The organism is Cryobacterium algoricola (genome assembly GCF_004402485.1).
GTDB lineage: Bacteria > Actinomycetota > Actinomycetes > Actinomycetales > Microbacteriaceae > Cryobacterium > Cryobacterium algoricola.
Genome location: NZ_SOFG01000016.1, coordinates 57,040 through 112,573 on the forward strand (window position 1 = coordinate 57,040; position 55,534 = coordinate 112,573).

At 68.0% G+C, this 55,534-nt stretch carries 55 protein-coding genes (2 of these 55 running past the window's edge); 29 read left to right on the top strand and 26 right to left on the bottom strand.

Annotated elements, in window-relative coordinates; all coding sequences use genetic code 11:
• From E3O44_RS12715 to E3O44_RS12730, 4 genes are all read left to right on the top strand, one after another.
• Positions 1-576 carry the 3' portion of a hypothetical protein gene (locus E3O44_RS12715; RefSeq protein WP_134535152.1) on the top strand. The gene continues 315 nt to the left of window position 1, outside the view, so 576 of the gene's 891 nt are visible here — the last part of the coding sequence; its start codon lies beyond the left edge, outside the window; the stop codon is at positions 574-576.
• A 12-nt stretch (positions 577-588) separates the two neighbouring features.
• Positions 589-1,005, top strand: a complete 417-nt coding sequence (locus E3O44_RS12720) for a hypothetical protein (protein ID WP_134535153.1) — start codon at positions 589-591, stop codon at positions 1,003-1,005.
• Positions 1,006-1,015: 10 nt separating this feature from the next.
• Complete coding sequence (locus E3O44_RS12725) at positions 1,016-2,335, top strand: peptidoglycan amidohydrolase family protein (protein ID WP_134535154.1); 1,320 nt, start codon at positions 1,016-1,018, stop codon at positions 2,333-2,335.
• 147 nt (positions 2,336-2,482) lie between these two features.
• Complete coding sequence (locus E3O44_RS12730) at positions 2,483-2,824, top strand: histone-like nucleoid-structuring protein Lsr2 (protein WP_134535155.1); 342 nt, start codon at positions 2,483-2,485, stop codon at positions 2,822-2,824.
• 224 nt (positions 2,825-3,048) lie between these two features.
• Here E3O44_RS12730 and E3O44_RS12735 read toward each other — a convergent pair whose 3' ends face one another.
• The 3 genes from E3O44_RS12735 to E3O44_RS19790 all read right to left on the bottom strand — a co-directional run bounded on the left by E3O44_RS12735 (position 3,049) and on the right by E3O44_RS19790 (position 5,775).
• On the bottom strand, positions 3,049-5,235 hold the full coding sequence (locus E3O44_RS12735) for a type IV secretory system conjugative DNA transfer family protein (RefSeq protein WP_166792653.1): 2,187 nt from the start codon (positions 5,233-5,235) through the stop codon (positions 3,049-3,051).
• 57 nt (positions 5,236-5,292) lie between these two features.
• Complete coding sequence (locus tag E3O44_RS12740) at positions 5,293-5,493, bottom strand: hypothetical protein (RefSeq protein WP_134535157.1); 201 nt, start codon at positions 5,491-5,493, stop codon at positions 5,293-5,295.
• 153 nt (positions 5,494-5,646) lie between these two features.
• On the bottom strand, positions 5,647-5,775 hold the full coding sequence (locus E3O44_RS19790) for a hypothetical protein (protein ID WP_255454385.1): 129 nt from the start codon (positions 5,773-5,775) through the stop codon (positions 5,647-5,649).
• Positions 5,776-5,781: 6 nt separating this feature from the next.
• On the opposite strand from E3O44_RS19790, the gene E3O44_RS12745 reads away from it, so the two are divergent.
• Positions 5,782-6,294 (top strand): hypothetical protein, encoded by a 513-nt coding sequence (locus tag E3O44_RS12745; protein ID WP_134535158.1) that lies wholly within the window; start codon positions 5,782-5,784, stop codon positions 6,292-6,294.
• Between the two features lie 60 nt (positions 6,295-6,354).
• On the opposite strand, the gene E3O44_RS12750 is transcribed toward E3O44_RS12745, so the two are convergent.
• Positions 6,355-6,657, bottom strand: a complete 303-nt coding sequence (locus tag E3O44_RS12750) for a helix-turn-helix domain-containing protein (RefSeq protein ID WP_134535159.1) — start codon at positions 6,655-6,657, stop codon at positions 6,355-6,357.
• A 147-nt stretch (positions 6,658-6,804) separates the two neighbouring features.
• Here E3O44_RS12750 and E3O44_RS12755 point away from each other — a divergent pair, with 147 nt between their 5' ends.
• Both E3O44_RS12755 and E3O44_RS12760 read left to right on the top strand, forming a co-directional pair.
• Positions 6,805-7,440, top strand: a complete 636-nt coding sequence (locus E3O44_RS12755; protein ID WP_134535160.1) for a hypothetical protein — start codon at positions 6,805-6,807, stop codon at positions 7,438-7,440.
• Positions 7,441-7,442: 2 nt separating this feature from the next.
• Positions 7,443-8,699, top strand: a complete 1,257-nt coding sequence (locus tag E3O44_RS12760; RefSeq protein WP_338144733.1) for a CpaE/TadZ family protein — start codon at positions 7,443-7,445, stop codon at positions 8,697-8,699.
• 45 nt (positions 8,700-8,744) lie between these two features.
• Here the strand turns inward: E3O44_RS12760 and E3O44_RS12765 are convergent, their stop codons facing one another.
• Both E3O44_RS12765 and E3O44_RS12770 read right to left on the bottom strand, forming a co-directional pair.
• Entirely contained in the window at positions 8,745-10,424 is a 1,680-nt protein-coding gene (locus E3O44_RS12765; protein WP_134535162.1) for a DUF5671 domain-containing protein, read from the bottom strand.
• 53 nt (positions 10,425-10,477) lie between these two features.
• Positions 10,478-10,888: a hypothetical protein gene (locus E3O44_RS12770; protein WP_134535163.1), complete on the bottom strand. Its 411-nt coding sequence runs from the start codon at positions 10,886-10,888 to the stop codon at positions 10,478-10,480.
• 81 nt (positions 10,889-10,969) lie between these two features.
• Between E3O44_RS12770 and E3O44_RS12775 the strand changes: the two genes are divergently transcribed.
• Positions 10,970-12,463: a sensor histidine kinase gene (locus tag E3O44_RS12775; protein WP_134535164.1), complete on the top strand. Its 1,494-nt coding sequence runs from the start codon at positions 10,970-10,972 to the stop codon at positions 12,461-12,463.
• 89 nt (positions 12,464-12,552) lie between these two features.
• Here E3O44_RS12775 and E3O44_RS12780 read toward each other — a convergent pair whose 3' ends face one another.
• Positions 12,553-12,801 (bottom strand): WhiB family transcriptional regulator, encoded by a 249-nt coding sequence (locus E3O44_RS12780; protein ID WP_035837005.1) that lies wholly within the window; start codon positions 12,799-12,801, stop codon positions 12,553-12,555.
• A gap of 180 nt (positions 12,802-12,981) precedes the next feature.
• Here E3O44_RS12780 and E3O44_RS12785 point away from each other — a divergent pair, with 180 nt between their 5' ends.
• A complete protein-coding gene (locus E3O44_RS12785) occupies positions 12,982-13,437 on the top strand; it encodes a hypothetical protein (RefSeq protein ID WP_134535165.1) in 456 nt (151 codons plus the stop codon).
• Between the two features lie 130 nt (positions 13,438-13,567).
• Here the strand turns inward: E3O44_RS12785 and bcp are convergent, their stop codons facing one another.
• Genes bcp through aroA form a run of 3 tightly spaced genes read right to left on the bottom strand, consistent with a single transcriptional unit; the run spans position 13,568 to position 16,467 of the window.
• Positions 13,568-14,047: a thioredoxin-dependent thiol peroxidase gene (gene bcp, locus E3O44_RS12790; protein ID WP_134535166.1), complete on the bottom strand. Its 480-nt coding sequence runs from the start codon at positions 14,045-14,047 to the stop codon at positions 13,568-13,570.
• A 9-nt stretch (positions 14,048-14,056) separates the two neighbouring features.
• Positions 14,057-15,106, bottom strand: a complete 1,050-nt coding sequence (rsgA, locus tag E3O44_RS12795; protein ID WP_134535167.1) for a ribosome small subunit-dependent GTPase A — start codon at positions 15,104-15,106, stop codon at positions 14,057-14,059.
• A complete protein-coding gene (gene aroA, locus E3O44_RS12800) occupies positions 15,103-16,467 on the bottom strand; it encodes a 3-phosphoshikimate 1-carboxyvinyltransferase (RefSeq protein WP_134535168.1) in 1,365 nt (454 codons plus the stop codon). The genes rsgA and aroA overlap by 4 nt, the downstream gene beginning before the upstream one ends.
• A 110-nt stretch (positions 16,468-16,577) precedes the next feature.
• Here aroA and E3O44_RS12805 point away from each other — a divergent pair, with 110 nt between their 5' ends.
• Together E3O44_RS12805 and E3O44_RS12810 are read left to right on the top strand one after the other, a co-directional pair.
• A complete protein-coding gene (locus tag E3O44_RS12805) occupies positions 16,578-17,222 on the top strand; it encodes a sigma-70 family RNA polymerase sigma factor (RefSeq protein WP_174775079.1) in 645 nt (214 codons plus the stop codon).
• Positions 17,219-17,461 carry a zf-HC2 domain-containing protein gene (locus tag E3O44_RS12810; RefSeq protein WP_134449770.1) on the top strand — a complete coding sequence of 81 codons (243 nt, stop codon included), beginning with the start codon at positions 17,219-17,221 and terminating at the stop codon, positions 17,459-17,461. Before E3O44_RS12805 ends, E3O44_RS12810 begins: the two co-directional genes overlap by 4 nt.
• A 51-nt stretch (positions 17,462-17,512) precedes the next feature.
• Here E3O44_RS12810 and E3O44_RS12815 read toward each other — a convergent pair whose 3' ends face one another.
• Together E3O44_RS12815 and E3O44_RS12820 are read right to left on the bottom strand one after the other, a co-directional pair.
• Positions 17,513-18,382 (bottom strand): VOC family protein, encoded by an 870-nt coding sequence (locus E3O44_RS12815; RefSeq protein WP_241976306.1) that lies wholly within the window; start codon positions 18,380-18,382, stop codon positions 17,513-17,515.
• Positions 18,383-18,533: 151 nt separating this feature from the next.
• The gene (locus E3O44_RS12820; RefSeq protein ID WP_134535170.1) at positions 18,534-22,349 is read right to left on the bottom strand and encodes a multifunctional oxoglutarate decarboxylase/oxoglutarate dehydrogenase thiamine pyrophosphate-binding subunit/dihydrolipoyllysine-residue succinyltransferase subunit; all 3,816 of its coding nucleotides are present in this window, start codon (positions 22,347-22,349) and stop codon (positions 18,534-18,536) included.
• Between the two features lie 130 nt (positions 22,350-22,479).
• On the opposite strand from E3O44_RS12820, the gene guaB1 reads away from it, so the two are divergent.
• The 3 genes from guaB1 (at position 22,480) to E3O44_RS12835 (ending at position 26,612) form a co-directional block, all read left to right on the top strand.
• Positions 22,480-23,919: a GMP reductase gene (gene guaB1, locus E3O44_RS12825; RefSeq protein ID WP_134535171.1), complete on the top strand. Its 1,440-nt coding sequence runs from the start codon at positions 22,480-22,482 to the stop codon at positions 23,917-23,919.
• 181 nt (positions 23,920-24,100) lie between these two features.
• A complete protein-coding gene (locus E3O44_RS12830; protein WP_134535172.1) occupies positions 24,101-25,537 on the top strand; it encodes a hemolysin family protein in 1,437 nt (478 codons plus the stop codon).
• Positions 25,530-26,612: a hemolysin family protein gene (locus E3O44_RS12835; protein ID WP_134535173.1), complete on the top strand. Its 1,083-nt coding sequence runs from the start codon at positions 25,530-25,532 to the stop codon at positions 26,610-26,612. The genes E3O44_RS12830 and E3O44_RS12835 overlap by 8 nt, the downstream gene beginning before the upstream one ends.
• Positions 26,613-26,683: 71 nt before the next feature.
• On the opposite strand, the gene E3O44_RS12840 is transcribed toward E3O44_RS12835, so the two are convergent.
• Positions 26,684-27,811, bottom strand: a complete 1,128-nt coding sequence (locus E3O44_RS12840) for an NADH:flavin oxidoreductase/NADH oxidase (RefSeq protein ID WP_241976307.1) — start codon at positions 27,809-27,811, stop codon at positions 26,684-26,686.
• A 23-nt stretch (positions 27,812-27,834) separates the two neighbouring features.
• On the opposite strand from E3O44_RS12840, the gene E3O44_RS12845 reads away from it, so the two are divergent.
• Positions 27,835-28,716: an ADP-dependent NAD(P)H-hydrate dehydratase gene (locus E3O44_RS12845; RefSeq protein WP_134535174.1), complete on the top strand. Its 882-nt coding sequence runs from the start codon at positions 27,835-27,837 to the stop codon at positions 28,714-28,716.
• A 20-nt stretch (positions 28,717-28,736) separates the two neighbouring features.
• On the opposite strand, the gene E3O44_RS12850 is transcribed toward E3O44_RS12845, so the two are convergent.
• The 3 genes from E3O44_RS12850 to E3O44_RS12860 are packed head-to-tail and all read right to left on the bottom strand — an operon-like array spanning position 28,737 to position 31,326.
• Positions 28,737-29,495 (bottom strand): amino acid ABC transporter ATP-binding protein, encoded by a 759-nt coding sequence (locus tag E3O44_RS12850; RefSeq protein WP_134535175.1) that lies wholly within the window; start codon positions 29,493-29,495, stop codon positions 28,737-28,739.
• Positions 29,492-30,355 carry an amino acid ABC transporter permease gene (locus tag E3O44_RS12855; protein WP_241976313.1) on the bottom strand — a complete coding sequence of 288 codons (864 nt, stop codon included), beginning with the start codon at positions 30,353-30,355 and terminating at the stop codon, positions 29,492-29,494. Before E3O44_RS12855 ends, E3O44_RS12850 begins: the two co-directional genes overlap by 4 nt.
• 35 nt (positions 30,356-30,390) lie before the next feature.
• Positions 30,391-31,326: an ABC transporter substrate-binding protein gene (locus tag E3O44_RS12860; protein ID WP_134535177.1), complete on the bottom strand. Its 936-nt coding sequence runs from the start codon at positions 31,324-31,326 to the stop codon at positions 30,391-30,393.
• 166 nt (positions 31,327-31,492) lie between these two features.
• On the opposite strand from E3O44_RS12860, the gene E3O44_RS12865 reads away from it, so the two are divergent.
• The 3 genes from E3O44_RS12865 (at position 31,493) to E3O44_RS12875 (ending at position 34,461) form a co-directional block, all read left to right on the top strand.
• Positions 31,493-32,779, top strand: coding sequence for a glycosyltransferase 87 family protein (locus E3O44_RS12865; RefSeq protein ID WP_166792654.1), 1,287 nt, complete (start codon positions 31,493-31,495; stop codon positions 32,777-32,779).
• Between the two features lie 2 nt (positions 32,780-32,781).
• Positions 32,782-33,108, top strand: coding sequence for a thiamine-binding protein (locus tag E3O44_RS12870; protein WP_134535179.1), 327 nt, complete (start codon positions 32,782-32,784; stop codon positions 33,106-33,108).
• Positions 33,109-33,180: 72 nt separating this feature from the next.
• Positions 33,181-34,461 carry an MFS transporter gene (locus E3O44_RS12875; protein WP_134535180.1) on the top strand — a complete coding sequence of 427 codons (1,281 nt, stop codon included), beginning with the start codon at positions 33,181-33,183 and terminating at the stop codon, positions 34,459-34,461.
• A gap of 93 nt (positions 34,462-34,554) precedes the next feature.
• Here E3O44_RS12875 and E3O44_RS12880 read toward each other — a convergent pair whose 3' ends face one another.
• From E3O44_RS12880 to metX, 5 genes are all read right to left on the bottom strand, one after another.
• Positions 34,555-35,232, bottom strand: coding sequence for a response regulator transcription factor (locus tag E3O44_RS12880; protein WP_255454387.1), 678 nt, complete (start codon positions 35,230-35,232; stop codon positions 34,555-34,557).
• Positions 35,233-35,301: 69 nt separating this feature from the next.
• Positions 35,302-36,606 (bottom strand): hypothetical protein, encoded by a 1,305-nt coding sequence (locus E3O44_RS12885; protein ID WP_134535182.1) that lies wholly within the window; start codon positions 36,604-36,606, stop codon positions 35,302-35,304.
• Positions 36,603-37,772 (bottom strand): sensor histidine kinase, encoded by a 1,170-nt coding sequence (locus E3O44_RS12890; protein WP_134535183.1) that lies wholly within the window; start codon positions 37,770-37,772, stop codon positions 36,603-36,605. The genes E3O44_RS12885 and E3O44_RS12890 overlap by 4 nt, the downstream gene beginning before the upstream one ends.
• A 217-nt stretch (positions 37,773-37,989) precedes the next feature.
• Positions 37,990-38,772 (bottom strand): hypothetical protein, encoded by a 783-nt coding sequence (locus tag E3O44_RS12895; RefSeq protein WP_134535184.1) that lies wholly within the window; start codon positions 38,770-38,772, stop codon positions 37,990-37,992.
• A gap of 122 nt (positions 38,773-38,894) precedes the next feature.
• Positions 38,895-40,097 (bottom strand): homoserine O-acetyltransferase MetX, encoded by a 1,203-nt coding sequence (gene metX / locus E3O44_RS12900; protein ID WP_134535185.1) that lies wholly within the window; start codon positions 40,095-40,097, stop codon positions 38,895-38,897.
• Positions 40,098-40,221: 124 nt separating this feature from the next.
• Here metX and E3O44_RS12905 point away from each other — a divergent pair, with 124 nt between their 5' ends.
• Both E3O44_RS12905 and E3O44_RS12910 read left to right on the top strand, forming a co-directional pair.
• Positions 40,222-40,848 carry a TetR/AcrR family transcriptional regulator gene (locus tag E3O44_RS12905; protein ID WP_134535186.1) on the top strand — a complete coding sequence of 209 codons (627 nt, stop codon included), beginning with the start codon at positions 40,222-40,224 and terminating at the stop codon, positions 40,846-40,848.
• Between the two features lie 101 nt (positions 40,849-40,949).
• Positions 40,950-41,462, top strand: coding sequence for a CarD family transcriptional regulator (locus E3O44_RS12910; RefSeq protein ID WP_134535187.1), 513 nt, complete (start codon positions 40,950-40,952; stop codon positions 41,460-41,462).
• An 82-nt stretch (positions 41,463-41,544) separates the two neighbouring features.
• Here the strand turns inward: E3O44_RS12910 and E3O44_RS12915 are convergent, their stop codons facing one another.
• On the bottom strand, positions 41,545-41,976 hold the full coding sequence (locus E3O44_RS12915; protein ID WP_134535188.1) for a MarR family winged helix-turn-helix transcriptional regulator: 432 nt from the start codon (positions 41,974-41,976) through the stop codon (positions 41,545-41,547).
• 143 nt (positions 41,977-42,119) lie between these two features.
• Positions 42,120-43,451 carry a bifunctional o-acetylhomoserine/o-acetylserine sulfhydrylase gene (locus E3O44_RS12920; protein ID WP_134535189.1) on the bottom strand — a complete coding sequence of 444 codons (1,332 nt, stop codon included), beginning with the start codon at positions 43,449-43,451 and terminating at the stop codon, positions 42,120-42,122.
• Positions 43,452-43,625: 174 nt separating this feature from the next.
• On the opposite strand from E3O44_RS12920, the gene E3O44_RS12925 reads away from it, so the two are divergent.
• The 3 genes from E3O44_RS12925 to E3O44_RS12935 all read left to right on the top strand — a co-directional run bounded on the left by E3O44_RS12925 (position 43,626) and on the right by E3O44_RS12935 (position 46,151).
• Positions 43,626-44,657: an alpha/beta fold hydrolase gene (locus tag E3O44_RS12925; RefSeq protein WP_134535190.1), complete on the top strand. Its 1,032-nt coding sequence runs from the start codon at positions 43,626-43,628 to the stop codon at positions 44,655-44,657.
• Positions 44,658-44,705: 48 nt separating this feature from the next.
• Entirely contained in the window at positions 44,706-45,239 is a 534-nt protein-coding gene (locus tag E3O44_RS12930) for a hotdog fold thioesterase (protein ID WP_198415913.1), read from the top strand.
• Positions 45,240-45,347: 108 nt separating this feature from the next.
• Positions 45,348-46,151, top strand: a complete 804-nt coding sequence (locus E3O44_RS12935) for an SDR family NAD(P)-dependent oxidoreductase (RefSeq protein WP_134535191.1) — start codon at positions 45,348-45,350, stop codon at positions 46,149-46,151.
• Between the two features lie 152 nt (positions 46,152-46,303).
• On the opposite strand, the gene E3O44_RS12940 is transcribed toward E3O44_RS12935, so the two are convergent.
• From E3O44_RS12940 to E3O44_RS12950, 3 genes are all read right to left on the bottom strand, one after another.
• Entirely contained in the window at positions 46,304-47,929 is a 1,626-nt protein-coding gene (locus E3O44_RS12940; protein ID WP_241976308.1) for a solute symporter family protein, read from the bottom strand.
• Positions 47,926-48,282 carry a DUF485 domain-containing protein gene (locus E3O44_RS12945; RefSeq protein ID WP_134535192.1) on the bottom strand — a complete coding sequence of 119 codons (357 nt, stop codon included), beginning with the start codon at positions 48,280-48,282 and terminating at the stop codon, positions 47,926-47,928. Before E3O44_RS12945 ends, E3O44_RS12940 begins: the two co-directional genes overlap by 4 nt.
• A gap of 62 nt (positions 48,283-48,344) precedes the next feature.
• The gene (locus E3O44_RS12950; protein ID WP_134535193.1) at positions 48,345-50,303 is read right to left on the bottom strand and encodes an AMP-binding protein; all 1,959 of its coding nucleotides are present in this window, start codon (positions 50,301-50,303) and stop codon (positions 48,345-48,347) included.
• 91 nt (positions 50,304-50,394) lie between these two features.
• On the opposite strand from E3O44_RS12950, the gene E3O44_RS12955 reads away from it, so the two are divergent.
• The 6 genes from E3O44_RS12955 to E3O44_RS12980 all read left to right on the top strand — a co-directional run.
• A complete protein-coding gene (locus E3O44_RS12955) occupies positions 50,395-51,111 on the top strand; it encodes a GntR family transcriptional regulator (RefSeq protein ID WP_134535194.1) in 717 nt (238 codons plus the stop codon).
• Between the two features lie 83 nt (positions 51,112-51,194).
• Positions 51,195-52,730 carry an MmgE/PrpD family protein gene (locus E3O44_RS12960; RefSeq protein WP_134535195.1) on the top strand — a complete coding sequence of 512 codons (1,536 nt, stop codon included), beginning with the start codon at positions 51,195-51,197 and terminating at the stop codon, positions 52,728-52,730.
• Complete coding sequence (gene prpB, locus E3O44_RS12965; protein ID WP_134535196.1) at positions 52,730-53,641, top strand: methylisocitrate lyase; 912 nt, start codon at positions 52,730-52,732, stop codon at positions 53,639-53,641. The genes E3O44_RS12960 and prpB overlap by 1 nt, the downstream gene beginning before the upstream one ends.
• A gap of 30 nt (positions 53,642-53,671) precedes the next feature.
• Complete coding sequence (locus E3O44_RS12970) at positions 53,672-54,895, top strand: bifunctional 2-methylcitrate synthase/citrate synthase (protein WP_134535197.1); 1,224 nt, start codon at positions 53,672-53,674, stop codon at positions 54,893-54,895.
• Entirely contained in the window at positions 54,864-55,460 is a 597-nt protein-coding gene (locus tag E3O44_RS12975) for a phosphoribosyltransferase (protein ID WP_134535198.1), read from the top strand. The genes E3O44_RS12970 and E3O44_RS12975 overlap by 32 nt, the downstream gene beginning before the upstream one ends.
• A protein-coding gene (locus E3O44_RS12980; RefSeq protein WP_134535199.1) for a Type 1 glutamine amidotransferase-like domain-containing protein crosses the window boundary here: on the top strand, positions 55,457-55,534 show its beginning. 672 nt of this gene lie beyond the right edge of the window; only the first 78 of its 750 coding nucleotides appear in the window; it begins with the start codon at positions 55,457-55,459; the stop codon falls past the right edge of the window. The genes E3O44_RS12975 and E3O44_RS12980 overlap by 4 nt, the downstream gene beginning before the upstream one ends.

Genomic DNA, 55,534 nt, shown 5'->3' on the forward strand with positions numbered 1-55,534 from the left:
CCTGTGAATAACGCGAACAATGTACTCAAGTTTGCAGATGTACCAGGTACTCCTGCTGGATCTCCTGTTGTTCCTACAGTGGCTCAGATTCAGACAGCTATCGGGGCAGCTAATCCGTACATCATCCTGGCGCAGATAGCAGTGGCAGCTTCGGCGACGACTATTACGACTCCGAATATCACCGATAGTCGCTACATGATATTTGCATTGACGAACTCAAGTGCTGGAGCATATGTTGCAACTGGTCAAGCAACGTCATCTACTACCTATGCTGACTTGGCAACTACTACTGACACGGTAACTATCATGGTGGGCCCCAGTGGAAAAGCCCTAGTTGGAATATCTGCCACTATGTTTGGCGCGCAACAGTATTGCGGCTTTTCAGTGAGCGGAGCGAGCACAGTAGCTGCAATGGATAGCCAGGCGATCCTGATTAACAATGTGACATCAACAATCGGGTCGACATTCCTCGTCACTGGGTTGACGCCTGGTTCGAACACTTTCAAGCTGAAGTACCGCGTGACGTCAGGCACTGGGACTTTTGTAGACCGGCGAATCTTCGCCGAGGCCCGATAGGTAACTGATCCTATGGACTTTGCTCAAACACTCACCCCAATTGGCTCATCCTTCGCTCTCATCGTCGTTATTGGCACGATCATCGTTGCCATCTTCTATGGACGCGCTAAGGCAAAGACAGCCAATGCAGATGGCATCGCCAATGCTAAAGACATTGCTATGTCAGATATGCAGAAGAGCCTCGACCTTGTTCGCCAACAGAACACCGATCAAGCTGCACAGATGACAAGCCTCGAAAGCAAAGTCACAGGGCTTACGGGTGAAGTCAACACGTTGAAAGATGTGCCACTTGCCAAGATCGAAGCGCACATGGCTGATACTGCGGTCCATATGGCGACCACTAACCGCCTAATTGAGATGCTCATCCCTCTCATTCCGCAAAGCATCTCCGTCGATACTCTGACAAAAACAACCAAAGTCAACCGCTAAAGGGGGTGATATGAAATCAATAGATCAACAGATTCAATGGCTTCAAGACAAACAGAACCAAGGCATCACCTACTCGATGGCCCAGCGTAATGGGCCAGACAGCTACGACTGTTCAAGCGCGGGCTACTACTCACTCATCGCCGGGGGATTCTTCCCAGCTGACATTCGTATTGGCAACACCGACTCAGCCTTCGGCGACCTAGAGCGCAACGGCTTCACTCAGCTGCAACCGAATGCTCAGGGTAACTACGACACCCAGCGCGGCGATGTAGCTATCTGGGGTAAGCGTGGAGCTAGTAGCGGTGGGCTTGGGCACTTCATGACCTTTACCGACGCTAACAATGTGAAGCACTGTAACTCGTACTACAACGGCATCCACGACAACAACTATGACCAGTTAGCCGGATGGAACGGCAACCCTGAAGTCACCTTCTACCGCTACACAGGTTCAGCTACTCAAATGCCGCCAGCAGCGTCAGGCAATCCAGATGACCAGAGCGTGGACATCGGATCGTTCATCAAGTTTGCTGACAACCTAACCGTGAACGACGTGGAGCAAATTGGCGGCACTTGGCAAGTCAAGAGTGACTCTCTCTGTCCTACTGGCTTCACATGGGACGACAACGGTATTCCAGCCGAACTACTCATCGAAGTAGATGCTGATGGCTACGCAACTATTGACCAGGAGCTTGTTGCCGGATCTCAGTACAAGCTCCCTGGCAAATTCCAAGTGCTCGATCTTGGACTCACAGATGGACAGTGGATGGCACTCATCAGCTGGAACGGCTTGAAGTTCTGGGTGGACATCGCCGCAGCAACTGAAGTATCAACTGATGATGGCGGGACACCAACACCTGGCGCTCGACCGACTGAACCAGTCGCTACACCAGCGCCAGAAGCACCCGTTGAGACAGCCCCCTCAATACCTGAGCCGGCCAATCCCGTAGTCGCCGTGCCAACAGTCCCACTCCAAGAACCAGCAATCACCACCCCAGCTAAGGAAACTAATGAAGTAAAGGAAACTCCAATGGCATTCAAAGAAGAAGAACAGAAACAACTCGCAGTCGCACAGACAAAAGTACAAGATCTAGTCGACAGCGTTGCAGCTGACGAATCAGTCCAAACAATAATCAGCGAGATCCCACAGAAAATAAAGGTCGGCATCTACATCGTTGGTGATGCACTCATCGGCCTTGGACTCATCGCTCCAAGTTTGGCTGTTGTAGCTGGATGGACTGACGTAGTTCGGATCGTTGCCCTAAGTAGCGTGCTTGCTACAGCTGGTGCATTCATTCTCACTATGTTCGGTATCTACCAGTCGAAGAAATAGAAGGCCTGTGACGCGCTGAGATGCGCTACAACAAGCTCTGTCATTCAAAGTCGAGTAACTAAGCACTGAACAAAATTAGACCGCTCTTGCACAATGCTGAGCGGTCTTTGCTATGTTGTCTTTAGCCAATCGATTAGGAGCATTCACATGGCACAAAAAGTGGTTACGACTACAACGATCATTGACGACCTCGATGGCAAGCCTGTTGATGAAGGCAAGGCCGAAACAATCAGGTTTACCTTTGACGCAGTTGCTTATGAGATCGACCTGAGCGACGCTAACGCAAAGAAGCTTCGCGATGCTCTCAAGCCATACCTGGACGCTGCTCGTAAGACTGGGCGCGGTACTGCTACTCGCGCTTCTGCTGGTAAGAACGATCCTGCTGAACTTGCTGCTGCACGTGAATGGCTCCGTGCCAATGGTGAGACAGTGAGTGATCGTGGGAGAGTTGCCGCGCCACTCATGGAGAAGTACAGGGCGAACAAGTAAGTAGCGCACTAGCCTGACACGCTACATATAGCGCACTCTTGCCCTCTCGCTACGCACATCGGGCAAAAGAGGGCAAGAGGCCTAATGTTGTAAAAAATAAAATCGACCCCTGTTGTTTTTAGGCCCATTTTCAGAACACCGGAGAAGGGGACCGATCTAGCCCCTTAGCCCCCGAAAAATGGGGCGATACTGGTCCGATGGGGGAGTCACCCACTGCTCCCCGCCTACGTCCCCCACTCACGTACACCTATAGCAGGACGCTTGCTGGTCTTCTTCGGCCCACTGTTGCGCCGAGATTCAATTGCTTGCTGCACTTCAGCTACAGGCCGCCCATACAATTCGCGGGATCGTTTCAGAGCCAACCTATCGTTGCCAGTTGGTGCAAGCGGTGGCGGTGTTGAGATCGTAGCTAAGCTCGAACCCTTCGCCGTGATGACCTTTGCTACTGCCTCATGCGGCTCAAGACTTTGAAAATCTTGCTGGCTGAACGTGTCCCCTCCAATGGCACGCTGCATCGCCCGTGCGTCGTCTGGGTCTTCCAATCCGAAGACAATCTTTGAACGGGCATTGGCCATGACAGCTGACTTGATATCGTCTGTCAGTTGGTTCAGGTGCTGGTGAGCAAGAGTCAGCGCCAGACCAAATCCACGCGATTTAGCCAGCATGTCCTCAGCACCAACCGGAAGCCGAATGAAGTCTTGGAACTCGTCTATATACAGGTAGCTGTTCTTCTCCGCTTTGACGCGCTGGACTGACGACCAAATGGCATTCATGATGAGCGTCCCAGCAATGCTGGCTGCTTCCTTTGGTACGCCAGACAAGTTGATTAGCAAGATCTTATTGTCGCGGATCACGTCGTCCATAAAGAAGCTGGACTTGCTCTGTCCAATGATGTTGCGTAGCTCAGGTCGTGTTGATAGCTGCCAGATTCGGTTGTGCAGTGGTGCGGAGTATGTCTCCTGCGCCTTCTTGTCGAGAGTGCTCCAGCGGTCTTGCCAGAACTCGCGAACCTCAGGGTTCTTTACAGCTTTGCGCATCTCTTCTGCCCAGGTGATCTCTCGGGACGTCCGAGGACTCACTAAAGCCGCAAGATCGACGAATGTCATACCTGGCCGTTCAGATAGCGTGTGCAGTCCGTGGTACATCAGCTCACGCATCCACACTCCCCGACCACCATCCGCGTAGAGACTTTGAAACAGATCGGTCAGCTGGTCGATCACAACACTAGGATTCCCCTGCTCCAATATGTTGAAGCCAACAGGATTATCTCGCTCGTTGACGTCGAGGATGATGACATCTTCTAGTCGGTGGGTTGGGATCAGCTTGACGGTTGCCTTATATAGGTCGCCCTTGCCTTCTAGCATCACGACGCCGTAGCCCTCGTTCATGTCTTGAGCCATGAGGTTAGCCATAAGAGTCGTCTTGCCTGCTCCAGTTGGTCCGAGGATATGAAGGTGAGTTAGTGACTCAACACGGCCGATAGCAATAGGGCGAGCAGCATGTGGAAAGTTGCTTGTACCAATAACCCGGCCTTCACGCGGAATGGACTCAGTAGCAGGTAGGTGACGTGATGTTCCGGCTGACAGGCCTGCAACATGCGGCCCGCCGATCTTCCATCCAATTAGGGCAGACAACTCGGTTAGGTTCAGCTGAGCTTGCGGATGGGAAGTCGTAGCAGCTTCGTTCACTTCTACGATGAGGTTCTTTGAGGGAACTAGCTTCCAGTGGTTGCTTGGAGCATTGGTCGAGGCGATTGCAGACTGAATACGCTGTACCAGGTCAGAAGCTCTTGCAGGCTCAGCATGTACGACAACACGGCAGACAGCGACAGTGTTTGGTTCTTCAAGCTTTGCGTATCGGTCTTGTAGCTCATCAGAGAGGGCTGCTGAGTATCCGGCTAGTGACCTAAGGACACTGAACTCAGCTGAACGTGGGTCACGCTTTGTCTTCTCAGTTGCCATTGCAGCACCAACTACCCACTGGATGAGTGCATCTTCGCCATCATGCAGAGTCTGGATACTTCCGAGGATGCTTGCTGAGATATCAGCATGACTGACAATTTGTAGCTGTCTGGTGGGATTGCTCATCCCAAGCTCGATCCCAGTAGTCCAATCAATCGTTGGTCGACTGTCGTCTTCTAGTACGGCGATACCGCGGCCATGAGTCCTGAGCTGCTGCGTGATGTGATCTGCAATATCTTTCGATACCAGTAGACGGTGGACGATCTCACGGCTGTTCGCCCACGTTTCAAATACGAGCGTCTCACGGTTGAACGCTGAAGTACGTCTATAGAGGGTCTCCACGACGGCCCGTAGCCATGCAGTAATTTGTTCCGGTTCAAGCTCAGACGGAAAAGTCAGGATATATGAGTCCCGATTTTGGTCACGAATTACTTGCTTCTTGAATCGCATACTGAACATGACTTTCGCATAGACGATTAGAAATTGAAAGCTTCACAGATTGAGGTACTAGAGCTTGCCCTTCTTTTTGTACCGTTCTGCCAGTCGTTCGGCTGCCCTTTCGTTGATCTGATCCTGATGAATCTTTATTTTCATATCTCTTTCAGCCATCAGGCGTTCATACCAAGGCCATATGGTTTTCTTAAACCACACATAACCAAGGACAAGCAGCAGAACTACGAGACCCATAACGATGACCGTTATATCCATTTTTGTCCCCTTTATTAGACGTGGCTGTATACCCCATCATGCCGTACGCCTGAGCAAGCCCCGTGGTGCGATTCTGGGGCACTTTCGGGTGAGGCCAATGACGTGTGAATACGGCAGGAAAATCGCGGAGCGTAAGGGGTCAGAAGCAGAGATCTACCGACGTATAGAGCGTGTAGCATCGACGACCTCGAGGGGCAGCTCGAACACGAGCTGAACGCCGAGGACCTCGAGCTGCGTGCGGAAGAGGAGCGGCTCCGGCTCGGCCGGTTGTCCCTGCGGCACCGCCTGATGAGCCTCGGCGGGGGCATGGGCCGGCGTGCGGGCGGGGGTGTCGTGCGGGTGGTGCTCAGCTCCGGGGTGACCCTGGCCATCCGCCCGACCACGTTCGGGCGGGACTGGCTCGCCGCCGAGATCCTCGACGCGCCGGCGGCGCCGGCCGGGACGGCCGCGCCTGGTGTCCCCGCCGGGGGCGCTGCGCAGTGCCTCGTTCCGATCGCCGCGATCGCCGGGGTGATCCTGGAGCCGGCGGAGGTGCACGCCTCCCTCGCGGCGCCGGTGGACCCCGAGTCCGGGGTCGTCGACCGGATCGGGTTCGCCTTCGTGCTCCGCGACCTGGCCAGGCGGCGCAAGTTCGTCGAGGTGCATACCCCGGGAGGTCTCCTCAGCGGAACGATCGACCGGGTCGGTCGCGACCACATCGACCTCGCGATGCACGAGCGCGGGGTGCCCCGCCGCAGCTCCGAGGTGCGCCAGTACCGGATCGTTCCCCTCGCAGCGATCCAGCTGCTGTGCCTGCGCTGACCGTGCCTGCGCTGACACTGCCGGCGCTGACCGTGCCTGCGCTGACCGCGACCGCCCGGTTCAGTCGATTGGTCGGATGATCGTGCCTCCGGACAGCTCCGGGATGTTCGCGTAGTCGGACTGTTCCCACAGCGACAGCCGTCTGGCCTCCTCGTACTTGGCCTCGATGTACGACTCGAGCACGACCCGCTCCACCCGCCAGTGCTGCATCCGCTCCGGCGCGGACGGGCCGATCCGGATGGCGGGGAGCTCGCCCGTGTGCACCAGTTCGCTGACCTCGGCCACGGTGAGGGCGAGGATATCGGCGGTGTCCCCCAGGGTGAGGAAGCGGCCCAGCCCAGGATAGGCGTCGCGAGCGTTCATGGTTCGATTATCGGGGTTCCGAAGGCATTACGCCGGGATAACGGCAGCCTGTGGATAACTTTCCCGCCGCGCACCGGGAACGGCGACGATAGAGACCGATGATCCGTCGGGCGGCGGCAGATGCCCGCGCCGAGGAGAGGGGCAGCCATGGTCTCGAGGCCGAAACGGGTACCACGCCCGGGATTCTGGTTCGACCCGCGCCTGCTCATCGGGCTGGTGCTCGTGCTCGGCGCGGTCGGCGGCGTGGCTGCGGTCGTCGCGGGCAGCGACCGGACGACCGCCGTCTACTCCGCCCGCGACGCGCTCATCGTGGGCGACCGCGTCACGGCCGCCGACCTCGAGCTCAGCCAGGTGCGCCTCGATGGTGCGCTCCCGCTCTACGTGACGCCCGAGCGGATGCCCGCTGACGGCCTGGTCCTGGCCCGCACCGTCGCAGCGGGTGAGCTGATCCCGGTGTCCGCGGTCGGCGCATCCGCTGACGCCGGTGTCACGACGGTCGTCGTCGAACCGACCGACGCGCTCGCGGAGGCGGTCGTTCCCGGCGCCGTCGTCGACGTGTGGTCGTCGCCGCAGAACGGGCGCGGGGAGTTCGGCCCGCCGGCGGTACTCGTCGGGCAAGCCGGGGTGGTGCGCGTGCTCGAGCCGAGCGGACTCTCGGTGGCGGGCGTGCGCCGTTCGGTCGAGCTCCGGGTGCCGAGGGAGGCCGTTGCAGCGGTGCTCACCGCGATCGCCAACGCAGCGGCGATCGCGGTCGTTCCGGCCAACCAGCCACTCGGCGGTTGACCGTGGCCCGGCTGCTGCTCGCGCTCGATCGCTCGACGGAGGACCGCCTCCTGCCGGATATCGTGCAATACGGGCACGCGGTCCTGGCCCGGGTGTCAGGGGCGGGGGAACTGCTCGCGGCCCTGGACCGAACCGAAGCGGATGTCGCCCTCGTCAGCGCGGGACGGGCGACGCTGAGTGCCGCCGTGGTCCGGGCCTGCGACGAACACGGCGTGCGGGTCATCGCGCTCGCCGTGACCGACCAGGACCGCAGGAACGCGGCGGGGCTCGGCCTCCTCGACGTGATCGACGCGACGTCGGACTGGGCGGGCATCGAAGCGGTGATCGAGGCCGGCGTGGTGATCCCGTTGCGGGTCACCGAACGCGCGTCCTCCCTCGCGGCGCCCGCCCGTGGCACGGTGATCGCGGTCTGGGGGCCCTCGGGCGCGCCGGGCCGCACCACGCTCGCGATCAACGTCGCCGCCGAGATCGCGGCGGCGGGACACACCGTTGCGCTCGTCGATGTCGACAGCTACGGAGGCGGGGTCGCGCCGGCCCTCGGGATGCTCGACGAATCGCCCGGCTTCGCCGCGGCCTGCCGCCTCGCCGGGACCGGCAGCCTCACCCGGCCCGAACTCGAACGCATCGCGCAGCGCTACACCTCGCCGCGTGGCGCGTTCTGGGTACTCACGGGCATCGGGAGGCCCTCGCGCTGGCCGGAGCTGTCCGGCGAGCGCGTGTCGAAGACGATCGAGGTGGTGCGGAACTGGGTCGACTACGTCGTGCTCGACACCGGGTTCAGTCTCGAGAGCGACGAGGAGATCTCGAGCGACCTGTTCGCGCCGCGGCGCAACGCCGCGACGCTCACCGCGCTCCGGTCGGCGGACCATGTCGTCGCGTGCGGGCTCGCCGACCCGGTCGGACTCGCCCGGTTCCTGCGGTCCTGGGCCGAGCTCGCCGAGGCGGTCTCGACCGACAGGGTCAGCGTCGTGATGAACCGGGTTCGGCCGAGCGCCGTGGGGATCGACGCCAACCGTCAGGTCATCGCCGCTCTCCGCCGGTTCGGCGGCATCCACGCTCCGTTCCTGGTCCCGCACGACCAGGCCGGCGCCGATGCTGCCGTGCTGACCGGACGCACGCTGCGCGATGCCGCGCCGAAGTCGCCGGCTCGCACGGGCATCCTGCGTCTGGTTCAGCGCGAGATTCTGCCGGAACCGGTTGCGGCACGAAGCCGGGGTGTGCGGCGGATGCCGTGGCGTCGCCGGGCCCCTGCGGTGTGAAGGGGTCGAGGTCGCCGAGGGGCGGGCGCTCGGTCGCGCGGGCGCTCAGTCGCCGAGCGGGATCACGTCGATGCGTGAGCCCGGTCCGGTCACGACGAGAACGCGCTTGCCCGTGACGCCGGCCAGGGCCGCCGCGACGGCGGTCGCCTGCACGGCTTCCGCCCCGGCGCCTTGGCCGGCTTCCGTCCCGGCTCCGGTCCCTGCGCGCCGCCAGACGGTGACGGCGGCGCCGGTGCTCTCGTCGATCGCACGTCTCAGCGGTTCCGGATCCGTGCCGGCGGTCGTGACCAGGATCACCCTGCCGATGCCGGGCTGCCGTCCCTCTGGCACGGTGAGCAGAGACCGGTCGCGTCGCCAGACGGCGAAGTGATACCCGGCGACGAGGCCCGTTGCGACCAGGAGTCCGAGCGGCGCCCGCACGCCCTCGAGGACGCTGCGGTCCGCCGTGCCGCCGAGGCCGAACTCGAACAACCGGAAGCCGATGACGAGCAGCGTGACGAGTGCGACGACGGTGCTCAGGCCGAAGACGAGCACGAGGTACACTCGCCGGCCGTTACCAGCGCCACCTCGACTCGTGCGGTCAAGGACCCGCGGCGCGAGCGGTCGCCAGGCCGCCCACCACAGTGGCCCGCCGACGATGAGGGCGCTGAGCCCGCCGAGCAGGAGCGTGCGGGTGTCCGACCCGACGAGCGGGTCCGTGAGCACGGCGAGCAGGGAATTGAGGACCACGCCGACCCCGGTTGCCGCGGACGCCAGCGCGAGCCCGGAGGTGACCAGGGTGGCCGCGCCCCGGGTCGCGGCCGAACGGCGCGCGGCGAGTCGGCCGTGATACCGCCAGACGAGCGCGCCGACGAGAGCGGCCGCGAGGTATGGGCCGAGGGGATCGAGAATGCCGCCGGGAGATCCCGACCTGTCGAAGCCGAGTCTGAGCAGCACGTACAGCGTCACCCCTGCTCCGACGAGCGTCGTGACGAGGGCTGCGCCGATGCCGACAGAGACGAGGGCGACGTCCGCGAAGCCGCCGCGCATGGTCGACACCCTTTCCCGGTAGAAGTGCCACCACCACACGGATGCCCCGCCGACGCACCAGACGAGTCCGACCGCCGGCTGGCGCCACCAGAATGCGCCCGCGTCGAGCACGGGGAGCAGGGAGGTGACGGCCAGATCGAACACCGAGCCGATGGCTGTGATCGCCCCGCCGGCGCCGAGCACGAGGCCGAACACGCTGCCGAGAACGGGCGCGACGGACCTGAGCCGCAGCGGACCCTTGTCCCGGTGCCCGGACATCCACCGGTGCCAGACCCAGACCGCCGCCCAGACGAGGCCGGTGGCCAGGTCGCGCTGTTGCCGGTCATCGGTGACGAGTGCGGCGGCCGCGCCGAGCATTGCCGTTGTGGACGTGATGCACGCGACGGTCGACATGGCAGCGACGTAGAGGCCCCAGGCCAGCGCCGAGCGTTCGCCGCCGGCCATCCGCCGCCACAGCAACCACCAGAGCACCGCGGCGAACGGGCCGGCGATGAGCGTGAAGGCGAGGGACTGGGCGAGCCCGGAGACGTCGCTTCCCGCGAGTCGGCCCGTGTCGCCCGGCAGGACCTCGAGCAGGCCCTCGAACAGCCGGCCGAGCAGTCCCGAGAGTCCGGCGGCCGCGAGCGTGACGAAGGCGAAGAGCAGGACGAAGACGATGACGCGCCGCACCGTGGACAGCCCGGTCGTCGCGCTCATGAGATGGCCTTCGTGCCGGGGCAGACCGCGAATCGCCAGGGAGCGGAGTCGATCTACCAGCCGTCGGGCACGCGGACGAGCTCGAAGACCTCCTCGGTCTCGTACCCGGATGCCCCGAACGGACCCGTCTCCGTCGAGGTCGCGACGGAGACCGTCACGTCGGCGGAGTCGCCGCGTTCGACCGACCGCACGAGGGTGATCCTGAGGTCGTCGTCGGCGACGTCGCGTCCGTAGGACTCGCAGCCGGCGACGGCGTTCTCGGTGAGGTAGCCGGCGGCCGTCGACTCGTCCCCCTCGAGGACCGCTGCCGCATACGCCTGGACGACGCCGACGGGAGTCCCGCGGTCGAGCCGTTCTGGCGCCCCGCGGGAGAAGACGACGACCAGTGCGACGATGACGAGAACGGCGATGACGAAGAGTATGGCGATCAAGGTGCGATCCGGCCGTGCTGACGTGGTGGTCATGGGGCCAGCATGGCAGCCCGGGCGGTGATCCGGGGGAGGAATGGGTCGCCGGACTCGTTCGGGGGGACCTAGGCTGGCAGGGTGTCGACGCTCAGTGATCTCGTACTTGCCCAGGGCCGCAGCAGTGCCGAGGATGTGGACTGGCTCCACATGCTCGTCGCCGACGGCCAGCTCCTCGCCGACCTCGCCTTCGCGGACATCGTGGTGTGGGTGCCCGGCACGACCGGGAGCTTCGTGGCGGTCGCGCACGCGCGACCCTCGAGCGCGGCGACCCTGTTCTACCGCGACTTCGTCGGCCAGGGAATCAAGGGGGAGTGGCGTCAGCAGGTGACGGAGGCCTTCGAAACGGCCCGGATCGTGGACACCACCGCCCCGGACTGGTACGAGGAGACGCCGACCCGGGTCCGGGCGATCCCGGTGATGCGCCGGCTCAGCACGACCGGCTCCCAGATCGCGCCCGTGCCCGTCGCCGTACTCACCCGGCACACCAACCTGAGCGAGGCGCGCACCCCGAGCCGCCAGGAACTCACCTTCAACGACTGCGCCAACGACCTGTTCGCCATGATCGCCTCCGGCGACTTCCCCGATCTCGGCGCCCCGACCGGCCCGCGCCGCGGTGCCCCGCGCGCCTCCGACGGCCTGATCCGGCTCGACCTCGACGGGGTCACGACCTTCGCGAGCCCCAACGCGCTCTCCGCCTTCAACCGGATGGGCTTCGCCGACGAGCTCGAGGGCGAGTCACTCGCCGAGGTCACGACGGGCCTGCTGACCGGCACGGTCGTCGTCGACGAATCCCTGCCGCTCGTCGTCACCGGCCGCGCTCCCTGGCGCACGGACATCGAGGCGCGCGGGGTGACCGTGTCGCTCCGCGCGATCCCGATCCGCAACCGCGGCCAGCGAATCGGCGCGATCGTGCTCTGCCGCGACGTGACCGAGCTGCGCCACCAGGAGCGCGAGCTCATCACGAAGGACGCGACCATCCGGGAGATCCACCACCGGGTGAAGAACAACCTCCAGACGGTGGCGTCGCTGTTGCGGATCCAGGCCAGGCGGACCCACTCCGACACCGCGCGCGAGGCGCTCAACCAGGCGATGCGCCGGGTAGCGGCGATCGCCGTCGTCCACGACACCCTGTCGACGGGGCTCAACCAGCAGGTCGACTTCGACGTCGTCTTCGACCGGGTGCTGCTTCTGATCGCCGAGGTCGCATCCGCTCACAACACGACGGCGCACCCGAAACTGTCCGGCAGCTTCGGCGTGCTGCCGAGTGCCTTCGCCACCCCGCTCGCGCTCGCGCTCACGGAACTCGTCACGAATGCGGTCGAGCATGGCCTCGCCGGCCGTGAAGGCGAAGTCGTGATCGAGGCCGAGCGCAACGAAGAGACCCTCACCGTGCGCGTACGCGACAACGGTTCGGGCCTTCCGGAGGGCAAGGTCGGATCGGGCCTGGGCACCCAGATCGTGCGCACGCTGATCCAGGGCGAGCTCAGCGGAAGTATCGACTGGCACACGATGATGGGCAGCGGCACCGAGGTGACCATCGAGATCCCACTGCGGTACATGCGTGAAACCTGACGGACCGCGGGGGCGGTACGCCAGTTTTCAGGACACGTGTCCGGTCAGGCGTGAGCCTGGCCGGGCGGTGGGGTTGGGACGCGGTGGGGCTAGGAAGCGCGGCGCGCCCGTGCGGCGCGGCGCTTGAGAGCGCGGCGTTCGTCTTCGCTCAGGCCGCCCCAGACGCCGGAGTCCTGTCCGGTCTCCAGTGCGTACTGGAGGCACACCTCGGTCACATTGCAACGGGCACATACAGACTTGGCCTTTTCGATCTGGTCCACAGCGGGTCCAGTGTTACCGACGGGGAAGAACAATTCCGGGTCGGCGGTGAGGCAGGCAGCTTTGTCGCGCCAGTCCATAGAGATGCTCCTTTATTGCAGGGTGCCTGGCCGATTGGCCGAAGATGAGAGGCTGCCGATTGCAGGAAGGTAAGCGATTTACGCATTCATAGGGCTCACGTCCCTGTGAGCGTCAACCGGGCCTCAATTATGGTCGCATAATGGTGGGGTCAAATCAATAGTTTGGTATGGGATATCTCTGTGAATCAACAGTTCGACCAGCGTCCGGACGGTGACGCCGGTGCGTCGCGCCCGCGTCGTGCGCCCGCGCTCCTCCTCCTCGCCGGCCTGCTCTGGGCGGAGGCCGCCCTGCTCTGGGCCGCGGTGGTCTGGCTCATCCTCGAGCTCCTCACCGCGACGCCGACCTCGCTCGCGAGCGGGGTTGCGATCCTGATCATCGTGCTGATCGCCGCCGCATGGGTGACCGCGATCGCGGTCAATTCCCTGCGGCACCGCGGCTGGATCCGCGGAGCCGCCGTCACCTGGCAGGTCGTGCAGATCGCCGTCGCCGTCGGCTGCTTCCAAGGCCTGTACGCGCGTCCCGACCTCGGCTGGGCGCTCCTGGTGCCCTCGATCGTCGTGCTCGGGCTCCTCTTCACCCCCGCGGTGCTCGCGGCCACGCAGACCCCGCGCGACGAGGGCGACACGGCCGGGTAGACATCCGTCGCCTGATGTTCACCCACGATTCGTGGCGAGTCGTCGACCTCCCGGTTGGTCCGAGCCGGCAGTGGATGCCACGCGCGGCCACAGGAGGCCGCTCACGGCTCCGGGAGCGTGGGACCGGGTGTCAGTCGCCGAGGCCGAGCTTCTTGCGCAGGCTCGCGACGTGGCCCGTCGCGCGCACGTTGTAGAGCGCGAGGGTGATCAGTCCGGCCTCGTCGATCACGAAGGTGGACCGCAGGACGCCGGTGACTGTCTTGCCGTAGAGGTTCTTCTCGCCCCAGGCGGCGTAGGCCCGGTGCACGGCGAGGTCGGCGTCGCTCAGCAGCGGGAACGTGAGGCCCTCGGCGTCCCGGAACGCCCGGAGCTTCTCCGGCGTGTCCCGCGAGATGCCGAGTACGCGATAGCCGGCCGTCTCGAGGGAGCCGAGGCTGTCGCGGAAGTCGCAGGCCTGTTTCGTGCAGGCCGGGGTGAGCGCGGCCGGGTAGAAGTACACGACGACCTTCGAGCCTGCGAACGTCGCGAGCGAGACGGATGCGCCGTCCTGGTCGGTGAGCGTGAATTGCGGTGCCGGGTCGCCGGCTTCGAGGCGCGTGGAATCAGTCATGCGCTCACGCTACCGGTGGGGGGAGACCGCGAAGGTCGCGAGCAGCCGCTGCAGGGAGTCGAGGCGCGCCTTTCCGGTGTCGCCGAGTTCGCCGGCCGCGACGGCCTCGTTGATGGCGCAGTCCGGCGAGTCCGGCAGGTGCGTGCAGCCGCGCGGGCATTTCTCCGCAATCACGGCGAGGTCGGTGAAGGCCTTGAGGATGTTGTCGGTGTTGATGTGCCCGAGGCCGAAGGAGCGCACGCCGGGGGTGTCGATGACCCAGCCGCGGCCGGCATCCGTTTCGAGGCGCAGCGACACCGTGGAGGACGAGGTGTGCCTGCCGCGCCCGGTCACGGTGTTCACGACGCCGACGGCACGGTGGGCGTCCGGAACGAGGGCGTTGACGAGCGTGGACTTGCCGACGCCGGAGTGCCCGACGAAGACGGTGTCGTGGCCGACGAGCGCGGCCGAGATGCTCTCGAGCGGCATGGCGTCGTCGCGGCTCTCGAAGACGATCAGGTCGAGGCCGGCGAAGTTGTTCAGGAACTCGGCGGGATCGGCGAGGTCGGTCTTGGTGATGCAGAGGATCGGTGTGACGCCCGCGTCGTACGCCGCGACGAGATACCGGTCGACCAGACGGATGCGTGGCTCCGGATTCGCGGCCGCGACGACGATGAGCATCTGGTCGGCATTGGCCACGATGACCCGTTCGACGGCGTCGGTGTCGTCGGCGCTGCGGCGCAGCAGGGTGACCCGCGGCACGATCCGCACGATGCGGGCGAGGCTGCCCTCCGCTCCGGTGGTGTCGCCGACGATGTCGACGCGGTCGCCGGTCACGACGGCGTGCTTGCGCAGCTCGCTCGCCCTGGCCGCGGTGACGCGGCGCTCGGTGGGTTTGTTCTCGTCGAGCATGACGGTGTACCGGCCGCGGTCGACGGAGAGGATGCGCCCGGTGAGCGCGTCCTCGTGGTCCGGGCGGGTCTTCGTGCGGGGTTTACTGCCCTTGCGGTTGGGGCGCATCCGCACGCTCGACTCGTCGAACTCGGGTTCGTCGTCCTCCGCGCCGGCCCACCAGCTCATGAGAGCACGGTCGTCGATGCGAGGAGCGCGTGCCACAGTTCGGGGAACTGGGGGAGGGTCTTCGCTGTCGTGCCGATGTCCTCGACCTCGACTCCGGGAATCGCGAGGCCGATCAGGGCGCCGGCCGTCGCCATCCGGTGGTCGTCGTAGCTGTGCCACTGGCCACCGTGCAGGGGCTGCGGGTCGATCTGCAAGCCGTCCGGCAGTTCGGTGACGGCGCCGCCGAGGCCGTTGATCTCGGTCACGAGGGCGGCGAGGCGGTCGGTCTCGTGGTTGCGGATGTGGCCGATGCCGGTGATCGTGCTCGGGGAGTCCGCGAGGGCGGCGAGGGCGACGAGGGCAGGCGCGAGTTCGCCTCCGGTGGACAGGTCGAGAGTCACGCCGGTGAGTCGTTCGCCGGCTGTGACGGTGAGCCGGTCGCCCGAGCGGGTGACGAGCGCGCCGAAGAGGGGCAGCAGGTGCGCGAGGTCGGCGCCGACCTGGGTGGTCTCGGCGGGCCAGCCCGTGATCGTGACGCTCCCGCCGGCGACGAGCGCCGCGGCGAGGAACGGCGCGGCGTTGGACAGGTCGGGTTCGATGTCTACCTCGATGCCGTGGATCGGACCGGGCCGGGCGATCCATTCGCCGACGGTGGGACTCGTGACGGTGACACCGCGGCGGGCGAGGGTCGCGATCGTCATCTCGATGTGCGGCAGGCTCGGCAGGCGTTCGCCGTCGTGCCGGAGGTGCAGGCCGCCCTCGAAGCGCGGGGCGGCGAGGAGCAGGCCGGACACGAACTGGCTCGAGGTCGACGCGTCGACCGTGACCTCACCACCGGCGAGGCTGCCGGTCCCGTGCACGGTGAACGGCAGCGCGTGGCGGCCGTCGTCGTTGATGTCGGCGCCGAGGGCGCGGAGGGAGGAGATCGTGGTCGCCATCGGGCGGCGGCGGGCGCCGGCATCGCCGTCGAACGTCGTCGGGCCGAGCGCGAGCGCCGCGACGGGCGGGAGGAAGCGCATCACGGTGCCGGCGAGGCCGCAGTCGATCGTCGTCGAGCCGAAGAGCTCGCCGGGGGTGATGCGCAGGTCCGCGCCGAACTCACCGTCGCCGGGGACGGAGTCGATCGTCGTGCCGAGCTGCCGGAGCGCGGCGACCATCAGGTCGCTGTCGCGGGAGTGCAAGGGTGCGCGGAGGAGGGACGGCCCCTCGGCCAGGGCCGCGAGGACGAGCTCACGGTTGGTCAGCGACTTCGAGCCCGGCAGGGAGACGACGGCGGCGAGCGGCCGGGCGGCGACGGGGGCCGGCCACCAGGCATCCGTCTCTTCGGGCGCGTTGTCGCCGTAGGGATCGAAATCGGGCTTGGAATATCTCGAGATCAACATCGGTTATCAGGATAGTCGGTGATGAACAGATGAGGGAGGTCCCGATGGTGCTGTCAGCGGTGCTTGAACGACCCGAAACGTCCGTGATCGACGCATTAGAATTGTCCGTGATGACAACTGATGCGATCGACCTGCGGGACCTGTTCGAAGAACAGGCCATGCCTTACATCGACCAGCTCTACGCCGCAGCAATGCGGATGACGCGCAATCCCTCGGATGCGCAGGACCTGGTCCAGGAGACGTTCGTCAAGTCGTTCGCCGCCTTCAAGCAGTTCGAGCAGGGCACCAACCTGAAGGCCTGGCTGTACCGCATCCTCACGAACACTTTCATCAACACCTATCGCAAGAAGCAGCGCGAGCCCTATCAGGGCACGATCGACGACCTCGAAGACTGGCAGCTCGGGGGCGCCGAATCGACGACCGCGATGGCGAGCCGTTCGGCAGAGGCCGAAGCGATCGATCACCTTCCGGACAGCGCCGTGAAGGACGCTCTGCAGTCGATCCCGGAAGACTTCCGGCTGGCCGTCTACTTCGCCGACGTCGAGGGCTTCTCCTACCAGGAGATCGCCGAAATCATGAAAACACCGATCGGCACCGTGATGAGCCGCCTGCACCGTGGCCGGCGACTCTTGCGTGACCTGTTGGCCGGATATGCGCTCGAGCGCGGCCTGGGTTCAGCCCAGCCCGCATCCGCGGTCCCGGCCGTAACGGGCCGGGCACAGCCGGGCCGGACCACCTCTGGGAGCACGAAATGACCGATTGCGGCTGCGAGAAGGCCAAGGCCGAACTCGAGGAGTACCTCCACAACGAACTCTGCGGCGAGGACACCGCCGACATCCAGGAGCACCTCGCCCACTGCACAGACTGCAGCAGCGAACACCTCGTCGGGCGCACGCTGACCGAGGCCGTGCAACGCGCCTGCCGGGAGATCGCTCCGGAAGACCTGCGCGACCAGGTCCTGCTCAAACTGCGCACGATCCAGTCCTCCCACTAGCCCAGTCCTCGCACTAGCCCAGTCCGTGCACCAGCGGATGCCCCGGGCGGGCTACCCGGGAGACTGGCTCGTTTCGACGTCGCTCTCGTCTACCTCGACGAACGCGGCGTCCTCGTCGACGGCGGTCGCTTCGGCTTGCCCTGCCGCGGCCGGCTCGACCGTCCCGAGGTAGAACATCGCGCCCGTCGGGTCTGCGACCTGGGCGAAGGTGCCGAACTCCGAGTCCCACGGCTCACGGAGCACCGCACCGCCGAGCTCGACGACCCGCGCTGCGGCCGTCGCCGCGTCCGGCACGCCGAAGTACACCGCCCAGTGCGAGGGGACGCCCTCCGGGAGGAACGCAGTCGCGTCCATCACGCCGGCGACGGGCATGCCCTCCGGCCCGACCGTGCTGTACCGGAATTCCGGGGTGTCGCTCAACACCTGCGGGTCCCAGCCGAAGACGGCCGAGTAGAACGGCAGGGCGGCGGCGTAGTCCCGGCTGCTGAGCTCGTGCCAGATCGGCGTCCCCGCCCGGGCGACGCTGTGGAACCCGTCGAACTCGATCGGCTGCCAGATACCGACCGCGGCGCCGGAGGGGTCGGCGAGCACCGCGGTGCGCCCCATCCCACCGACCGTGAGCGGCTCGAGGAGCACCTGGCCTCCGGCGGCAACCGCGGCCGTGACCGTGTCGTCGACGTCGTCGACGGAGAGGTAGACGAGCCACGCGTCCGGGGCTGTCGACCCGTCCGGGGCGGCGGCCATTCCCGCGACATCCGCGGGTCCACGCCGGAAGGTCACGTAGTTGCCGTATTCGGGTCCGGAGTCGCTCGCGTTCCACCCGAAGAGCTGGGTGTAGAACGCGCGGTCCTTCGCGGGATCCGAGGTCATCAGGTCGTTCCAGCAGGGTTCGCCGAGCCGGGTCACATCGCGGGTGGACACAGCAGCACTCCTTCGGTCGCGTCGCGGTCCCTGGCACGCTCGGGGTCGCGATCGCGGCCAGCCTACGACCGGGCCCGTCTCCCGGCAATGCCTGTACCTTCCCGGTCGAGAGTGCCCAGCGGAACGGGAACTCTCGACCGGAACGGTGCGGCTAAAGGGTGAGCGCGTTCCTCAGCAGCTCGACCTGCTCGGCGGCGTGCCGCTTCGCGGACCCGGCGGCGGGCGATGCCGAGGCGGCCCGGGAGAACACCCGAACCGAGCGCTCGACGAGCTTGCTGGTGCTGAAGTAGAAGAACGGCCAGGCGCCCTGGTTCTCCGGCTCGTCCTGTACCCAGGCGAGTTCGGCATCCGGGTACTGGGCGACGACCTCGGCGATCTCGGCGGCGGGCAACGGGTAGAACTGCTCGAGCCGCACGAGTGCGATCTCCGGGTTCGGGTTCTTCTCGAGTTCGCTGAGCAGGTCGTAGTAGAGCTTGCCCGCCATGAACAGCACCCGCTTGACGGCGGCCTTGTCCGTGATGCGCGCGTCATCGATCACGGGCTCGAAACGTCCGTGGGTGAAGTCGGCGACCGCGCTCGTCGCGCCGCGCAGGCGCAGCATCGACTTCGGCGTGAAGACCACCAGCGGGCGCCGCGGGCGCATGTACGCCTGGCGACGCAGCAGGTGGAAGTACGAGGCCGGAGTCGACGGACGTGCGACGGTCATGTTGTTCTCGGCGCACAGCTGCAGGTAGCGCTCGATCCTGGCCGAGGAGTGGTCGGGCCCCTGGCCCTCGTAGCCGTGCGGCAGGAGGAGGACGACGGAGGACCGCTGGCCCCACTTCTGTTCGGCGGAGGCCACGAACTCGTCGATCACGGTCTGGGCGCCGTTGGCGAAGTCGCCGAACTGGGCTTCCCAGAGCACGAGGGCGTCGGCGCGTTCGACGGAGTAGCCGTACTCGAAGCCCATCGCCGCGTATTCGCTCAGGAGTGAGTCGTAGATCCAGAACCGGGCCTGGTCCTCGCTGAGATTCGCGAGCGGCAGCCATTCCTGGCCGTTGATGCGGTCGTGGAGGACGGCGTGGCGCTGCACGAAGGTGCCGCGGCGGGCATCCTGACCGGCGAAGCGCACCGGGGTCCGCTCGAGCAGGAGGGAGCCGAGGGCGAGGAGCTCGCCGAACGCCCAGTCGATGTTGCCGTTGCGGCTCATGTCCACGCGCTTCTGCATGAGCTGCTGGAGCTTGTTGTGCACGGTGAAGCCGGCGGGCTTGTTGAGGAAGGCGTCCCCGATGAGATGCACGACGGCCTCGGGCACGCCGGTGGTCGCCGGTTCGCCGACGGCTTCGTCCTGCAGGGTGTTGCCGGAGGACAGGCCCTGGCTGCCGACGATCGGGATCGAGGACGACTGCGCGGCGTGCGTTTCCATGAACGCGCGCTCGAGGCGGTCCTGGAAGTCGGCGTGCGCGGCCTCGTACTCGGCCTCGGTGATGTCGCCACGCCCGACGAGGGCTTCGGTGTAGAGCTTCCGCACCGAGCGCTTGGCCTCGATCAGGTTGTACATCAGGGGCTGCGTCATCGAGGGGTCGTCGCCCTCGTTGTGACCACGCCTGCGGTAGCAGATCAGGTCGATCACGACGTCGCGCTTGAACTCCTGGCGGTAGGCGAACGCGAGCTCCGCGACCCGCACGACGGCCTCGGGGTCGTCGCCGTTCACGTGGAAGATCGGGGCCTGGATGGTCTTGGCGACGTCGGTCGAGTAGACCGAGGTGCGCGCGTCGAGGGGCAGCGTCGTGAACCCGACCTGGTTGTTGACGACGAGGTGGATCGTGCCGCCGGTGCGGAAGCCGCGCAGCTGGGACATCTGCAGCGTCTCGAGCACGATGCCCTGCCCGGCCATGGCGGCGTCGCCGTGCACGAGGACGGGGAGGGTCGAGAAGGTGCCGATCGGCTTGCGGTCCTGCTTGGCGCGCACGATACCCTCGAGCACTCCGTCGACCGCCTCGAGGTGCGAGGGGTTCGCAGCGAGGTAGACCGGGATCTCCACGCCGTTGTTTCCGCGGAAGCTGCCCTCGGTGCCGAGATGGTACTTGACGTCCCCGGAGCCCTGCACGCTGCGCGGGTCCTGGGTGCCCTCGAACTCGCGGAAGATCTGACCGTAGGTCTTTCCGGCGATGTTGGTGAGCACGTTCAGCCGGCCGCGGTGGGCCATGCCGATCGCGACGCCGTCGAGTCCCGCACTCGCGGCGCCCTCGAGGATCGCGTCGAGGAGCGGGATGGTGGACTCGCCGCCCTCGAGGCTGAATCGCTTCTGGCCGACGTACTTGGTCTGCAGGAAGGTCTCGAAGGCCTCGGCCTCGTTGAGCTTGCCGAGGATGCGCATCTGCTCGTCATGCGTGGGCTTGACGTAGCTCTTCTCCATCTTTTCCTGCATCCACTTGCGCTGGGCAGGGTCCTGGATGTGCATGTACTCGATGCCGGTCGTGCGGCAGTAGGAGTCGCGGAGCACTCCGAGGATGTCGCGGAGCAGCATCAGCCGCTGGCTGCCGAAGCCGCCGGTGACGAACTGGCGGTCGAGGTCCCAGAAGGTGAGGCCGTGGTTCGCGATGTCGAGGTCGGGGTGGGTGCGCTGGGTGTATTCGAGCGGGTCGACGTCGGCCATCAGGTGGCCGCGGACCCGGTACGCGTTGATCAGCTCCTGCACGCGGGCGGTCTTGTCGACGGCGCTCGCGAGGTCCACGCTGATGTCCGGCGCCCAGTGGATCGGGTCGTAGGGGATGCGCAGGGCCGCGAAGATGTCCTCGTAGAAGTGGTGCCCGCCGATGAGGAGCTCGTGCACGATCTTGAGGAACTCGCCGGAGCCGGCGCCCTGGATGACGCGGTGGTCGTAGGTGCTCGTCAGGGTGATGGTCTTGGAGATGGCCAGCCCGGTGAGCGTCTTGACGCTCGCGCCCTGGAACTCCGCCGGGTAGTCGAGGGCGCCGGCGCCGATGATGCAGCCCTGCCCCTTCATCAGCCGCGGTACGGAGTGCACGGTGCCGATGCCGCCCGGGTTGGTGAGCGACACGGTCGCGCCGGAGAAGTCGTCCGCGGTCAGCTTGTTCTTGCGCGCGCGGGTGACGAGGTCCTCATAGGAGGACAGGTACTCGCCGAAGGTCATGGTGTCCGCACGCTTGATCGCGGGGACCATCAGGGCGCGGGTACCGTCGGGCTTGGGCAGGTCGATCGCGATGCCGAGGCCGACGTGGGCGGGAGCGACGACGGAGGGCTTGCCGTCGACCTCGTCGTACCAGACGTTCTGGCTCGGGAACATCTTCAGGGCCTTGATCAGCGCCCATCCGATCAGGTGGGTGAAGGAGACCTTGCCGCCGCGCGACCGGCGCATGTGGTTGTTCATCACGATGCGGTTGTCGATCAGGAGCTTGGCCGGGATGGTCCGCACGCTTGTCGCGGTCGGGACGGTGAGGCTCGTGGCCATGTTGGCGGCGAGGCTCTTCTGCATGCCGCGGAGCGGGGTCACGAGATCCTGCGTTTCCGCAGTGCCCGCCGGCGCCTGCGGTCCCTTGACCGGCGCATCGGCCGGGACGGGGAGCGAGCGCGGGGCGGTCGAGGTGGTGCGGGCGGTGCGCTGGCCGCCGATGATCGCGATCGGAGCCGTGATCGGGGCGGGCTCGACCGGGGCGGCTGCGATAGGAGCCGCTGCTGCTGCCGGAGCCGCTGCTGCCGGAGCCGCTGCTGCCGGAGCCGCTGCAGCGGGGGCGGATGCCGCGGGCTGGGCCGGCTGCGCGGCTTCGGCGGCGGGGGATCCCGCGGCCTGGCCTGCTCCGTTCGCGGTCTGGTGATAGCTCTCCAGCACGGGCCACCAGGACTCATCCACCGAGTTCTTGTCGACGAGATACCGTTCGTACAGCTCGTCCACGAGCCACTCGTTCGCTCCGAATTCACCCGACGTTGCTTCGTCGGATCCACTACCGGTCAACTGGCTCGACACAGCCGGTTCCCACTCTCTGCGTTGAATTTTGGATATCCCCGGCCGAAAATCGCCGGTTCGGTCTGCCCGCCCAGCCTAAACCAATCGCGCATGGCTGCGGGTATCGATGCGGGGGGCTAGCGTTATTTGCATGCAGTTCTATGGAGCGATCCCCAGCCACGATCTCACGTATTCCGACGTCTTCCTGGTGCCGAGCGAATCCGCCGTCACGAGCAGGCTCGACGTCTCCCTCGCGCCCGGTGACGGGACGGGGGCCACCATCCCCATCGTGTCGGCGAACATGAACTCGGTGACCGGTCCCCGGCTCGCCGCGTCCCTCGCGCGTCGCGGCGGACTCGGCGTGTTGCCGCAGGACATGCACCTGCAGGAACTCGACGCCGCGATCCGCTGGGTCAAGGACCAGTCGACCCGTTTCGACACCCCGTTCATCTTCGGGCCGGGTGAAACCGTCGCGAGCGCCCTGCGCCAGGTGCCCCCCGTCGCCGGCCAGGGCATCGTCGTCAACGACGCCCGCGGCGCATACCTCGGCTGCATCGACGCCGCCCGCCTCGGCACCGCCCTGCCGGACGCCCAGCTCGGCGACCTGCTGCACGGCCCGCTGACCTCGCTCGACGCTGAGGACATCGACGGACCGCGCCGTGCATTCGACGTGATGACCGCCGCCGAACTCGACTTCGCCCCCGTGCTCCGCCACGGCGTCATGGTCGGCACCCTGAGTCGCAAGAGCGCGCTCCGTTCCACCCTCTATCGACCCTCCGTCGACGCCCAGGGGCGCCTGCTCGTCGCCGCGGCGATCGGCATCAACGGCGACGTCGCCGCGAAGGCGCGCGCCCTCGTCGCCGCCGGGGTCGACGTCCTCGTCGTCGATACCGCCCACGGGCACCAGGCCGGCATGATCCGGGCGCTCGGCATCGTCGCGGAACTCGGCCTCGGCATCCCGATCGTCGCGGGCAACGTCGTGACCGCGGATGCCGTCAACGACCTCGTCGGAGCGGGCGCCACCATCGTGAAGGTCGGCGTCGGGCCGGGCGCGATGTGCACAACCCGGATGATGACGGCCGTCGGCCGGCCGCAGTTCTCCGCCGTGCTCGAGACCGCGGCGGCCGCTCGCGAACTCGGCGCCCACGTCTGGGCCGACGGCGGGGTGCGCTACCCCAGGGACGTGGCGCTCGCGCTCGCCGCAGGCGCGGCATCCGTCATGATCGGTTCCTGGTTCGCCGGCACGATCGAGGCGCCGGGGCTGCTCGACACGGATGCCGCCGGCGCGGTCTACAAGGAGAGCTGGGGCATGGCATCCACCAAGGCCGTCCAGGAACGCTTCGACCGGCTCGACGCCTACGAGCTCGCGAGAAAGACCCTCTTCGCCGAGGGCATCTCGAGCTCGAAGATCTACCTGGACCCGCTGCGCCCCTCGCTCGAGGACCTGCTCGACATGATCACCTCCGGCGTGCGCAGCTCGTTCAGCTATGCCGGGGCGACGAACCTCGACGAGTTCCACGAGCGCTCCCTCGTCGGCATCCAGTCGGCCGCGGGCTACGAGGAGGGCAAGGCGCTGCCGGTTTCCTGGTAGCGGAAACGGTGCCGGTGCTTGCTGGCAAAAGGGTCCGGGTGTGCCTCGCGCACCCGGACGCTTCCCGGTCGCACCGGTATAGTTGGATGAATAATGGACGACCCTCCTCCTGCGAATTCGCCCAGTGACCGTTCTCCGCGCGAGAACGGCTTTCCCCCTGTGATGACACCCGGATCCCACCATGTTTGAGTGGGCCATGCTCGGCGTCGGCATCATCCTGACCATCGGCACCGGCCTCTTCGTCGCGAGCGAGTTCTCCCTCGTGAACCTCGAGCGCAGCGACCTCGAGGCCAGGCAGGCCCGCGGCGAGACGCGCCTCGCCAAGACGATCGCCGCCCTGAAGATCACCTCGACGCACCTATCGAGCGCCCAGCTCGGCATCACCCTGACCACGCTGCTCACCGGTTACGCGCTCGAGCCCGCCATCAGCAGCCTGCTCGCGCCGCCGCTGCTCGCGGCCGGGCTGCCGAAACTCGTCGTCCCCGTCGTCGCCTCGACAGCCGCGATCGTGATCGCGACCCTCGCCTCGATGATCATCGGCGAGCTCGTGCCGAAGAACTTCGCCCTCGCCCTGCCGATCCGCACCGCGAAGCTCGTGATCCCGTTCCAGACGCTCTTCACGACGGTGTTCCGCCCGGCCGTGACCGTGCTCAACGGCAGCGCGAACGCCGTGCTCCGCTCGATCGGGATCGAACCGAAGGAGGAGCTCTCCGGTGCGCGCACCGCGGAGGAGCTCTCCTCGCTCGTGCGCCGCTCCGCGAGTGCCGGGCTGCTTGAGAAGGACACCGCGACGCTGTTGCACCGCACCCTGCTCTTCTCCGGCCACACCGCTGCAGACGTCATGACGCCCCGCCCGCGCGTCGCGAGCATCCAGCGCACCGCCTCCGCCCAGGCCGTCATCGACCTCACCCGCCAGACCGGGTACTCGCGGTTCCCCGTCGTCGACGAGGGCGTCGACGACGTCGTCGGCATCGTGCACGTCAAGCAGGCCGTCGCCGTGCCCAGGCACCGCCGGGCGGATGTCCCGGTGTCCGCACTCCAGTCCGAGGCCGTTCGCGTGCCGGAGACCATGAAACTCGACGGCCTCCTCGTCGAACTCCGCGGCCGCGGCTACCAGATGGCCGTCGTCGTCGACGAGTACGGCGGAACCGCCGGCGTCGCGACCCTCGAAGACCTCGTCGAGGAACTCGTCGGCGAGGTCGCCGACGAACACGACCGCACCAGGGCAGGGGTCGTGCGTTCGCCGGACTCGCTGACCTTCCCCGGCATGCTCCGCCCGGACGAACTCCTCGAACGCACCGGCGTCGAGGTCCCGGAGGACGGCCCGTACGAGACCGTCGCCGGTTTCGTGATGAGCGAACTCGGCCGGCTGCCCGTCGTCGGCGACGTCGTGCGCATCGACACGGGAGAACTCTCCGTCGAACGCCTGGACGGCCGCCGGATCGACCGCATCCGCTTCACCCCCACCTCGGAGCCCGAGCCGGAGACCGAGTCGGAGCCAGGGACCGCTGTCGCGCAGACGCCGGTCGCGCAGACGCCGGTCGCGCAGCAGGCGACGCCGGTTCCGGCGCCCGCCAGACCCACCTCCACGAGGTCGAAGGAGCGCCGTCATGAGTGACTGGGCCGGAATCGTCTGGCTGTTCGTGCTGCTCGCCGGAAACGCCTTCTTCGTGGCCGCCGAGTTCGCGGTCATCTCCGCCCGGCGCTCCCAGATCGAGCCGCTCGCGGCCGCCGGCCGGATGGGCGCCCGGACCGCGCTCTACGCGATGGAGCACGCGACGCTCATGCTCGCGACGACCCAGCTCGGCATCACCGTGTGCTCGCTGCTGATCCTGAACGTGTCCGAGCCGGCGATCCACCACCTGCTCGAGGCGCCGCTCGCCCTGACCGGGCTGCCGGACGAGGCCCTCACCGCGATCGCGTTCATCGTGACGCTGCTGCTCGTCTCCTACCTGCACGTCGTGTTCGGCGAGATGGTGCCGAAGAACCTGTCGTTCTCGATCCCGGACAAGGCCGTGCTCGTGCTCGCGCCGCCGCTCGTGTTCTTCGGGCGCCTTGTCAAGCCTCTGATCGTGGCGCTCAACTCGACCGCGAACGGCGTCCTGCGGCTGTTCAGGGTCGAGCCCAAGCACGAGGCCAACAGCACGTACACGCTCGAGGAGGTCGCGACGATCGTCTCGGAGTCGACCAGGGAGGGCGTGCTCCGCGACGGGACCGGCGCGCTCAACGCGACCTTCGAGTTCACCACCCGCAAGGTGCGCGACGTCGCGGTCCCGCTCGCGGACCTGATCAGCCTGCCGGAGTCGGCGAGCCCGGCCGACGTGGAGAAGGCCGTCACCAAGCACGGTTTCTCGCGCTACGTGCTCGTCACCGCCGAGGGGGAGCCGACCGGCTACGTGCACCTCAAGGACGTGATCGATCTCGACGGTGACGCCGGGACCTCGGTCACGGGAAGCACCGCGGAGCACGGCCTCGGCAGCTATGCAGACCCGATCCCGGCCAAGCGCATCCGCCAGCTCGTGTCGATCTACGAGGGCACCGACCTCGAGGACGCCCTTGCGACCATGCGCCGCTCCGGAGCGCACCTCGCCCGCTCATTCACCGCCGTCGGGGCGACGACGGGCGTGCTCTTCCTCGAGGACATCATCGAGGAACTCGTCGGCGAAGTTCAGGACGCGACTCGGCGCCTCTGAGCCGCTGCGTCTTTGAGTCTTTGAGCCTCGTGCGTGTCCGGTCGGGGTGCCCGTCCGGGGCGGCCTGGGGCTCAGGCTTCCGGCCAGCGGGCGCGCAGGTACTGCGGCGGCCAGTAGCCGATGGTCGCCCCGAGTTCGTGGGCGGCCCGCAGCGGGAAGTGCGGGTCGCGCAGGAGCTCCCGGCCGAGCATGACCGCGTCGGCCTGCCCGCTCGCGAGGATATCCTCGGCCTGCGCCGGGGTCGTGATGAGTCCGACCGCGTTCACCTGCACATCCGCTTCTGCCTTGACGAAGGCGGCGAGCGGAACCTGGTAGCCGGGGCTGAGCGGGATCTGCACGCCCGTCACGTTGCCGCCGGAGGAGATGTCGAAGAAGTCGGCGCCGGCGTCGCGCGACCAGCCGGCGACGGTGGCGGTCTCCTCGGGCGTCCAGCCTCCCGGGGCCCAGTCGGTGGCCGAGAAACGCACGAAGAGCGGATGCGTGTCGCCGACAGCGGCGCGGACGGCCGCGACGACCCGCAGCAGCAGCCGGGCGCGGTTCTCGAGCGAGCCGCCGTACTCGTCGGTACGGTCGTTGCTGAGCGGGGAGAGGAACTGGTGGAGCAGGTACCCGTGGGCTGCGTGGATCTCGAGCACGTCGAAGCCCGCGTCGATCGCGCGGACGGCCGCGGCGGCGAAGTCGTCGACGACCGTGTCGATGCCGGAGGCGTCGAGGGCGACGGGAGCCGCGTAGCCCGGGAACGGGATGGTCGACGCCGACAGCGTCGGCCAGCCGCCCTCCTCGACGGGGACGGTGCCGTGCCGGACGGCGCCGTGACCGTCGGTGCCCCAGGCCGGCCAGGTCGAGGCCTTGCGGCCGGCGTGCGCGAGCTGGATGCCGGCCGCGGCGCCCTGCCCGTGGAGGAAACGGACGATGCGGGCCCAGGCGTCGGCCTGCTCCGGGTTCCAGATACCGGTGTCCCGGGCGGTGATGCGGCCCTCCGGGCTGACGGCGCTCGCCTCCGCGATGACGAGGCCGGCCCCGCCGGCAGCGAGGCCGCCGAGGTGCACGAGGTGCCAGTCTTCCGGAACGCCGTCCTGCTTCAGGATCGAGTACTGGCACATCGGGGCGACCCAGAGCCGGTTGCGCAGGGTCAGGCCGCGGACGGTCAGGGGGCGGAAGGCGAGGGGCTGGGCGGGGGTGGGCTGGGTCAGGGGCACACAAACCAATCTATCGTGGGGTCATGAGTGGTTTCGCGGGATGGCAGGCCTGGACCGGTGAGCAGGCACGGGAGTGGATCGCCGTGCCTGCGGCATCCGCCGACAAGTACAGCAGGGGCGTCCTCGGCGTGCGCACGGGCTCGCGCGCCTACCCGGGCGCGGCCGTGCTCGGGGTCGAGGCGGCCATGCGCGCGGGTCTCGGGATGGTGCGCTACCTCGGCCCGCGCCGGGCCACGAGCCTCGTGTTGCAGCGCAGGCCCGAGGTCGTCACCGCGCCGGGGCGGGTGCAGGCGTGGCTGCTCGGCTCGGGCATGGATGCCTCCCAGCGCTCGACGGCGACGCTCGAGGCGCTCGAGGCAGCGTTCGCCGAGGGGGTTCCCGTCGTCTGCGACGCCGGCGCCCTCGACCTCGTGCACCGGAATGCCGGTCCGACCGTGATCACCCCGCACTACCGGGAGCTCGCCGGGCTGCTCGCCGGCGCAGCGTCCGGCGCCGCCTCTGGAGTGGTCTCCGGGCGGCGAGTCGACGTGACGCCCGCGGAGATCGCCGCGGACCCGGGGGAGTGGGCCGTGCGCTCCGCGGACCTGCTCGGCGTGTCCGTGTTGCTCAAGGGGGCTGTGACGTACGTCGCCTCGCCCGGCGGCACCCGGCTGACGGTGACCGGGGCCCCTTCGTGGCTCGCGACCGCCGGCGCGGGGGACGTGCTCGGGGGCATCCTCGGCGCCCTATTGGCCACACACGCCACGGCCCTCGAAGCGGATGCCGAGGCGTGCGCTCCCCTCGCGGCGACCGCCGCGCTCGTGCACGGTCTCGCGGCGGCCCGGGCGTCCGCCGGTGGCCCGCTCCTGGCCCTCGACGTCGCGGAGGCCCTCCCGGCGACGATCGCGGCCCTCCTCCGCCCCTGACCCGGCTCTCGCGGACCGAACTAGCGCGGGGGGATGCGGGCGAGGAAGGCGCGGGTGCGGGGTTCGCGTGGGGCGTCGAAGACCTGCTCCGGCGGCCCGAACTCGAGCACCCGGCCGGCGTCGATGAACGCGACCCGGTCGGCGACGTCGCGCGCGAAGCCCATCTCGTGGGTCGCCATCACGATCGTCGTTCCCGACTGCTTGAGCTGCCGCACGAGGTCGAGCACCTCGCCGACGAGTTCGGGATCGAGTGCGCTCGTGACCTCGTCGAGGAGGAGCAGTTCGGGGTCCGTCATGATCGCCCGCACGATCGCGGCACGTTGCTGCTGGCCGCCGGACAGCCGGTCGGGGAAATCACGGGCCTTCGCGGACAGGCCGATCTGGTCGAGCAGTTCGAGGCCGCGCGCCTCGGCCGTGCGGCGCGGCACCCGGTGCACGATCCGGCTGGCGAGGGTGACGTTGTCGAGCACACTCAGGTGCGGGAACAGGTTGAACTGCTGGAACACCACACCGATGCGGGCGCGCGCGGCGTCTCCGTTCGCGCGGGGGTCGCTGATGTCCCGCCCGGTGAGCCAGACCTGCCCGTCGTCGACCCGCTCGAGCAGGTTGATCACCCGCAACAGGGTCGACTTACCGGATCCGCTCGCCCCGATCAGGGCGACGAGCTCGTGCTGGTGCACGACGAGGTCGATCCCGCGGAGCACGGGAACCGAACCGAAACTCTTGTAGACGTCGTCGACCCGGAGGACCGGCACGGCGGCATCCGCTGCGCCGCTCATCCGACGCCGCCGACCTGTTCGCGGCGGCGCATCCTCGCGGACAGCCAGTCCGTGAGCCGGATCATCGGGAGGGCGAGCAGCACGAAAAGCAGCCCGGCGAGCACGTAGGGTGTGAAGTTGAAGCTCGCGGCCGTCTCGATCTGCGCTGCCCTGACCGCGTCGACGGCGCCGAGCACACTGATCAGGCCGACGTCCTTCTGCATCGCGACGAAGTCGTTCATCAGCGCCGGGGTCACCTTGCGGAACGCCTGCGGCAGCACGATCGTGCGCAGGGTGCGCCCGTGGCTGAGGCCGAGCGACCGCCCGGCGAGCACCTGCGAGGGGTGCACGGCCTCGATGCCCGCCCGCCACACCTCGGCAACGTAAGCCGAATAGGTGAGCACGAGCGCGATCGTGCCCCAGACGTACGAAGGCAGCTTCGGGAAGACCCCGAGACCCGGCAGCCCGAACCCGACGAGGTAGAGCACGATGATGAGCGGCAGCCCGCGGAACAGGTCGGTATACCCGGCGGCGAGGGCGCGCAGCGGGAAAAAGACCGCGCCGCGCAGGGTGCGCAGCGTCGCGAGCACCAGGCTCAGGAGCAGCACGCCCACGGCAGCGACGAGCAGCACGCGGATGTTGAGCAACAGTCCCTCGAAGACCCGCGGCCAGGCCTTCACCGCGACGGCGGGGTCGAAGAAGGACTGCTGCACCCGGGTCCAGCCCGGGGTGTTGACTACGAAGACCCAGATCACCGCCGCGAACACGAGAGTGCTCACGGCGCTCAGCAGCACGGACCGGGTGGTCTGCGTGCGCCGGTACGCGCGGCGACCCAGCTCGACCGCGCTCGGCGACCTGGCCGGCCCACCGGTGCCGGCAATCGGGTCGGGGCCGGCCCCCGGGTCGTCCGCCGGCGTCACTTCAGGACGGGCGCGTCCGCGTTGCCGGCGAGCCAGGTGTCTGCGAGGTTCGCGAGGGTGCCATCGGCGCGGAGGGCGTCGACGGCCGCGCTCACCGCGGCGGTCAGCGGGCTGTCCTTGGCCAGGACGAGGCCGAATGCGTCGGTACCCGCCTGGGTGCCGGGCGTCGCGCCGGGGGTGGGGGTCGGGCTGCTGGACCCGGCAGCGGAATCGGGCAGCTGCCCGATGATCGTGCCGCCGTCGAGTTCGACGCCGGTGAGGTAGAACGCGGTCGGGAGATCGACGACGATCGCGTCGACGGTGCCGTTCTGCAGCGCGAGCTTGGCGTCGTCGTTCGTGTTGAACGCCTGCACGCCCTGGGTCGGAGCGATCAGTTTCTCCGCTTCGATGAAGCTCGTCGTGCCGGTCGCGGCCCCGACCAGGAGCCCCTTGAGCCCGGCGAGCGAGGTCACTCCGGCGGCCGGGGAGGTGCCGACGGTGATCACCGCCTGGGTGGTCTCGTAGTACGGCGAGGAGAAGTCGACCTGCTGGGCGCGTTCCGCCGTGATCGAGAACTGCTGCAGGTTGAAGTCGAAGCCCTTCGGCCCCGGAGCGATCGCCTCGTCGAAGGTGCTCCGCACCCACGTCACGTTCTCCTTCGCGAAGCCGAGCTTGCCGGCGACGGCATAGGCGACGGCGGCTTCGAAGCCCTTCCCGGATGCCGGTGAGTCATCGATCACCCAGGGGAAGTATGCGGGTTCCCCGGTTCCGATCGTGAGCTTGCCGGGCGTGAGGTACATGCTCGGATCCGGCGAGCTGAGCGACTGGCCTGCGGTCGAATCCGAGCCCGTGCTCGGCGCGGGGCTCCCGGCAGAGCATGCACTCAGGAGCAGCGCGCCCGCCAGCGAGAGCGCGAGCACCAAAACGTGACGGGACCTGCGACGATTCAGCATTGACCACTCCTTGGGATGACTGTCTCTGGCCATCATGACGCATGTTTTCGCGGTCGTCGGCACGCACCCGCGAATGTGACGGTCTCGTTAGGAACACCGGGGTGTGCGAAAGTGGAACGTGCCCGATTCCCCTACCCCGAAACCACCGGTTTGGTCCGCATCGGGGGTGAGCCTGCGCGTCGCGCTCTGGGCCGGGTTCGTCGTCGTGCACGCGTGGCTCGTGTACCTCTGCTTCACGGCGATCGGCTGGCCGCTCGGCGACGTCGACGTCGTCTACCTGGGCTGGGCGACCGATGCGGCGAGCGGCCAGGCCCTCGTCGGCATCACCGCACCCTTCGTCTACCCCCTCCTGGCCGTCGTGCCGATCTTCGCGGCCCTCGCCTTCGGCACCGCCTCGTACACGGCGACCTGGCTCGGCATCGTCGCCCTGCTCAACGCGGTCGCCTTCGCGGCCCTGACCGGTCGACGCCGGGGGCCGCGCGCGCTCCTCGCCGCGGCCTGGTGGCTCGGCTTCCTGCTCCTTCTCGGTCCGATCGCCCTCGCCAGGATCGACTCGATCACGGCCCCGCTCGTCATCCTCGCCGTACTGTGGCTGCGGACCCGCCCGGTCTGGGGCACCGTCATCCTCACGATCGCGACCTGGGTGAAGATCTGGCCGATCGCCGTCATCGCAGCCCTGGTCGTCGCCTCGAAACAGCGTATGCGCGCCGGTTACGTCTTCCTCGCCACGAGCGCCGTCATCGTGCTCACCGCATTCGCCCTCGGCAGCGGCCTCCGGGTGTTCAGCTTCATCTCCGAGCAGACCAGCCGCGGCATCCAGATCGAATCTCCGGTCGGCGCCATCTGGATGGTGCAGGCCGCGCTGCGGATCCCGGGCAGCTACATCTATTACGACCACGACATCCTCACCTTCCAGGTCGTCGGTCCGGGATCGTCCATCGCCGTCGCGCTCATGACGCCGGTGCTCGCGCTCGGCATCGCCGCCGTGCTGCTGATCGCGCTGCGGGCGACGCGGGCGGGGGCGACCTTCGAGAAGCTCTTCCCGCCCCTCGTGCTCGCGCTCGTCGTGACCCTGATGGCGGTCAACAAGGTCGGCTCGCCGCAATTCGTGATCTGGCTCGCCGCGCCGACCATCCTCGGTATCCTGCTGTGGGGGCGTGGCTGGCGCACCCCGACCATCCTCGTCGCCGTCATCGCCGGGCTCACGCAGCTCGTCTACCCCTACCTCTACGACTGGCTGCTCGTCGCCAACCCGCTGATGGTGCTCGCGCTCTCCGCGCGCAACGTGCTCGAGTTCGTCCTGCTCGCCTGGGCCATCCGCGAAGTGTGGGCTCTCGGCAGCCGCTCCGTCCCGCACGGCGCCGTCCGCGGCGGCCACCACGGCGACAACGCAGCCCCGCACGACCCACCGGCGGCCGGCCTCGACCGCCCGATCCTCACCCCCAGGGAGTAATCATGCTCGTCGCCTTTTCCGTTTCCCCGTCCGGCGCCCAGGACGCGGAGGGATCCGTGCACGACGCCGTCGCCGCGGCCGTGCGCATCGTCCGCGAATCGGGCCTGCCGAACCACACCGATTCGATGTTCACGACCATCGAGGGGTCATGGGACGAGGTCTTCGCCGTCGTCAAGGCCGCGACGGAGGCCGTCGGCGCCTTCGGCCCCCGGGTCTCCCTCGTGCTCAAGGCCGACATCCGCCCCGGACACACCGGCGAGCTGACCGGCAAGGTCGAACGCCTCGAGGTCGCGCTCCGGAACGCACGGGAGACCGGCGACGAGGCGTAGCCGACACGGCACGGGCTGGCGGTCGCCGCCGGACGCTTCCGGACGGATCCGTCCGGCCCTAGGCTGGAGCGCATGCCCTCAACCACCGACGGGTCGGCGATTCTGTCTCCGACCCGCATCCGCCTTGCCCTGCTCGCCCTCGCGCTCGGCGGCTTCGGCATCGGCGCGACCGAATTCGTGGCGATGGGGCTGCTGCCGAACCTCGCGCAAGACCTCCTGCCCGGCCTCTACGCGACCGCGCCGGACGCCGCGAACGCCCAGATCGGCTGGCTGATCTCGGCGTATGCCCTCGGCGTCGTCGTCGGAGCCCCGACGATCGCGGCGGCGGCGGCACGCTGGCCGCGCAAACAGCTGTTGCTCGCCCTGCTCGCCGCATTCACCCTGGCGACGATCGCCTCCGCCCTGCTGCCGACCTTCGGGCTCGTGCTCGTGGCCCGGTTCGTGGCCGCGCTTCCGCACGGCGCCTATTTCGGCATCGCGTCGCTCGTCGCTGCCGACCTGATGGGCCCGGGCAAGCGCGCACGCGGCGTCGCGCTCGTGCTCAGCGGGCTGACCATCTCGAACGTGGTCGGCGTGCCCGTGATCACCTGGATCGGGCAGGTCTACGGCTGGCGGGTCGCCTATCTCGTCGTCGCCGCCGTCTTCGCGGTCACGTTCCTCGCCGTGATCCTGCTCGTGCCGTTCCAGTCCGGTGACCCGCTTGCGACCATGCGCAACGAGCTCAAGGCCTTCGGCCGGCTGCAGGTCTGGTTCGCGCTCGGCATCGGCGCGATCGGCTTCGGCGGCCTCTTCGCCGTCTACACCTACGTCGCCCCGCTGACCATCGAGGTCACGGGCCTCGGCGCCGGGGCGGTGCCGCTCGTGCTCGTGGTCATCGGCCTCGGCATGACCGTCGGCAACCTGCTCGGCGGCCACCTGGCCGACAAGAGCGTCCGCCGCACCCTCTACGGCTTCTTCGCCGTGATGATCGTCGCCCTCGTCGGGCTCGCCCTCTCCGCGCAGTTCCTGCCCGGGCTCCTGATCGGTGTGTTCCTCGTCGGCGGTGCCGCCGCCGGACTCTCCCCGGCGATCCAGACCCGGCTGATGGATGTCTCGGCGGACAGCCAGTCCATCGCCGCGGCCCTCAACCACTCGGCGCTCAATATCGGCAACGCACTCGGCGCCTTCCTCGGCGGCCTCGCGATCGCGGGCGGCCTCGGCTACGTCGCCCCGGTCTGGATCGGCGCGGGACTGAGCGTCATCGGACTCGTCCTCGCCGTCGTGAGCTTCGCGATCGACCGGTCCCGGCGCCGCAACGGACAGCACGTGCCGTACGGCACCGACCTCATCGACATTGTCAGGGACGCCGCTTAACGCCGAAGCCGGAGCCTTTCGTGATCCACCGTCGGCGCAGCAGCGCCTGCGACGGGTCACGGAAAACTCCGACAGGGGGTCGGGAGTACCCGGTCAGTCCGTCTGCAGCAGGATCCCGTCGTGGATCGCGCGCTTCCGCAGCGCGACCTTCGTTCCGACGTCGAAGCCCGCAAGGCGGTACTTCTCGCGAATCCGCTTGAGGTAGGACTTGGCGGTCTCCTCGGAGATGCCGAGCTGGTGGGCGACGGCCTTCACTGGTTCTCCGGCACCGTAGAGCGCCATCACGCGGCGTTCCTGCGCGCTCAGTCGCGGTGAGCCGCCGCCCGTGCCCGCGCTGAGCGCTTCGTCGAGCTCAGCGGAGATGTAGGACTCTCCGTCGAAGGCGGCGCGGATGGCGTCGACGATCATGCCGGCTTCCTCGCTCTTGACGAGGTAGCCGAGCGCCCCGGCGGCGAGTGCCTCGCGTACGAGTCCGGGCTCCGAGTACGTGCTCATCAGGACGGTCTTGACGCCGGCCGTCTTGAGCGTCGAGATCTTGAGTGAGACCGGGATGTTGTCCTTGAGGTCGAGGTCGAGGAGCACGACGTCCACCGGGAATTCGGGGTGGGTGAGGAGTTCCGGCCACGTTGTGACCGCAGCGACCATGTTGATGTCGTCCGCAGCACCGCGGATCCATTCCGTCAACGCGCCCAGGAGCATCCTGTGGTCGTCGACGAGGGCCAGCCGGATGGGATTCTCCCTGCTGGGCACCACTCGGGTGGTCGTGCTGATGTTCGTCACTGTTGCCTCCTGTTGCCTGTGCATTCGACTGGTAGCCCGGCGATGCCGGACCAGAAAATTTCACGCATCTGCGGGATTGTCAATGCTGCATTCGATCTCCACGTGCAGACTGCCACCCCGGCTCGACGCAGTGTGCGGGCCGACTACCCGGATAGCTTGCCACGTCTCGGGGTCGACCCGTCGTCGGGGCACACCGGTGGTGGCCAATTCGATGGGGAATCGTAACTTATGACGGTCGATCAGGCCATTCGTGTGGCGGATCGGTCCGAGGGACAGGGCGACGGATGCCTCGGGGCGCTGCGTGTCGCTGATCAGGAGCCAGATGGTGCGCAGCAGGGCGTCGCGCTGGGCGGGGTCGAGCAGTCCGGCGAGTCCGGCTGGGTCGTTGAGGCTCACCGAGGGACCGAGGAACTCGGACTCCGTGATGGCGTGGTGGAGCCAGGTTTCCCGGCGGCCCTGGATCAGGTGCAGCCGCAACTGGGTCGCGAGCGAGGACGCGGTCGTCGATTTGGCCGCATTGAGCGGGAGCGCGGTGCGCCCCTTGGCCACGTCGTCGAGCAGGGTCTCCGCGTCGAGGTCGATCCGGGCGAGGTCCTCCGAGGCGAGCATGCCGACCGCGAACCGCGGCTGGGAGACCGTGCTCTGCACGAGCACGAGGTCCAGTTCCCGCTGCACCATCCGGTGGAATGACCGAACGATGGCGACGCCGAGGAGCGGGGGAATCACGGCGAGTCCGAACGCGACGAGTTCCGGCGCGAACGACAGCGGGTCGCTGCGCGGCTCGGTGACCGCGAACACGGCCAGGATGGTGCCGAGGACGGCCGTCGACGAGACGACGTCCCTCCCGCGGCGCACGGTCACGAGCGCGATCAGCAGGCTCCCGACCGCGGCGGCCGCCGTCGGGTAGACGCCCTGGTCCGCGCCGGCGTGGGAACCGGCCAGGTCGAGCGCGACGACGACCGCGCCGGCCGCGAGGGCCGCTGCGAACAGCCAGTCCGGCATTCGTGCGGAGAGCCGTTGCACGACGACGATCGCGAATGCCGTCGCCGCCACCAGAATCACCCAGGCCACGAGGGTCGGGACGGGAGTCGAGTATCGGGGCAACTGATCGAGGCATTCCCAGAACAGGTAGGCCGCAACGATGCCTCCTGCGATGGAGAGGCCGATTCCGAGGTGGCGTCCGCCGAGGCCGCTCTGGTTGGCGCGTGTCGTCTCGACCGTGCGTTCGGGCCTGCGGAAGCTGCGGCGGCGGTCCTGGCGCTCCTGGCGCCCGTGCTCCGCGAGCGGGCCGGCCTCGGTGTCGGTGCGCCGGGTCTGTCGACGGATGCCGCGCTCTGGCGGCACGGTGACGCCGCGGGTGCTCACTTGGGCACCTCGAGCACGACCGTCGTTCCCGAGCCGGGGGACGAGAACAGCCGGGCGTTGCCGCCGACATCGCGGAGCCTGGCGACGACGGACTCGGCGAAACCGAGGCGCTCCGGGCTGACCGCCGCGAGGTCGAAGCCGACGCCCGCGTCGGTGACCATGGCGCGCACCGTCGTGTCGTCGTCCGTGATCGTGACGTCGGCGCGGGCGACCCCGGCGTGCCTGCGCACGTTCTCGAGGCACTCGCCCAGGGCGAGCAGGAAGGAGTCCAGGACCGTGCTCGGCAGCAGGACCTGGCCGCTCCCGTGCCAGTCCACGTCGAGTCCCATACGTTTGAAGCGCTGTTTCACGGACTCGAGGGTGCTGCCGAGGGCCGCCTCCGATGCGGGCTCGAGCGTGTAGACGCCCGAGCGGTGCGGTGTCGGGAGGCCGCCGAGCCGCAGCTGCCTGAGGAGCCGGGCATCATCGCCGGCCTGCTGGCGCAAGGCGGCCGGGCTCACGCCGACGCCGGAGTGCGCGAGCAGGGTGAGGGTGGCGAGGACGGTGTCGTGCAGGAGCCGTGCGTCCTGGCGGCGCTGGGCTTCGAGTTCGCTCGCATGCCGTTCGGCGAGGTGCGCGCGGCCGATTTCGGCGATGCGCTGCATGACGCGGGGAATGCTCTGGGCGATCCACCAGCCGGCGATCGCGATCGCGAACCAGCCGGTGATCGTGAGCATGACCGGGAAGAGAGCGTCGTCGGTGAGCCGCGCGGCACAGAGGACGCTCGCGAGGGTCGCGCAGAAGGCGAGGCCCAGCATGATCAGCCGGCGTGCGGTGGTGACGAGCACCAGGGCGACGGAACCGATCGTCGGCGAGGCGATGCACGCGACCACGGCCTGTTCGCCGAGGTTGAGTCCCGATGTTCCCCGGCCGACGAAGCCGATCACGAGGATCATGGCCACGCCGCACGCGACGACGACCGCTGCCCACCTCAGGTGCCCGTTGCGGCCGAGCAGGTACTGGGCGCCCACGATGACGAGGAGGAGGGGAAGGTTCACAGCGAGCGCCAGCGGGACGAGGCTGCCGGGCACCAGAAGGGCCAGGAATGCGGCGATGGAGCCCGCGAGCCCGGTCAGCCGCGCACCCTTGCGCAGCAGCCGATCCCGTTCCTTGAAGATGCGTTGCATACCCGTAGCATTACCCCTCGTCGTGCTCCACAGAGCACCATATCCGGATGCGGCGGGTTTCGACGCGCGCGTGGCACTCAGTTTCACGAATGTGCCTTGTTTACGGGCCACGCCAACGGGAGGGTCGACCGGGTGCGGGCGGGCCGGGGGCGTTTGGGCGCGTGCAGGGGGGACAGTGCGGTGCCTCGAACTCAGTCGGGTCAGCATCCGTGCTTCCTCAGGTTGTTTTCACCCTAGCAGCCCCGTCGATTCCCCCCGCTTCGGTGCCCCCCGTTTCCGGCCCGGTCGGGCCCTGGGGAGTGTCTCGCCTGCCGAGTCCCATCGCGCCGAAGATCACCAGGAGCACCCCGGCCACGAGCAGGAGCCCTCCGCCGAGCAACAGGGCGATCGCCGCCGGCACGAAAAGGGCGGACCGGACGCCGGCCCGCACCTGCACGTCGACGCCCTGCGTCGCATCCGCGTTCATCACGACGACGGCCCAGTCGCCGCTCGCCACCGGCCAGACCACGCGCTGCGTTCCCGGGCCGGACGCCGCGACCGTCCACCAGGTCTGACTGCCCGGGCGGGCGGGCCGTCTGCTGCCGGGTGCCTCGCGGTACTCGGTGCGGAACGGCGACGAACTCACCGAGGTGAGCTCGCTGTGCGCGACGGATGCGAGGTAGCGTTCCACGTCCGTTCGCGGTGCGATGCCGATGAAGACGCCGGCGCCCCGGGTGCTCGTCGCCTCGAGCATCACCGTCGCGAGCCCGGAGGGTAGCCCGCCGGAACCGGGCTGGGTGCCGGTCTCTGTGCCGGTCCCTGCGCCGGTTCCGGTCTCGAGGTTGGGAGAGGTGATCGCGTAGGAGGCCACCGAGAGCGTTCCGGATGGCGTGGTCAGGAACCCGTCCCTGCCCTGCCCCGCTGCGACCGTCGCTGCCGCGACCCCGGTGGCGAGCATGCCGATGCTGGAGAGGGCCACCAGCGTTCCGACGATGACCATGACGACGTAGCCGGCTTTCATCACGGGGCTCCTCTTCGCTGGGCGGAACGGATCGAGCAGGCGGTGTCTGGGTTCCCTGTCAGGGTCGTCCGGAATGCCTGCCCTGTCAATCGCCGGGCAGCGGGGGAGAAGTCAGCGGAAAGTCAGCGGAGCAGGCGGCCGATTTGCTCGCCGACGGCGGCATTTTCGATCAGGAAGCCGTCGTGGCCATAGCTCGACGAGAGCACGACGGGTTTGGTGCCGTCGAGGCCGTTGCGGAGGTGCGCCGCGATGCGCCGCTGGCCCTCGACGGGGAACAGCCGATCGCTGTCGATTCCCACGACGAGGGTGGTCGCCTCGATGGCGGAGAGCGCCTCCGCGAGGGAACCGCGGCCGCGGGACACATCGTGGGAGTTCATCGCCTCCACGAGGACGATGTAGCTGTTCGCGTCGAATCGGCGGGTGAACTTGTTGCCGTGGAAGTCGAGGTAGGACTCGACGGCGAATCGACCGCCGGAACCGAGCGGGGAGATCCGGCTCTGCCAGCCGCGCTCGAAACGCTCGTTGAGCTCGGACGGGCTGCGGTAGTTGAGGAGGGCCATCCTCCGGGCGAGGGCGAGCCCGCGGGTCGGGCCGTCGCCGTCGGCCGCGTCGTAGTAATCGCCGGACCGGAACAGCGGGTCGCTACGAATGGCTTCGATCTGCACCGAATTCAGGGCGATCTGGTCTGCCGTCGTCACAGGGGGCGCCGCGAGGATCGCGAGCCTGTGCACCCGGTCCGGTTGGTCGATCGCCCATTCGAGGGCGTGCATCCCGCCCATCGAGCCGCCGACGACGAGAGCCCAGGAGTCGATCCCGATCCGGTCGGCGAAGGCGACCTGCGCGGCGACCTGGTCGCGAATGGTCAGGTAGGGGAAGCGGATGCCCCACTCCGAGCCGTCGGGAGAGAGGGACGCCGGGCCCGTGCTGCCCTGGCAGCCGCCGAGCATGTTCGGTGCGACGACAAAATAGCGGTCCGTGTCGATGGCGAGGCCGGGGCCGACGATGCCGCCCCACCAGCCGGCGGTCGCGTGGCCGGGCCCTGCCGGGCCGAGGAGATGGCTGTCCCCGGTGAGGGCGTGCAGCACGAGGACCGCGTTGTCCCTGGCCGGGGAGAGCTCGCCCCAGGTCTCGTAGGCGATCCGCGCGGAGCCCAGCCGCCCGCCGGCCTCGAGGTCGAGCGCACCCACATCCTGGAACCGGCGGTCGCCGACGGGGTCGCCGTCGCGCCAGGCTCCCGTCGCCGGGGGTTTGCCGAGCAGCGAGCGCGCCTGAGCCTCGGTGATGAAGCTGGACGGGACCGTGTCCGCCGAGGTCTGCCATTCCATATGCCCTCATTCTGCCCGGTCGGACGCGCCCGCGTCCCTTTGTTACGTGCGCTTGTCATGGACGCCCGCCGCCCGACTGCGGCCACTTCTCGGACAGGTGTCCGAGAAGTGCTAGACTGTCCTGATGACCCGCACCGAGTATGTCCGAGAACCCGCGGTGCGCGGTACAATCAGCGCCGCGCGAGCCTCGGACCCGCGGGCGGAGCGCACCAGGCAGGCCATTTTCGCGGCGGTCCGCACCCTCATGACGCAGCGCGTCGCATCCGTCTCGGTCAGCGACATCGTGCGCACGGCCTCGATCAGCCGGAGTTCGTTCTACGCGCACTTCAGCAGCCTCGACGACCTCGCGACCGGTTTCCTCCGCGAGCAGTTCGCCGAGATCGGCGTGACCGGGTTCGACCTGCGGAGCGACGACCTCACCGCGGCGGAGGCCGCACGCGCCGGCTACCAGCGGCTCATCTCGCACATCGTGGAGCACTACCCGCTCTACTCGAGCGTGCTCGACCTGCCGATCACCCGCACGGCATACGACGACGAGATCGAGGCGTACTCGCGCCGCCTCGTCGAATCTCTCCTCGCGCTCTCCGGCGCCCCGCGGGTCGTGCACCCCGAGTCCTTCGCCACCTACGTGGCCGGGGGAGCGCTCACCCTGATCAGCGCCTGGATGCGCGGCTACCTCGACGTCACGGACGACGAGATCGTCGCCCAGCTGGTCGAATTCTTACCCGAATGGCTGGTCGACGCGGCCTAGCGACGCGTCACCGGCACCCTGCACACCACCACACCACCACCACACGACCGACCGACGATGGTCGCGAGAACCCCGCATCACCAACGAACAAGAGGCAGCACATGAATTTCACCGTGGGAGAAACCCTGGTCTACCCGCACCACGGCGCGGTCACCATCACCGAAATCACGACCCGCGCCGTGAAGGGGATCGAGAAGAAGTTCATGACCCTCACCGTGCACGCGAACGACCTGACGATCAAGCTTCCGATCGAGAACGCGGAGCTCGTCGGCGTGCGCGACGTCATCGACAATGCCGGAGTCCAGGCCGTCTTCGACGTGCTCCGCGAATCCTTCGTCGAAGAGCCCGGGAACTGGTCGCGCCGGTACAAGGCCAACCAGGAGAAGATGGCGAGCGGCAGCGTCTACCGCGTCGGCGAGGTCGTCCGCGACCTATGGCGTCGTGACCAGGAGCGCGGAGTGTCGGCCGGCGAGAAGAACATGCTCGTCAAGGCTCGACAGGTGCTCGTCTCCGAACTCGCGCTCGCCCAGAACTCGACGAGTGAAGAGGCATCCGCCGTCCTCGACACCGTTCTCGCGAGCTCCATCCCCGCGACGGGCACCACCGCCGCCTAAGGGCGCGGGCCGAGAGTCGCCGTTCCCGCCGAGAGTCGCCCGTTCGCCGGGTCGACTCGGCAGTATGGGCGATTCTCGGCGCCTACGCGGCGTCGGGGTCGCCCGTCCAGCCGAGGTTACGGGCGACCTGCTCGAGGGTGGCGAGGGTCGTGGCGTAGTCGGCAGGGCTGACGTCCTGGGTCGCGGCGTCCCGGTTCACCGAGACGACCTCGGCGAGGCGCTGGTAGGCGGTCCTGCCGCGGTCGGTGATCGCGTACCCGGACTCCGATACCGTGACCCAGCCGCTCTCGACGAGTTCGGCGAGGTGCTCGACGACGGTCTCGCCCTCGGTATCGAGGAACGGAGCGACCTCGCGGGTGAGTTCGTCGACGGAGGCGGGGCCGCGGGACAGCATCCCGAGCAGCTGCCACTGCCGCCGCGTCACCCCGTGTTCCTCGAGGGTCGTCGCGAATTGCTCGTTGATCAGTTGGTCGACGAGCTTGAGCCAGTATCCGATCGGTCGCAGGTCAGTCATACCGACAGGATATTCACGGACCCGCCATCCGGATCGTTCTGTGAACCAATTCGACGGAGATTTCGCCTCGCGCGGCCCGAAAACGGCCTGCAACGTACAATTTCGGCAAAATCTCCGTCGAATCGGTTCGGGGTGCTGGTGACTCAGGCGTTCGCGCGGGAGGCCAGGGTGACGGCGCGGGCAGCGGCGAGTCCCTGCTCGAGGTCGGCCTTGAGGTCGACCACGTTCTCGATGCCGACGGACAGGCGCACGAGGCCGGGGGTGACGCCGCTCGTGAGCTGCTGCTCCGGGGTGAGCTGCGCGTGCGTGGTCGAGGCCGGGTGGATGACGAGCGAACGGACGTCACCGATGTTGGCCAGGTGGCTGAAGAGCTCGAGGTTGTCGACGAGCGCGCGGCCGGCATCCACCCCGCCCTTGAGCTCGAAGGAGACGACCGCGCCGACGCCCTTGGGCGCGTACTTGTTGGCCGTGGCGTACCAGGGGCTCGACGGCAGGCCGGCGTAGTTGACCGAGGCGATGTCGGGGTGGTTCTCGAGCCACTCGGCGATGTCCTGGGCGTTCTGCACGTGGCGCTCGATGCGCAGGCTCAGGGTTTCGATGCCCTGGATCAGCTGCCAGGCGCTCGCGGGGGCGATCGCGCTGCCGAGGTCGCGGAGCAGCTGCACGCGCGCCTTGATGATGTACGCGATGCCGTCGCCGACCGCGCCGGTGTAGCTGACGCCGTGGTACGACGGGTCAGGCTCGGTGAGGCCGGGGAACTTCTCGACGTTCTTCGACCATTCGAAGGTGCCGCCGTCGACGATGACGCCGCCGATGATCGTTCCGTGGCCGCCGAGGAACTTGGTGGCGGAGTGCACGACGATGTCGGCGCCGTGCTCGAACGGGCGGATCAGATACGGCGTCGCGATCGTGCTGTCGACGATGAGCGGCACGCCGTTCTCGTGCGCGACATCGGCGACGAGCGAGATGTCGAGCACGTTGATCTTGGGGTTGCCGATCGTCTCGGCGAAGAACAGCTTGGTGTTCGGGCGCACGGCGCGGGCCCACTCCGCCGCGTCGTCCTGGTCCTCGACGAAGGTCGTCTCGATGCCGAGCTTGGCGAGGGTGTACTTGAAGAGGTTGTAGGTGCCGCCGTAGATCGAGCTCGAGGAGACGATGTGGTCGCCGGCCTGGGCGATGTTGAGTACGGCGAAGGTCGACGCGGCCTGGCCGGAGGCGAGGAGAAGCGCCGCGGTGCCGCCTTCGAGCGCGGCGATGCGCTCTTCGACGACGGCCTGGGTCGGGTTCATGATGCGGGTGTAGATGTTGCCGAACTCGGCGAGGGCGAAGAGGTTCTGGGCGTGCTGCGCGTTGTTGAACACGTAGGACGTGGTCTGGTAGATCGGGGTGGCGCGCGCGTTGGTGACCGGGTCGGGGTGCGCGCCCGAGTGCACCTGCTTGGTTTCGAACTGCCAGGCGGCCGCGTTGTCGCTCATGAAGAACTCCCTGTAATCCGTGACGAGCGTGGACCGTCCAACGCTCTTGGGTGCGAGTTTAGGCACGCGTTCGCGGGGGCGGCAATGCGGGCGAAACACGGCGTCATCTGGCGGGTGTGACCCGGGTGCGCCGGCGGCGGAGCGTGCGCAACGTGCGGCGAGCAGAATGGGTGGATGCAGCAGGAGATTGCGCGCGCGGAAACGACCGACGGCACCGGCGTGGCATACGCCTCGGCCGGCTCCGGTCGGCCGCTCGTGTACGTCGCCGGGTGGCTCAGCCACCTCGAGCTCAGCTGGCAGCTGCCCGAGGAACGGGCATTCTACGAGAGCCTGGCGGCGGACCGTCGACTCATCCGGTACGACCGCGCCGGATGCGGCCTGTCGGCTCCGACGAGCCGGCCGCCGTCGATGGACTTCGAGCTGGAGCAACTCGCCGCGGTCGTCGCGACGCTCGGCCCCGAGCCGTTCGACCTCATCGGCACGTCGATGGGCGCGCTGGTCGCCGTGGCGTGGGCGGCGGCGCATCCGGACACCGTGCGGCGGCTCGTGCTGTACGGCGGCTGGGCATCCGGCGCGGCGGTCGCCCCGCTCGGCGTGCGCGAGCACGTCCTCGGGCTGATCGAGACGCACTGGGGACTCGGGTCCGACGTGCTCACCGACATCTTCGCGCCCGACGCCGATGCCACGATGCGCGCCCGATTCGGCCGCTACCAACGAGCCTGCTCGACCGCAGCGACCGCGCGGGCGATGCTGGCGCTGTGCTACGACCTCGAGGTCACGGGCCTTCTCGGCCAGGTGCGCACCCCGACGCTCGTGGTGCACCGCGCCGACGACCGCGCCGCCCCCGTCGCGCAGGCCACGGCGCTCGCGGAGGGCATCGCCGGGGCGCGGCTCGTGGTGCTTCCCGGTCGCTCACACCTGCCGTACGCCGGGGACGCCCATGAGCTCGTCGTGACCGTGCGTCGCTTCCTCGGCGCGCGTGCCCCGCAGCGCGGGCCCCGGACCCTGACGCCTCGCCAGAGCGAGGTTGCGGCGTTGATCAGTGAGGGCTGCACGAACCGCGAGATTGCCGTGCGGCTGGGAATCGACGAACGGTCGGCAGAGGGCCACGTCGAACGGATTCGGCTGCGCCTCGGCTTTCGATCGCGGGCACAGGTCGCCGCGTGGTACGCCACCCACCGGGACCGGACGGAACCGCCCAAGTGAGGTAGTTTCCCGCCTGACCGTGCGCGCCGGATCCCGCACGCTGGTGGGATGAATCACGACACAGACACAGACACAGACACAGACACAGACACGGGTACGGCTGCCTCGGCCTCCGCCCCATCGATCTGGCACGGTGACGTCTCGTTGCGCGTCCTCGAGGACATGGGCAGGGACTGTCTCATCGAGACGCTCGGCATCGAACTCACCGACGTCGCGCCCGACGCCCTGCGGGGGCGGATGCCCGTGGACGCCCGTACGACACAGCCGGCGGGGGTGCTGCACGGCGGCGCGTCCGTCGCCTTTGCGGAGACGCTCACGTCGATCGCGGGATACCTCGCGATCGATCGACACCGTTTCCACGTAGTGGGGATTGAGATCAACGCCAACCACCTCCGGCCCGTCGCGAGCGGATGGGTGACGGGAGTCGCCCGCCCGATCCATCTCGGTGCGCGAGTCCAGGTCTGGGAGGTGAGGATCAGCGATGGCCGCGAGCGTCTCGTCTGCGTTTCGCGGTGCACGCTCGCTGTGATCGACAGGCCGAGCGATTACGTCTCACCGGAATTGCGCCGCCCGAGGAGCTGATCGCCGAACCGGGCGCCCAGGCGAGCGAGGGTGGCGCGCACGACCCGAAAACACGGCGTCACGTACCGGGTGCGCACCGGGTGCCGTTCGTGCCGTCAGAATGGGACCATGGCAAATAAGCGAGTTGTGGTGACCGGTGCGAGTTCGGGAATCGGGGCGGCAACGGTACGACTGTTCCGGGCGCACGGCTGGGACGTCGTCGGCGTCGCCCGGCGCGCCGACCGGCTCGCGGCGCTCGCCGAGGAAACCGGCGCGGACGTCTTCACCGCAGACCTGACGGTGCAGGCCGATGTCGACGCCCTCCGCGACTATCTCGCGGCATCCGGCCCCGTGCACGCCCTCGTGAACAACGCCGGCGGCGCCCGCGGCCTCGACAGTGTCGAGACGGCCCCCGTCGAGGACTGGGCCTGGATGTTCGAGATCAACGTGCTCGCGGTCAAGCGGGTCACGAGCGCCGTGCTTCCGCTGCTGCGGGCGACCCTGCGAGAAGAGGCCGCAGGCAACCCAGCGGATGCCGCGGGCAGCGCAGACATCGTCACGGTCACCTCGATCGCCGGTCACGTCGCGTACCTCGGCGGTGGCGGCTACAACGCCGCGAAGTTCGCGGCCCACGCCCTCGTGGAGGTGCTGCGGCTCGAACTCAACGGCGAGCCGATCCGGGTGATCGAGATCGCGCCCGGAATGGTCAAGACCGAGGAATTCGGTCTGGTCCGCTTCGGCGGCGACCCGGAGAAGGCCGCTGCCGCATACGTCGGCGTGGAGAACCCGCTCACCGCGGAGGACATCGCCGAGACGATCGTGCTGAGCGTCGAGCTGCCCGCCCACGTCAACCTCGACCTGATCACGGTCAAGCCCGTCGCACAGGCGGCCCCTGCGCGCGTCGCGCGCGGCCCCCTCGTCCCGAAGGACTGACCCCCGGCATCCGCTGCCCGCACTCACGCAGCGCCCGCCGGTTTGTCCGCCGGTTTGTGTTCCGAATTCAGGAGTTCAGGCTGATCTGGGCCGGTCTGGCCCCGGTTCGGGCCGGAAAAGCCCTCAACTCCTGAATTCGGAACAGCGGATGCCTAGTGCTCGACGGCCTTCTCGGCGCCGTGGCCGGTGAGGGAGCGGACCGACATCTCGGCGGCGAGCAGGGGGTCTTCCTTGCGGGTGCTCGTGACCGAGCCGAGCCAGCCGAGGAAGAACCCGATCGGGATCGAGACGATGCCGGGGTTGCTGAGCGGGAACCACGCGAAGTTGACCCCCGCGCCGAACATCGAGGTAGGCGTGCCGGAGAACACCGGCGAGAAGACGATCAGGATCATCGCCGCTGCGAGGCCGCCGTACATGCTCCAGACCGCACCGCGCGTGGTGAAGCCGCGCCAGAACAGCGAGTAGAGGATCGTCGGGAGGTTCGCGCTCGCCGCGACGGCGAAGGCGAGCGCCACGAGGAACGCGATGTTCTGGCCCTGCACGCCGATGCCGCCCGCGATCGCGAGGATGCCGATCACGATGACGGTGCGGCGTGCAACCTTGACCTCGCTGTCCGGGTCGCCCTTGCCCTTCTTGATCACGCTCATGTAGATGTCGTGCGCGAAGGACGTCGCCGCGGTGATCGTGATGCCGGCGACGACCGCGAGGATCGTCGCGAAGGCGATCGCGGAGATGAAGCCGAGCAGGAGCGGCCCGCCGAGCGCGAGCGACAGGAGCGGCGCCGCCGAGTTGACCCCGCCGGGTGCCGCCGCGATCACGTCGGCGCCGACGAGGGCCGCCGCGCCGAAGCCGAGCACGAGGGTGAACAGGTAGAACGCGCCGATCAGCCAGATCGCCCAGACCACGGAGCGACGGGCCTCCTTGGCACTCGGGACGGTGTAGAAGCGCATCAGGACGTGCGGCAGGCCCGCGGTGCCGAGCACGAGCGCGATCGCGAGCGAGATGAAGTCGAGCGGGTTGTGACCGTACTTGAGGCCCGGCACGAGGATGGCCTCCGCCGGCTTGCTGATCGAGGCCGCCACGGCGCTGTCGAGCAGCGCCGAGAAGTTGAACCCGTTGATCGCGAGCACCCAGATCGTCATGGCGAAGGCGCCGATGATGAGAAGGAACGCCTTGATGATCTGCACCCAGGTGGTGCCCTTCATCCCGCCGATCAGCACGTAGAGGATCATCAGACCGCCGACGACGACCACGACGACCGACTGGCCGAGCTTGTCGTTGATGCCGAGCAGAAGGGACACGAGTCCGCCGGCGCCGGCCATCTGCGCGAGGAGGTAGAAGAAGCACACGGCGAGGGTCGTCGTGGCCGCCGCGACCCGGACCGGGCCCTGCTTGAGCCGGAAGGAGAGCACATCGGCCATCGTGTACTTGCCCGTGTTGCGCATCAGCTCAGCGACGAGCAGGAGCGCGACGAGCCAGGCGACGAGGAACCCGATCGAGTACAGGAAGCCGTCGTAGCCGCTGATCGCGATCGCGCCGACGATGCCGAGGAAGGACGCCGCCGAGAGGTAGTCTCCCGCGATCGCGAAGCCGTTCTGCGGCCCGGTGAACGACCGTCCGCCGGTGTAGTAGTCCGCGGCGGAGCGGTTGTTGCGGCCGGCCCGGATCACGACGATCAGGGTGACGGCCACGAAGGCGAGGAAGATCGAGATGTTCAGGACGGGGTTGGTCTCCGTGGCCTTCGCGGCGGCCTGGACGATCATGGTGCCGGCGCTCATTTCTGCTCCATCTTTTCGAGCTCGGCGCGGAGCGCGGCGCCCATCGGGTCGAGGGTCTTGTTCGAGAAGGACACGTACCACATGGTGATCGCGAAGGTCGTGACGAACTGGCCGAGGCCGAGCACGACGCCGAGGTTGACGCTTCCGACGACCTGGATGGCCATGAAGGCCGGCGCGTATGCGGCGACGAGCACGAACCCGAAGTACCAGACCAGGAAGAACACGGCGAGCGGGATCACGAACCGGTTCCTCCTTCGCTTCAGTTCGAGGAAGCGCGGCGATTGGGCGAAAGCGACGTAGTCGATCGACGACGGCGTCGCTCCCGGTCGTGCATCTCTCAGTGATTCCGTCATGGGGGCTCCTTTGCTCCGGTGAGGATGAGGCTGGATGGTGCAGGGGTGGTGCGGTCTGGGGGTCAGTGCGTGTGGGCGGTGCCGTGCACGGCGAGCTTCAGCGCGTCGAGCACGGTCGGGTCCTCGATGGTCGGTGGCACCGTGTACGGCTCGCCGTCGACGATCTGGCGGATCGTCTTGCGCAGGATCTTGCCCGAGCGGGTCTTCGGCAGCCGATCGAGGATCGTCACGTCCCGGAAGGCGGCGACCGGGCCGACGTGCTCCCGCACAAGGCCGACGAGTTCCTTGGCGAGGGTGTCGTGGTCGATCCTCGCCCCCGCCTTGAGCGTCACGAAGCCCGCGGCGCGCTGGCCCTTGAGGGGATCGTGCACGCCGAGCACGGCGCACTCCGCGACCGCAGGATGCAGGGTGAGCACCTCCTCGAGGGATCCGGTCGACAGCCGGTGACCGGCCACGTTGATCACGTCGTCGGTGCGGCCCATCACGTAGAGGTAGCCGTCCGTGTCGACGTGGCCCGAGTCGCCCGTCGCGTAGTAGCCGGGGAATGCGGAGAGGTAGGCGTTCCGGTACCGGTCCGTGCTTCCCCAGATTCCGAGCAGGGTGCCGGGCGGGAGCGGCAGGCGGATGGCGATGTTGCCCTCCTTGCCCGCCTTCGTCACGGGCCGGCCCTTCGAGTCGAGGATCTCGACGGCATAGCCCGCGACCGGGAACGTCGCAGATCCCGGCTTCGTCGGGATCTCCTCGATGCCGCGCGGGTTCGCGCAGATCGCCCAGCCGGTCTCGGTCTGCCACCAGTGGTCGATCACCGGGCAGTGCAGCCCGTCGTTCGCCCAGTGGTACGTCTCAGGGTCGAGTCGCTCCCCGGCGAGGAAGAGGCCGGTCAGGCTCGAGACGTCGTACTTCTTCAGCTCGGCGAGCTCGGGGTCGACCCGGCGGATGGCCCGGATCGCGGTCGGCGCGGTGAAGAGCACGGTGACCTTGTAGTCCTCCACGACCCGCCAGAAGGCGCCGGCGTCGGGGGTGCCGATCGGTTTGCCCTCGTAGATCACGGTCGTCGCCCCGACGAGGAGCGGCGCGTAGACGATGTAGGAGTGCCCGACGACCCAGCCGACGTCGGAGGCGGCCCAGAAGACGTCGCCGGGACCCGCGGCGTAGATGTTGCGCATCGACCAGGCGAGCGCGACGGCATGGCCGCCGTTGTCGCGCACGATGCCCTTCGGGTTCCCCGTCGTTCCCGAGGTGTAGAGGATGTAGAGCGGGTCCTCGGAGCGGAGGCTCACGGGTTCGGCCGGGGTCGCGGCATCCTCTTCGGTCGCCCAGTCGAGCCACGTGACCGGTCCCTCGCCGGCGTAGTCGGCCGCGCTCCCGGGGATCGACTCGCGGTCCCGCACGATCACGGTGCGCACCGATCCGGTCGACCGGTCGAGCGCCTTCTTGACGAGCGGCAGGTATTCGACGACGCGGCCGGGCTCGAGCCCGCCGGACGCGGTCACGATCACGGTGGGACGGGCGTCGTCGATCCGCACGGCGAGTTCGCTCGCCGCGAAACCGCCGAAGACCACGGAGTGCACGGCGCCGATCCTGGCGCACGCGAGCATGGCCACGATCGCCTCGGGGATCATCGGCAGGTAGACGATCACCCGGTCGCCGACGCCGACGCCCTGGGCGCGCAGTACCCCGGCGAACCGGGAGACGCGTTCGAGCAGCCGGCTGTAGCTGATGCTGACCCGGGTGCCGCTCATCGCGGAGTCGTAGATGACCGCGGCCCGGTCGCCGTGGCCGGCGAGCACGTGCCGGTCGAGGGCGTTGTAGCTCGTGTTGAGCTCGCCGTCCGGGAACCAGCGCCAGAGCCCGGGCTCGCGTTCCTCCAGCGCGGTGCGCGGCGGCACGGTCCAGTCGATGAAAGCTGATGCCTCGAGCCAGAAGTCGGCGCGGGTCGCGGCATCCGTCGAGCGCAGCCAGGAGTCGCGGTAGCTCCCCGCCGTGTCTGTCGCTGTGTACGTCACTGTGAACCTCCCCATTGAAGCTCCTATGTATACATAGAATTCAGGAAGTCTTGCACACGCCGGGTAAAAAGGGAATAGCATGGCGTCTGTGTATACAGAAACCCCAATGTCGGGGAACACCACTCCGCTGGGTACCCGCACGGCCGTACCGCCGGTCGCCGTCGTCAGCGCGAGCGAACGCGCCTACCGGCAACTGCGCGACGAAATCCTCGACGGAGTCCTCGCCCCGGGCGCCGGTCTCCTCGAGGTCGAGCAGTCCGACCGCATCGGCGTCTCGCGTACCCCGCTCCGGGCCGCCATCGCCCGCCTGATCGCCGACGGGCTCGTCGCCGGCCGCGCCGGCCGCGGCTTCATGGTCACGGAGATGTCCGTCGACAGCATCCACGAACTGTACGAACTCCGTCGCGCCCTCGAGGAGCACGCGGCCAGGATCGCGGCGACCAGGCGCGACCCCCACGTCTTCCTCGAGCTGCGCGACCAGTTCCGCACGGCACCCGAACTGTTGCTGCAGGGCGAGGCCGGCCTGCACCGGTACTACGAGCTCATCGACGACTTCGACGACGCGCTCGACGCGGCCGTCGGCAACCCGTTCCTCGTCACAGCGCTCGCCAACGTGCGCACCCACCTCGCCAGGATCCGCAGGCTCGCCAGGCACAATCCGGCCCGGCTGCGGGCGGCGGCGGCCGAGCACCTCCTGATCATCGAGGCCATCGTCGCCGGCGACACCTCGCTCGCCGCCCATGCCACCCATGTCCACCTTCACCAGAGCCTCAGCAACGTCCTCGCCGCGCTCGAGGCGAACCCGGCCGCCCAGGCCGACTGAAACACCACCCACCCGAAACCACCGCCCAACCGAACCACCGCCCAACCGAACCACCGCCCAACCGAACCACCGAAGGGAACCCTGTGCAGTTTCACGATGTTCGAGTCCACCGCAGCGACGAAGACCTGGCCCGCACGGACCAGCTCGCCTGGAAGATCGCCGAGTGCGCAGCCGACCCGGTGGAGGTCTCCGCCGAGGTGACCGAGATGATCATCAACCGGGTCATCGACAATGCCGCGGTCGCAGCGGCCTCGCTCACCCGGCGACCGGTCGTCGCCGCGCGCTCACAGGCGCTCGCGCATCCGCGTTCCTTCAACGGCGTCGGCGCGACCGTGTTCGGCGAACAGCGTTCCCGCCGGGTCTCGCCGGAATGGGCGGCCTGGGCCAACGGCGTCGCCGTCCGCGAACTGGACTACCACGACACCTTCCTCGCCGCCGAGTACTCCCACCCCGGCGACAACATCCCGCCGGTCCTCGCCGTCGCCCAGCACCTCGCCGTCACCCGCGGCCTGACCGGGCGGGACCTCGTGCGCGGAATCGCGACCGGCTACGAGGTCCAGATCGACCTCGTGCGGGCGATCAGCCTGCACGCGCACAAGATCGACCACGTCGCCCACCTCGGCCCGTCGGCCGCCGCCGGGATCGGCACCCTGCTCGGCCTCGACACCGAGACGATCTTCCAGGCCATCGGCCAGGCTCTGCACACCACAACGGCCACCCGGCAGTCCCGCAAGGGTGAGATCTCGAGCTGGAAGGCGTACGCCCCCGCGTTCGCCGGCAAGATGGCCGTCGAATCCGTCGACCGCGCCATGCGCGGCGAGACGAGTCCGACCCCGATCTACGAGGGCGAAGACGGCGTCATCGCGTGGCTCCTCGACGGTCCGGAGGCTTCCTACCAGGTAGCCCTGCCCGGCCGGGGTGAGGCCAAGCGGGCCATCCTGGACAGTTACACGAAGGAACACTCCGCCGAGTACCAGGCCCAGGCCCTCATCGACCTCGCCCGCAAGCTCTACCGCGAGCACCCTGAACTCGCCGACCCGGCCAATATCACCCGGATCGTGATCCACACGAGCCACCACACCCACAACGTGATCGGCTCCGGTGCGAACGACCCGCAGAAGTACGACCCGAGTGCGACCAGGGAGACCCTCGACCACTCGATCCCGTACATCTTCACCGTCGCACTGCAGGACGGCAGCTGGCACCACGTCGACTCCTACCGGCCGGAACGCGCGAGCCGCGCGGACACCATCGCCCTCTGGAACAAGGTCACGACCGAGGAAGACGTCGAGTGGACCCGGCGCTACCACTCGCTCGACCCCGCCGAGAAGGCCTTCGGCGGCCGGGTCGAGATCGAGCTGGCCAATGGCAAGCGGATCGTCGACGAGCTCGCCGTCGCCGACGCGCATCCGCTCGGCGCGCAGCCCTTCGGCCGGGCGGAGTACATTGACAAGTTCCGTACGCTCGCCGCGGGCGTGCTCGAGGAGGGCGAGATCCTGCGCTTCCTCGACGCCGCCGAACGGCTTCCCGACCTCGCCGCCGACGACCTCGACCAGCTCACCATCGTGGCCCGCAACGGCCTGCTCACCTCGGTCCCCATCCCGAATGGAATCTTCTGATGTTGTATTCGACACGCACCCCCGCCGCCAAGCGCGAGGGTTTCCGCCGTGACCTGGCCAGCGGACGCCTGCTCCGGTTCCCCGGGGCATTCAACCCGCTCTCCGCCCGCCTGATCGAGGCGAAGGGGTTCGAGGGCGTCTACATCTCGGGCGCCGTGCTCTCCGCCGACCTCGGCCTGCCCGACATCGGCCTGACCACCCTCACCGAGGTCGCCGGGCGCAGCCAGCAGATCGCCCGGATGACCGACCTGCCCGCGATCGTCGACGCCGACACCGGCTTCGGCGAGCCGATGAACGTCGCCCGCACCGTGCAGACCCTCGAGGACGCCGGGCTCGCCGGCATGCACATCGAAGACCAGGTCAACCCGAAGCGCTGCGGCCACCTCGACGGCAAGCAGGTCGTCGACCTCGAGACGGCGAGCAAGCGCATCCGTGCCGCCGTCGACGCGCGCAGGGACCCGAACTTCCTCGTGATGGCGCGCACCGACATCCGTGCGGTCGACGGCCTCGCCGCGGCCGTCGACCGGGCGAAGGCGCTCGTCGACGCGGGCGCCGACGCGATCTTCCCGGAGGCGATGGCGTCTCTCGCCGAATTCGCGGCGATCCGTGCGGCCGTCGACGTGCCGGTGCTCGCGAACATGACCGAGTTCGGCAAGGGGGAGCTGTTCACTGTGCAGCAGCTCGCCGATGTCGGGATGAACCTGGTGATCTTCCCCGTCTCGCTGCTGCGCCTCGCGATGGGGGCCGCCGACCGCGGCCTCGACGCGATCATCGAACACGGCTCGCTCGAGTCGATGCTGCCCGAGATGCAGCACCGTTCGACGCTCTACGAACTGCTCGACTACGAGTCGTACAATCACTTCGACTCTGGCGTCTTCAACTTCACCCTCAACCCCACCCTTCCCGCGTAACCACGCACTCGCCGCACGCAAAGGAGCGACATGAGCCAGAACGAACCAGCCGTCACCGAACCGACGGTCTACAAGGGCCTCGCCGGAATCGTGGTCGACCGCACCCGCGTCTCCAAAGTCAACGACCTGTCGAACTCCCTGCTCTACCGGGGCTACCCCGTGCAGGAACTCGCCGCGCAGAAGAGCTTCGAGGAGGTCACCTACCTGCTCTGGAACGGCGAACTGCCGACGCCGGACGAACTCGCCGCCTTCGAGGACGAGGAGCGGTCGCTCCGCCACCTCCAGCCCGCCGTGCGCCGCGTGATCGACGAGCTTCCCCTGACCGCGCACCCGATGGACGTCGTGCGCACCGCCGTGAGCCTGATCGGCGCCTTCGACCCGCAGGTCGACGACGCCTCCCCGGAGGCGAACAAGGCCAAGGGCCTGCGGCTCTGGTCCCAGATGCCCGCGATCGTCGCGTACGACCAGCGCCGCCGCCACGGGCTCGAGCCGATCGAACCGCGCGACGACCTCGGCTACTCGGCGAACTTCCTGTTCATGACCTTCGGCGAGGTGCCCGAACTCGTCGTCGTCGAGGCCTTCGACGTGTCGATGATCATGTACGCCGACCACTCCTTCAACGCATCGACCTTCACGGCGCGGGTGATCACCTCCACGATGAGCGACCTGCACTCGGCGATCACCGGGGCCGTCGGCGCCCTCAAGGGCGCGCTGCACGGCGGCGCCAACGAAGCCGTCATGCACATTTTCGAGCAGATCGGCCTCGGCGAAGGCTCCGGCGAGCGGGCGGATGCCTGGCTCACGGCGACCCTCGACGCGCACCAGAAGGTGATGGGTTTCGGCCACCGCGTCTACAAGCACGGCGACTCCCGGGTGCCGACGATGAAGACCGCGCTGCTCACCCTGGTCGAGCACTACCAGCGCCCTGACCTGATCGAGCTCTACGAGCGCCTCGCAGCCGGGATGAAGGAGCGCACCGGAATCCTGCCGAACCTCGACTACCCGTCGGGGCCGGCGTACTACCTGATGGGCTTCGACACCCTGACGTTCACGCCCATCTTCGTGGCCTCCCGGATCGCCGGCTGGACCGCGCACATCATGGAGCAGACCGCCTCGAACTCCCTGATCCGACCGCTCTCGCTCTACGACGGGCACCCGGAACGGCATCTGCCCGCTGCAGCGGAACCCGACCTGCAACCGGCCGGTGACCTACCATTGGACAATGGCATTCGAAGCAGACGACTCAGCAACTGACACGCCCGGCATCCAGCGGGAAATTCTCGGCTGGGAGGACTTCGCCAACGCCTCGCGGCAACTGGCCGTCGACGTGCTGTCGAGCGGATTCCGCCCGGACGTCGTGATCGCGATCGCGCGCGGCGGACTGCTGCTCGCGGGCGCGATGTCGTACGCGCTCGGCACCAAGAACTGCGGCAGCATCAACGTGCAGTTCTACACCGGGGTCGACGAACGCCTGCCGGAACCCGTGCTCTCCGGGCCGATGCTCGACGCGCCCGCGCTCGCCGGCCTCAGCGTGCTGCTCGTCGACGACGTCTCCGACTCCGGACGCACCCTCGCGCTCGTGCTGGCCATGCTGCGCGAGTCCGCTGCCGAGGTGCGCTGCGCGACCCTGTACACCAAGCCGCGCACGGTCCTCATCCCGGACTACACCTGGCGCGAGACCGACGACTGGATCGTGTTCCCGTGGTCTGCCCTGCCGATCGTCGACGCGCCAGAGGTGACGGCGCTGCTCGCCCCCATCGTCGCGACCGTCGTCGCTCCCGCCGTCGTCGCTCCCGCTGTCGCCGGCGTCGTCGCATGAGCATCCACCTCGTCGGCGGTGGCTGGGCCACCGCGCACAGTGCGGCCGTGTTCGGGCCGTTCCTCGCCGAGGCG

What these genes read in the sequence shown, in the direction of transcription:
- rsgA (WP_134535167.1), bottom strand. Translation starts at nt 15,106, where the DNA reads ATGAGCTGGTGGGCCGGCGCGGAGGACGACGAACCCGAGTTCGACGAG.
- E3O44_RS12955 (WP_134535194.1), top strand. Translation starts at nt 50,395, where the DNA reads ATGTCGGGGAACACCACTCCGCTGGGTACCCGCACGGCCGTACCGCCG.
- E3O44_RS12745 (WP_134535158.1), top strand. Translation starts at nt 5,782, where the DNA reads ATGAGCCTCGGCGGGGGCATGGGCCGGCGTGCGGGCGGGGGTGTCGTG.
- E3O44_RS12970 (WP_134535197.1), top strand. Translation starts at nt 53,672, where the DNA reads ATGAGCCAGAACGAACCAGCCGTCACCGAACCGACGGTCTACAAGGGC.
- E3O44_RS12860 (WP_134535177.1), bottom strand. Translation starts at nt 31,326, where the DNA reads ATGCTGAATCGTCGCAGGTCCCGTCACGTTTTGGTGCTCGCGCTCTCG.
- E3O44_RS12975 (WP_134535198.1), top strand. Translation starts at nt 54,864, where the DNA reads ATGGCATTCGAAGCAGACGACTCAGCAACTGACACGCCCGGCATCCAG.
- E3O44_RS12830 (WP_134535172.1), top strand. Translation starts at nt 24,101, where the DNA reads ATGTTTGAGTGGGCCATGCTCGGCGTCGGCATCATCCTGACCATCGGC.
- E3O44_RS12810 (WP_134449770.1), top strand. Translation starts at nt 17,219, where the DNA reads ATGACCGATTGCGGCTGCGAGAAGGCCAAGGCCGAACTCGAGGAGTAC.
- E3O44_RS12905 (WP_134535186.1), top strand. Translation starts at nt 40,222, where the DNA reads ATGACCCGCACCGAGTATGTCCGAGAACCCGCGGTGCGCGGTACAATC.
- E3O44_RS12925 (WP_134535190.1), top strand. Translation starts at nt 43,626, where the DNA reads ATGCAGCAGGAGATTGCGCGCGCGGAAACGACCGACGGCACCGGCGTG.
- metX (WP_134535185.1), bottom strand. Translation starts at nt 40,097, where the DNA reads ATGGAATGGCAGACCTCGGCGGACACGGTCCCGTCCAGCTTCATCACC.
- E3O44_RS12915 (WP_134535188.1), bottom strand. Translation starts at nt 41,976, where the DNA reads ATGACTGACCTGCGACCGATCGGATACTGGCTCAAGCTCGTCGACCAA.
- E3O44_RS12765 (WP_134535162.1), bottom strand. Translation starts at nt 10,424, where the DNA reads ATGAGCGCGACGACCGGGCTGTCCACGGTGCGGCGCGTCATCGTCTTC.
- E3O44_RS12780 (WP_035837005.1), bottom strand. Translation starts at nt 12,801, where the DNA reads ATGGACTGGCGCGACAAAGCTGCCTGCCTCACCGCCGACCCGGAATTG.
- E3O44_RS12725 (WP_134535154.1), top strand. Translation starts at nt 1,016, where the DNA reads ATGAAATCAATAGATCAACAGATTCAATGGCTTCAAGACAAACAGAAC.
- E3O44_RS12850 (WP_134535175.1), bottom strand. Translation starts at nt 29,495, where the DNA reads ATGAGCGGCGCAGCGGATGCCGCCGTGCCGGTCCTCCGGGTCGACGAC.
- E3O44_RS12835 (WP_134535173.1), top strand. Translation starts at nt 25,530, where the DNA reads ATGAGTGACTGGGCCGGAATCGTCTGGCTGTTCGTGCTGCTCGCCGGA.
- bcp (WP_134535166.1), bottom strand. Translation starts at nt 14,047, where the DNA reads ATGACTGATTCCACGCGCCTCGAAGCCGGCGACCCGGCACCGCAATTC.
- E3O44_RS12930 (WP_198415913.1), top strand. Translation starts at nt 44,706, where the DNA reads ATGAATCACGACACAGACACAGACACAGACACAGACACAGACACGGGT.
- E3O44_RS12935 (WP_134535191.1), top strand. Translation starts at nt 45,348, where the DNA reads ATGGCAAATAAGCGAGTTGTGGTGACCGGTGCGAGTTCGGGAATCGGG.
- E3O44_RS12910 (WP_134535187.1), top strand. Translation starts at nt 40,950, where the DNA reads ATGAATTTCACCGTGGGAGAAACCCTGGTCTACCCGCACCACGGCGCG.
- E3O44_RS12770 (WP_134535163.1), bottom strand. Translation starts at nt 10,888, where the DNA reads ATGACCACCACGTCAGCACGGCCGGATCGCACCTTGATCGCCATACTC.
- E3O44_RS12845 (WP_134535174.1), top strand. Translation starts at nt 27,835, where the DNA reads ATGAGTGGTTTCGCGGGATGGCAGGCCTGGACCGGTGAGCAGGCACGG.
- E3O44_RS12755 (WP_134535160.1), top strand. Translation starts at nt 6,805, where the DNA reads ATGGTCTCGAGGCCGAAACGGGTACCACGCCCGGGATTCTGGTTCGAC.
- prpB (WP_134535196.1), top strand. Translation starts at nt 52,730, where the DNA reads ATGTTGTATTCGACACGCACCCCCGCCGCCAAGCGCGAGGGTTTCCGC.
- E3O44_RS12730 (WP_134535155.1), top strand. Translation starts at nt 2,483, where the DNA reads ATGGCACAAAAAGTGGTTACGACTACAACGATCATTGACGACCTCGAT.
- guaB1 (WP_134535171.1), top strand. Translation starts at nt 22,480, where the DNA reads ATGCAGTTCTATGGAGCGATCCCCAGCCACGATCTCACGTATTCCGAC.
- E3O44_RS12870 (WP_134535179.1), top strand. Translation starts at nt 32,782, where the DNA reads ATGCTCGTCGCCTTTTCCGTTTCCCCGTCCGGCGCCCAGGACGCGGAG.
- E3O44_RS12895 (WP_134535184.1), bottom strand. Translation starts at nt 38,772, where the DNA reads ATGAAAGCCGGCTACGTCGTCATGGTCATCGTCGGAACGCTGGTGGCC.
- E3O44_RS12805 (WP_174775079.1), top strand. Translation starts at nt 16,578, where the DNA reads ATGACAACTGATGCGATCGACCTGCGGGACCTGTTCGAAGAACAGGCC.
- E3O44_RS12950 (WP_134535193.1), bottom strand. Translation starts at nt 50,303, where the DNA reads ATGGGGAGGTTCACAGTGACGTACACAGCGACAGACACGGCGGGGAGC.
- E3O44_RS12945 (WP_134535192.1), bottom strand. Translation starts at nt 48,282, where the DNA reads ATGACGGAATCACTGAGAGATGCACGACCGGGAGCGACGCCGTCGTCG.
- E3O44_RS12750 (WP_134535159.1), bottom strand. Translation starts at nt 6,657, where the DNA reads ATGAACGCTCGCGACGCCTATCCTGGGCTGGGCCGCTTCCTCACCCTG.
- aroA (WP_134535168.1), bottom strand. Translation starts at nt 16,467, where the DNA reads ATGTTGATCTCGAGATATTCCAAGCCCGATTTCGATCCCTACGGCGAC.
- E3O44_RS12875 (WP_134535180.1), top strand. Translation starts at nt 33,181, where the DNA reads ATGCCCTCAACCACCGACGGGTCGGCGATTCTGTCTCCGACCCGCATC.
- E3O44_RS12890 (WP_134535183.1), bottom strand. Translation starts at nt 37,772, where the DNA reads ATGCAACGCATCTTCAAGGAACGGGATCGGCTGCTGCGCAAGGGTGCG.
- E3O44_RS12735 (WP_166792653.1), bottom strand. Translation starts at nt 5,235, where the DNA reads ATGCGATTCAAGAAGCAAGTAATTCGTGACCAAAATCGGGACTCATAT.
- E3O44_RS12720 (WP_134535153.1), top strand. Translation starts at nt 589, where the DNA reads ATGGACTTTGCTCAAACACTCACCCCAATTGGCTCATCCTTCGCTCTC.
- E3O44_RS12740 (WP_134535157.1), bottom strand. Translation starts at nt 5,493, where the DNA reads ATGGATATAACGGTCATCGTTATGGGTCTCGTAGTTCTGCTGCTTGTC.
- E3O44_RS12940 (WP_241976308.1), bottom strand. Translation starts at nt 47,929, where the DNA reads ATGAGCGCCGGCACCATGATCGTCCAGGCCGCCGCGAAGGCCACGGAG.
- E3O44_RS12920 (WP_134535189.1), bottom strand. Translation starts at nt 43,451, where the DNA reads ATGAGCGACAACGCGGCCGCCTGGCAGTTCGAAACCAAGCAGGTGCAC.